Annotated in this window: 49 protein-coding genes and 1 pseudogene; 36 read left to right on the plus strand and 14 right to left on the minus strand. The window is 61.7% G+C overall.

Translation table 11 applies throughout. From position 1 onward, the window contains the following. A partial coding sequence (locus BC363_RS21325; RefSeq protein ID WP_065793327.1) for a peroxidase family protein occupies positions 1-8,835 on the minus strand: 8,835 nt, incomplete at its 3' end. 499 nt (positions 8,836-9,334) lie between these two features. On the opposite strand from BC363_RS21325, the gene BC363_RS35565 reads away from it, so the two are divergent. Beyond that, complete coding sequence (locus tag BC363_RS35565) at positions 9,335-9,592, plus strand: hypothetical protein (RefSeq protein WP_141690393.1); 258 nt, start codon at positions 9,335-9,337, stop codon at positions 9,590-9,592. A gap of 309 nt (positions 9,593-9,901) precedes the next feature. Here BC363_RS35565 and BC363_RS21335 read toward each other — a convergent pair whose 3' ends face one another. The 6 genes from BC363_RS21335 to BC363_RS21360 all read right to left on the minus strand — a co-directional run bounded on the left by BC363_RS21335 (position 9,902) and on the right by BC363_RS21360 (position 15,253). Then, complete coding sequence (locus BC363_RS21335; protein ID WP_065784628.1) at positions 9,902-10,282, minus strand: DUF930 domain-containing protein; 381 nt, start codon at positions 10,280-10,282, stop codon at positions 9,902-9,904. 122 nt (positions 10,283-10,404) lie between these two features. Then, positions 10,405-10,866: a YbaK/EbsC family protein gene (locus BC363_RS21340; RefSeq protein WP_065784629.1), complete on the minus strand. Its 462-nt coding sequence runs from the start codon at positions 10,864-10,866 to the stop codon at positions 10,405-10,407. A gap of 104 nt (positions 10,867-10,970) precedes the next feature. Further along, positions 10,971-11,159 carry a hypothetical protein gene (locus BC363_RS21345; RefSeq protein ID WP_065784630.1) on the minus strand — a complete coding sequence of 63 codons (189 nt, stop codon included), beginning with the start codon at positions 11,157-11,159 and terminating at the stop codon, positions 10,971-10,973. Positions 11,160-11,235: 76 nt separating this feature from the next. Further along, positions 11,236-11,490: a GlsB/YeaQ/YmgE family stress response membrane protein gene (locus BC363_RS21350; RefSeq protein WP_053250496.1), complete on the minus strand. Its 255-nt coding sequence runs from the start codon at positions 11,488-11,490 to the stop codon at positions 11,236-11,238. A gap of 357 nt (positions 11,491-11,847) precedes the next feature. Continuing rightward, entirely contained in the window at positions 11,848-13,140 is a 1,293-nt protein-coding gene (rhaI, locus tag BC363_RS21355; protein WP_065784631.1) for an L-rhamnose catabolism isomerase, read from the minus strand. A 13-nt stretch (positions 13,141-13,153) separates the two neighbouring features. Then, positions 13,154-15,253 (minus strand): bifunctional rhamnulose-1-phosphate aldolase/short-chain dehydrogenase, encoded by a 2,100-nt coding sequence (locus BC363_RS21360; RefSeq protein ID WP_065784632.1) that lies wholly within the window; start codon positions 15,251-15,253, stop codon positions 13,154-13,156. A 203-nt stretch (positions 15,254-15,456) separates the two neighbouring features. Between BC363_RS21360 and BC363_RS21365 the strand changes: the two genes are divergently transcribed. The 20 genes from BC363_RS21365 (at position 15,457) to BC363_RS21460 (ending at position 36,358) form a co-directional block, all read left to right on the plus strand. Beyond that, positions 15,457-16,269, plus strand: coding sequence for a DeoR/GlpR family DNA-binding transcription regulator (locus BC363_RS21365; protein WP_065784633.1), 813 nt, complete (start codon positions 15,457-15,459; stop codon positions 16,267-16,269). Positions 16,270-16,394: 125 nt separating this feature from the next. Continuing rightward, positions 16,395-17,384: a rhamnose ABC transporter substrate-binding protein gene (rhaS, locus tag BC363_RS21370; RefSeq protein ID WP_065784634.1), complete on the plus strand. Its 990-nt coding sequence runs from the start codon at positions 16,395-16,397 to the stop codon at positions 17,382-17,384. A gap of 253 nt (positions 17,385-17,637) precedes the next feature. Then, positions 17,638-19,134, plus strand: coding sequence for a sugar ABC transporter ATP-binding protein (locus tag BC363_RS21375; protein WP_065784667.1), 1,497 nt, complete (start codon positions 17,638-17,640; stop codon positions 19,132-19,134). Then, positions 19,131-20,111, plus strand: coding sequence for an ABC transporter permease (locus BC363_RS21380; protein WP_065784635.1), 981 nt, complete (start codon positions 19,131-19,133; stop codon positions 20,109-20,111). The genes BC363_RS21375 and BC363_RS21380 overlap by 4 nt, the downstream gene beginning before the upstream one ends. After that, complete coding sequence (locus BC363_RS21385) at positions 20,111-21,115, plus strand: ABC transporter permease (protein ID WP_065784636.1); 1,005 nt, start codon at positions 20,111-20,113, stop codon at positions 21,113-21,115. The genes BC363_RS21380 and BC363_RS21385 overlap by 1 nt, the downstream gene beginning before the upstream one ends. Positions 21,116-21,122: 7 nt before the next feature. After that, the gene (rhaM, locus tag BC363_RS21390; protein WP_065784637.1) at positions 21,123-21,437 is read left to right on the plus strand and encodes an L-rhamnose mutarotase; all 315 of its coding nucleotides are present in this window, start codon (positions 21,123-21,125) and stop codon (positions 21,435-21,437) included. A gap of 4 nt (positions 21,438-21,441) precedes the next feature. Continuing rightward, the gene (locus BC363_RS21395; RefSeq protein WP_065784638.1) at positions 21,442-22,839 is read left to right on the plus strand and encodes an FGGY-family carbohydrate kinase; all 1,398 of its coding nucleotides are present in this window, start codon (positions 21,442-21,444) and stop codon (positions 22,837-22,839) included. 694 nt (positions 22,840-23,533) lie between these two features. Then, a complete protein-coding gene (locus BC363_RS21400) occupies positions 23,534-25,156 on the plus strand; it encodes a globin-coupled sensor protein (protein ID WP_065784639.1) in 1,623 nt (540 codons plus the stop codon). Between the two features lie 39 nt (positions 25,157-25,195). After that, the gene (locus BC363_RS21405; RefSeq protein ID WP_065784640.1) at positions 25,196-25,489 is read left to right on the plus strand and encodes an STAS domain-containing protein; all 294 of its coding nucleotides are present in this window, start codon (positions 25,196-25,198) and stop codon (positions 25,487-25,489) included. Between the two features lie 3 nt (positions 25,490-25,492). Then, a complete protein-coding gene (locus BC363_RS21410; RefSeq protein ID WP_065784641.1) occupies positions 25,493-25,858 on the plus strand; it encodes a response regulator in 366 nt (121 codons plus the stop codon). A 19-nt stretch (positions 25,859-25,877) separates the two neighbouring features. After that, on the plus strand, positions 25,878-28,166 hold the full coding sequence (locus BC363_RS21415; protein ID WP_065784642.1) for a chemotaxis protein CheA: 2,289 nt from the start codon (positions 25,878-25,880) through the stop codon (positions 28,164-28,166). A 5-nt stretch (positions 28,167-28,171) separates the two neighbouring features. Then, positions 28,172-28,642 (plus strand): chemotaxis protein CheW, encoded by a 471-nt coding sequence (locus tag BC363_RS21420; protein WP_065784668.1) that lies wholly within the window; start codon positions 28,172-28,174, stop codon positions 28,640-28,642. Further along, positions 28,639-29,547 (plus strand): protein-glutamate O-methyltransferase CheR, encoded by a 909-nt coding sequence (cheR, locus tag BC363_RS21425; protein ID WP_065784643.1) that lies wholly within the window; start codon positions 28,639-28,641, stop codon positions 29,545-29,547. Before BC363_RS21420 ends, cheR begins: the two co-directional genes overlap by 4 nt. Then, positions 29,544-30,602, plus strand: coding sequence for a chemotaxis response regulator protein-glutamate methylesterase (locus BC363_RS21430; RefSeq protein WP_065784644.1), 1,059 nt, complete (start codon positions 29,544-29,546; stop codon positions 30,600-30,602). The genes cheR and BC363_RS21430 overlap by 4 nt, the downstream gene beginning before the upstream one ends. Then, entirely contained in the window at positions 30,602-30,991 is a 390-nt protein-coding gene (locus tag BC363_RS21435) for a response regulator (RefSeq protein ID WP_025425902.1), read from the plus strand. The genes BC363_RS21430 and BC363_RS21435 overlap by 1 nt, the downstream gene beginning before the upstream one ends. Further along, positions 30,988-31,542, plus strand: coding sequence for a chemoreceptor glutamine deamidase CheD (gene cheD / locus BC363_RS21440; protein ID WP_065784645.1), 555 nt, complete (start codon positions 30,988-30,990; stop codon positions 31,540-31,542). The genes BC363_RS21435 and cheD overlap by 4 nt, the downstream gene beginning before the upstream one ends. Before the next feature lie 72 nt (positions 31,543-31,614). Beyond that, positions 31,615-32,007, plus strand: a complete 393-nt coding sequence (locus BC363_RS21445) for a hypothetical protein (RefSeq protein ID WP_065784646.1) — start codon at positions 31,615-31,617, stop codon at positions 32,005-32,007. 339 nt (positions 32,008-32,346) lie between these two features. Next, on the plus strand, positions 32,347-34,023 hold the full coding sequence (gene fliF / locus BC363_RS21450; protein WP_065784647.1) for a flagellar basal-body MS-ring/collar protein FliF: 1,677 nt from the start codon (positions 32,347-32,349) through the stop codon (positions 34,021-34,023). Between the two features lie 838 nt (positions 34,024-34,861). Then, positions 34,862-35,602 carry a helix-turn-helix transcriptional regulator gene (locus BC363_RS21455; protein WP_065784648.1) on the plus strand — a complete coding sequence of 247 codons (741 nt, stop codon included), beginning with the start codon at positions 34,862-34,864 and terminating at the stop codon, positions 35,600-35,602. A gap of 12 nt (positions 35,603-35,614) precedes the next feature. Next, a complete protein-coding gene (locus BC363_RS21460) occupies positions 35,615-36,358 on the plus strand; it encodes a helix-turn-helix transcriptional regulator (protein ID WP_065784649.1) in 744 nt (247 codons plus the stop codon). 12 nt (positions 36,359-36,370) lie between these two features. Here the strand turns inward: BC363_RS21460 and BC363_RS21465 are convergent, their stop codons facing one another. The 6 genes from BC363_RS21465 to motA form a co-directional block, all read right to left on the minus strand. Beyond that, positions 36,371-36,811 carry a hypothetical protein gene (locus BC363_RS21465; protein ID WP_065784650.1) on the minus strand — a complete coding sequence of 147 codons (441 nt, stop codon included), beginning with the start codon at positions 36,809-36,811 and terminating at the stop codon, positions 36,371-36,373. Between the two features lie 5 nt (positions 36,812-36,816). Further along, positions 36,817-37,896: a flagellar biosynthesis protein FlhB gene (flhB, locus tag BC363_RS21470; protein WP_065784651.1), complete on the minus strand. Its 1,080-nt coding sequence runs from the start codon at positions 37,894-37,896 to the stop codon at positions 36,817-36,819. Between the two features lie 234 nt (positions 37,897-38,130). Beyond that, on the minus strand, positions 38,131-39,162 hold the full coding sequence (gene fliG, locus BC363_RS21475; protein WP_065784652.1) for a flagellar motor switch protein FliG: 1,032 nt from the start codon (positions 39,160-39,162) through the stop codon (positions 38,131-38,133). 29 nt (positions 39,163-39,191) lie between these two features. Beyond that, positions 39,192-39,818, minus strand: a complete 627-nt coding sequence (gene fliN / locus BC363_RS21480) for a flagellar motor switch protein FliN (RefSeq protein ID WP_065784653.1) — start codon at positions 39,816-39,818, stop codon at positions 39,192-39,194. A gap of 60 nt (positions 39,819-39,878) precedes the next feature. Continuing rightward, positions 39,879-40,826: a FliM/FliN family flagellar motor switch protein gene (locus tag BC363_RS21485; RefSeq protein WP_065784654.1), complete on the minus strand. Its 948-nt coding sequence runs from the start codon at positions 40,824-40,826 to the stop codon at positions 39,879-39,881. A gap of 4 nt (positions 40,827-40,830) precedes the next feature. Then, on the minus strand, positions 40,831-41,709 hold the full coding sequence (motA, locus tag BC363_RS21490; protein ID WP_053250472.1) for a flagellar motor stator protein MotA: 879 nt from the start codon (positions 41,707-41,709) through the stop codon (positions 40,831-40,833). A 183-nt stretch (positions 41,710-41,892) separates the two neighbouring features. Here motA and BC363_RS21495 point away from each other — a divergent pair, with 183 nt between their 5' ends. The 14 genes from BC363_RS21495 to fliP all read left to right on the plus strand — a co-directional run bounded on the left by BC363_RS21495 (position 41,893) and on the right by fliP (position 51,642). Further along, complete coding sequence (locus BC363_RS21495) at positions 41,893-42,672, plus strand: DUF1217 domain-containing protein (RefSeq protein WP_065784655.1); 780 nt, start codon at positions 41,893-41,895, stop codon at positions 42,670-42,672. A 2-nt stretch (positions 42,673-42,674) separates the two neighbouring features. After that, positions 42,675-43,400, plus strand: a complete 726-nt coding sequence (gene flgF / locus BC363_RS21500) for a flagellar basal-body rod protein FlgF (protein WP_065784656.1) — start codon at positions 42,675-42,677, stop codon at positions 43,398-43,400. A gap of 18 nt (positions 43,401-43,418) precedes the next feature. Then, positions 43,419-44,819, plus strand: coding sequence for a flagellar protein export ATPase FliI (gene fliI, locus BC363_RS21505; RefSeq protein WP_025425916.1), 1,401 nt, complete (start codon positions 43,419-43,421; stop codon positions 44,817-44,819). Next, positions 44,819-45,376, plus strand: coding sequence for a flagellar protein (locus BC363_RS21510; RefSeq protein ID WP_065784657.1), 558 nt, complete (start codon positions 44,819-44,821; stop codon positions 45,374-45,376). The genes fliI and BC363_RS21510 overlap by 1 nt, the downstream gene beginning before the upstream one ends. Before the next feature lie 175 nt (positions 45,377-45,551). After that, entirely contained in the window at positions 45,552-45,932 is a 381-nt protein-coding gene (gene flgB, locus BC363_RS21515; protein ID WP_053250510.1) for a flagellar basal body rod protein FlgB, read from the plus strand. A gap of 5 nt (positions 45,933-45,937) precedes the next feature. After that, entirely contained in the window at positions 45,938-46,357 is a 420-nt protein-coding gene (flgC, locus tag BC363_RS21520; protein WP_053250468.1) for a flagellar basal body rod protein FlgC, read from the plus strand. After that, positions 46,357-46,698: a flagellar hook-basal body complex protein FliE gene (locus tag BC363_RS21525; protein WP_065784658.1), complete on the plus strand. Its 342-nt coding sequence runs from the start codon at positions 46,357-46,359 to the stop codon at positions 46,696-46,698. Before flgC ends, BC363_RS21525 begins: the two co-directional genes overlap by 1 nt. A gap of 11 nt (positions 46,699-46,709) precedes the next feature. Then, on the plus strand, positions 46,710-47,498 hold the full coding sequence (flgG, locus tag BC363_RS21530) for a flagellar basal-body rod protein FlgG (protein ID WP_065784659.1): 789 nt from the start codon (positions 46,710-46,712) through the stop codon (positions 47,496-47,498). A gap of 41 nt (positions 47,499-47,539) precedes the next feature. Beyond that, positions 47,540-48,028: a flagellar basal body P-ring formation chaperone FlgA gene (flgA, locus tag BC363_RS21535; RefSeq protein ID WP_244512776.1), complete on the plus strand. Its 489-nt coding sequence runs from the start codon at positions 47,540-47,542 to the stop codon at positions 48,026-48,028. Beyond that, positions 48,025-49,140 carry a flagellar basal body P-ring protein FlgI gene (locus BC363_RS21540; protein ID WP_065784661.1) on the plus strand — a complete coding sequence of 372 codons (1,116 nt, stop codon included), beginning with the start codon at positions 48,025-48,027 and terminating at the stop codon, positions 49,138-49,140. Before flgA ends, BC363_RS21540 begins: the two co-directional genes overlap by 4 nt. Then, positions 49,137-49,673 carry a MotE family protein gene (locus BC363_RS21545; RefSeq protein ID WP_065784662.1) on the plus strand — a complete coding sequence of 179 codons (537 nt, stop codon included), beginning with the start codon at positions 49,137-49,139 and terminating at the stop codon, positions 49,671-49,673. The genes BC363_RS21540 and BC363_RS21545 overlap by 4 nt, the downstream gene beginning before the upstream one ends. Then, the gene (gene flgH / locus BC363_RS21550) at positions 49,670-50,380 is read left to right on the plus strand and encodes a flagellar basal body L-ring protein FlgH (protein ID WP_065784663.1); all 711 of its coding nucleotides are present in this window, start codon (positions 49,670-49,672) and stop codon (positions 50,378-50,380) included. Before BC363_RS21545 ends, flgH begins: the two co-directional genes overlap by 4 nt. Before the next feature lie 18 nt (positions 50,381-50,398). After that, positions 50,399-50,896, plus strand: a complete 498-nt coding sequence (locus tag BC363_RS21555; protein ID WP_065784664.1) for a flagellar basal body-associated FliL family protein — start codon at positions 50,399-50,401, stop codon at positions 50,894-50,896. 8 nt (positions 50,897-50,904) lie between these two features. Further along, a complete protein-coding gene (gene fliP / locus BC363_RS21560; protein WP_065784665.1) occupies positions 50,905-51,642 on the plus strand; it encodes a flagellar type III secretion system pore protein FliP in 738 nt (245 codons plus the stop codon). 228 nt (positions 51,643-51,870) lie between these two features. Here the strand turns inward: fliP and BC363_RS21565 are convergent, their stop codons facing one another. After that, positions 51,871-53,784: a glycosyl transferase gene (locus BC363_RS21565; protein WP_141690394.1), complete on the minus strand. Its 1,914-nt coding sequence runs from the start codon at positions 53,782-53,784 to the stop codon at positions 51,871-51,873. Between the two features lie 405 nt (positions 53,785-54,189). Between BC363_RS21565 and BC363_RS21570 the strand changes: the two are divergent. Further along, positions 54,190-54,401 (plus strand): annotated as a pseudogene (locus BC363_RS21570) (flagellin); the annotation flags it as partial.

Consider the following 54,401-nt stretch of genomic DNA (forward strand, 5'->3'; position numbering starts at 1 on the left):
GGTGCCGGATACCGCCAGTTCGAAGTCGGCATCCGGGTCGGCGTCGACACTGCCGCGGATCACCGTGACGTCGGCGCCGTCGCGGGTCTCATGCGTCACCACGATCTGGCCGGCGCCGGACAGCGTCGTGCCGGCCGACAGGGTGAAGTGCTGCACCCCCGCCTGTCCGGTTTTGGCGTCGATCGAGGAGAAGTCGATGCGGTCGCCCGGCGAAAAGCCGTAGATCGTGTCGCCGTCGGCCGCCGCAACCGAGGGGAAGCGGAAGACGTCCTCGCCCAGGCCGCCGTCGATGATGTTGACGGCATTGGAGGCGGTGATGTCGTCATGGCCCGCGCCACCGATGACGTTCTCGAAGCCGTAGACCGTGTCGGTTCCCACCTCGATGCCCGCGACCTGGCCGCGGCCCATGAAGCCGGTGCCGATGTCGACCGTCAGCTTGGCTGTCGCCACCGAATAGTCGAGCGTGTCGACGCCGTCGCCGCCCCAGTAGCTGTCGGCGCCGTCGCCCTTGGTGGCCAGCACGATGTCGTTACCGGCACCGCCCCAGGCCTTGTCCGAACCCGCCCCGCCTTCGATGACGTCGTTGCCGGCGTCGCCGTAGATCAGGTCGTCGCCGCCATTGCCGAACAGCATGTCGGCCCCAGTGCCGCCGTGGAGCTCGTCATCGCCCGCCCCGCCCGAGGCGACGTCGTCGCCGTCACCGCCGGTCAGCACATCCTCGCCGTCCTCGCCGCGCAGCACGTCGCTGCCGCCATCGCCCGACAGGATGTCGCCGGACGCCCCGCCCAGCAGCACGTCGGCAAGCACACCCCCCAGCAGCACATCCGCCGCAGATGTTCCGATCAGCGTGCGCGCCGCAACCGGCAACGGCGTCTCGCCACCGTCGCCATCACCGTCACCGTCGCCGGAGCCGCAGCTGTCGTCGTCGTTATCGTCATCGTCATCGTCATCGTCATCGTCATCATCGTCGTCGTCGTCATCGCCGCCGCCAACGGGATCGCCGTCATCATCATCGTCGTCATCATCGTCATCGTCATCGTCAGGCTCTTGCGTTTCGAAGATGTGTTCCGGCAGATCCGTCATGCCGGTGTTGCGCGCGACGATGTCGGCGAATTCCTCGCCGTCGACAATGTTTTCGTAGAAGTCGAAGTTGTCGAAGCGGCTGATGTAGTAGAAGCGGTCGGCTTCCTGCAGCCGGTCGAACTGTTCGTGCAGGACGACCCAGAAGGTCTGCCCGACCATGCCGCCGTTGACATGCTTTTCGGCAAGGCCGCCGACCCACAGGTCGACGCGGTCGATGCCCTTGACGATGCCGGTGCCATTGGCCTGCATCGCCACCTGGATACCCGGATTGATCGCCTGGAACGCGGCGATATCGCCGGGTTGCAGCACCAGATCCGGATAGGCCTGCCGGAACTGGTTGATCACCGCCTGGCTCAGCCCGTTGCGTGTCTGGAAATCCTCCCAGGAGGTATAAGGCGAGAGGTTGCCGGCAAAGCCGCGTGCTTCCGAGACATAAGGATCCTGGGAGGCCGCCAGATCCATGCGGACCTGGTTGAGCGTGCCGAGCCCGACATCCCATCCGCGCGCCACGTTGAAGGCGAACAGGTCGGCATTGATGCGAACGAGGTCGTTGCGGACCGCGTTGACAATGTTGAAGTCCACCTCTTCGGCCTGCTGGGTTATGATCCCGCCGAGAATGGAGTTGACGCCGAGCTGCTCGTAGCCGGGTTGCGGCACGTACCCGGGAGGCAAGGGACCGGTGAACACGCCGGCTTCATTGCTCGGGTTGAGGAAGGCATCGAACAGAGCCACCTGCTTCGGCTGTCCGTTGGCATCGAGAACGGTCATCGTCTGGCCGATCAGCGAATGTCCGACGCGGTAGACCGCGGCCGCGAACTCATGCGAGATGCCGGCCGTTGCATCCGGGTTGTATTCCTCGAAGCCGTGGGTGCCGTCACCACGCATGCCGCCGAGCAACATGTCGGCGAACTCGTTGAAGACGACCCGCTGGTATTCGGCCTCGTTGATCATCTTGGCCGCCTGGAACAGTTCTTCCGCCGTTCCCTCAAAGCCGGCATCCACCAGACCTTCCACATGGAAGTTATGGTTGCGGGCCCAGATGGTGTGCATCGAGGTCAGCGCGAAGTTCTCGTTGCCGCGCCCGTCACCGACCACATAGTGGTCGAGCAGCTTGATGAACGGGTTGGTATCGAGAAGCAGCGCATGGGTGCTGCCCATGAAGTTGGAGGTCATCGCCGGCAGCATCGCTTCGTTGATGACGCCGTTGTTGACCAGACCGGCAAAATAGGTCTGGAACGCCACCTGCCCGCCCGGCAGCGATGCCGAGTGGAAGACCGTGTTGTTCTCCCAGTGGTGCAGGATTAATTCGCGCAGCGTCGGCAGCAGTTTGAAGTTGCTGTTCGACGGATCCGCCGCGCCCTGAAGCAGATGCGAGCCGAGTCCGCCGGACCCGTTGCCTTCGCGCAGGAACTGACCGACGAGTTCGTTCGAGCCATAGGCCTGGTTCTGATCGACGAAGGGCGAGGTCTTGTTCAGGTGCTGCGGTACCCCGTCGACGATGCTGTCGACGGTGCCACGTGTCAGATCGGCCGGGTTGCCCGATCCCGGTGCGCCGTTGCCCGGTGCGCCGATCTGGATCGTGCCGTTGCCGCCCTTGCCGAGGAAATCCAGGCCGTGGTCGAAGTACTGGCCGAACGCCATGAAGAAGATGTTGGCGTCCTTCTCGTTCTTCGGCAGGTCGAGTTCCTGGCTGCCAAGGATGTTGCTGATGTTGCGCGGGTCGAGGCCGGCGAAGATCGGATTGACGTTGTGGTTGCCGGTCGCCGGGTTGTAGGCGCCGAAATGGGCATTGGTGATGCGGATGAACGGCGTGTCGGCCGCGCCCCATGTGGGGTTGTCGATGTTGTTGCCGAAGCCTGACAGCGTCCGCACGCCTTCGAAGCCTTCGGTATCGTCGTCATCCGGAAAAGCCGGCTGACCGTTGACGAGGTTCTTGAGACCGGCAAGGTCGCTCGCCGTGTAAACGAACGGACCGGCGGCCGGGTCGTCTTCCGACGGCAAGAACTGAGGCGGCACCGCACCGGTGAAGGTGATCGAGTGCGTCCCGTTCGAAAGCGTCTTGCTGCCGTTTCCACTGCCGCTCAGCGTGTAGCCCGAGAGCACCGTGCCGGAGGCCAGTTCCACCACGTCCTGCGGCCGCAGCGTGCCGATGATGGTGTCGTCTCCGCCGTTCGAGCGGAAAACGATACGGTGCTGCGAATCGAGCGCCGTGATGTCGATCGTGTCATCGCCAGCGGTACCATCGATGGTGATCGTACTTGGATCAAGGTCCGTCCCCGCAAAATTACCCGAGACGACGAAGGTGTCGTTGCCGCCGCCACCGTTGACGTCGATCTCATCGATACCGTTGAGTTCGGCAATCACGGTGGTCGGCCCTACGCCGACGCTGCGCGAAATCACGATGTCGGTAGTTGCCTGCAGGGCGTCAGCCGCGATGCCGGTGCGGCTCAGGTAGTCGGCCCTCGATTCGATGAAGAAAGTCTCGTCCTCTCCGGATCCACGGATCCGCAGGCGGTCTGTGCCGGCGCCGCCCTCAATGATGTCGCGTCCTTCGCCGGCCTCCCAAAGGATCACGTCGTCACCGGCACCGGCGTCGATGGTATCATTTCCGAGGCCACCGACGATGGTATCGTTTCCTCCGAGTGCATTGATCGTATCGTTGCCACCGAGCGCGTCGATATCGTCGTCGCCCGCCGTCCCCACGATGGTGTCGGCGCCCTCCGTCGGTTGTGTCGGCAAGCCGGCGAGCGCCTGCGCAAGGGTGACGGTGACGTCGTCGAACTGGAATGCTTCAATCCCGATGACGGCGTCCTCTTCAGCGACCACCGTGCTTACGACTTCGAGTTGACCTTCCGCGTTGAATTCGAAGGTGTAGTTTTGCCGCGCACCGCTAAAGACGGCAGTGTCCTGTCCGTCGCCACCGTCGAGGATGTCGTTGCCGACGCCGCCGGCCAGCGTGTCGTCACCCAGGCCACCGAAGATTTCGTCGTCCCCCGTGCCGCCGATCAGTTCGTCGGCACCGGCAAGGCCGAAAATCACGTCATTGCCCCCAAGGCCGTCGATCGTGTCGCTCAGCGGGGTCCCGACGAGGACGTCGTCGCCTTCGGTTGCTGCGAGATTGGTCGCGGGGACCAGCGGATCGGTTGGAACGGAGGGAACCGAACTCGGGATGCCGTCGCCATCGGTGTAGCGAACAATTGCGCGGACGCGAACATCCGCTCCCACCGCGAAATCGCCTTCCGTCGATGGTGTAAATGACACGCCGCGGAAACCGGTATCCACGAAGACGCCGGGATCGGTCTCGATCTGCCACTCAACAATGAAGGGCGAGAAGATCGCACCGGATGGGTTGGCACCACTGACGTTGTCGGCGTCGGTCACGCCGAACAGGGAACCGTCCGCGTTCAGCCGCACGGTGAGCACCTGGCCCACTTGCGCCAGGCCGTCGATGACCGGCTGCCCCACCGGCAGCGCGTTCAGCCCGGGAACGAGCTCGACAGTTTCGTCGGCGAACTGCAACCGCTCGATGTTGCTGACCCTGTCGACGCCGTCGCTGACCGCAGTCACGGGATCAACGAGATGGCGAACGATCGTCTGCCCGTCGTTGTCGTCGACGAAATCGATGCCTTCGATCTCGTATTGCGCTCTGTTGCCACGATATACGGCGGTATCGATGCTCTGGGGGGCACCCAGCTCGCCATCGAGGACTTCGCGTACGATATGCAGTTGGTCGGGCACGATTGTGCGCGATATCATCAGATCGAACAGCGACCTGCCGACCCAGGAGGCGGTCGCGGGGTTGCCGCCCACTTCGGCCTGGGTGAACACATGCTTGAGGCTGTCGACGGTTGCAAGCTGGTTACCAGCCGTGTTGGCCTGACCGGCTCCAGTGATGCGGATGCGGACGTTGAGCCAGCGATCGCCATCGATGATGTCGTCGCCGCCGTTGCCTTGTATCAGGTCGCTGCCGCCGCCGCCGAGCAGAATGTTGCCGCTCTCGAAGAAGCCTGTCGTCGGGTTCACGCGGACGATCGCCTCGAGACCGTTGATGCGGTCGAGGCCAGCCTGGTCGAGGCCGTCGTTGAAGAAAATGCCTTCGGTGGTCGCCACCGTGGCATCGGGTCCGACTTCGCCAAAGACGCGCTCATCGCCGATCAGAGTATCGTTGTGCACCCAACCGGACAGCGCCTCGACCTTGTCGAACCGGTTGCGCAGGACATCCTCGGCCTCCGTGGTGAAGATGGGAATGCGCATGTCGGCATAACCGTTGAGTGCCATGCCCTTGAAGATCGCCCAGTCGAAACCGAACATGCCTTCGTTGCGCATGACGCTTTCGCCCTGGACCATGATGTCGTCGCCGGATTCGGCGTCGAAATCCTGCTCTTCGTTGCCGGCGAACATGACGTCGTGGCCCTTGATCGCCGAATTGAAGAACAGTTCGGAGTTGTCGCCGGCGATCGTATCGAATCCGCCGGCACCTTCGAGCCAGTCATCGCCTTCATTGCCCATCAGCAGGTCGACACCCTCGCCGCCGGCGATGAAGTCGTCACCGGCACCGCCGAACACTTCGGTGTCGTCGACGCCGACGAAGACGACGTCCTTGCCATCGCCACCCATCAGGATGTCGATGCCGTTGGAGTTGGCGATGACGTCGTTGCCTTCCTCGCCCTTGATGAAGTCGCCGGTGTCGCCGCTGTCGGTCAGGATATCGTCGCCACCACCGCCATTGACGAGGTCGACGCCGGCGCCGGATTCGACGCGGTCATTGCCATCGTCGGCCCAGATCGCATCGTCGCCGAAGTCGGTGATGATCGTGTCGGCACCATTGGTGCCACCGACGACGATATGTTCGCCACCGGTGAAGCGCAGATAGTTGGCATCCGGACCCACCGTGCCGGGGTTATTGCGGATCACCTTGCCAAGGCCCATGGCCTCGAGCACCGGATCGTTGCCGGTCGGATCGGCATAAGCCTGGTTGGCCTCATTCACTTCGAGCACGAAGTCATACTTCGCAAAGGAATCGACGCCGATGTGGCGTGTAATGATGTCGTCGGCCGTGCCACGGATGCCGTCGGCGCCAGGCTGCGCCAGCTCCGTATTGGCCATCATCATCTTCGAGAAGGAGTTCTGCTCGAGCTGGTTGAGGAAGTTCTGCCCCTGGGTGCGGGTGAGATAGTAGAACCGGTCACCGTCCTGCAGGTTTTCAAGCTGGGCTTCGAAGATGGCGTTGAAGGTGGAGCCGAGCATGCCGCCGAACGGCATCTTCTTTTCGGCAAGACCGCCGATCCACAGGTCGATGAGGTTCAGGCCCGTTTCGACGCCAGCCCAACTGCCTGTTACCGCCGGATCGTCGGTCCCTGTCAGGAATTCGATGCGGTCGGCCGGCGGAACGAACGTCCGCTCCACCCCGTTGATGGTGACCGTCACGGTTTCGCCAAGCACGATGGCTTGAGCGGCCGCACGCTTGCCGGCGAGGGTCGTTTCCGCTTCGATCGAGTCATGCGTGCCATAGGCCGCAATGAAGTTGATTACCGAAGCCGGGTTCTTGAGGTTGCTGGCGAAGTCTACCCAGTGATCGTAGGGCTTCAGGAAAGTGGAGCCGGACGCCGCATAGAGCTGGGCTCTCGCATCGTTGAGCGACGGCATGCCGGTATCGCGGCCACGGGCGATATTGATGGTTGCCAGGTCGAGCGGCAGGCCGAGCAGGTTGTTGCGCAGCGAGCCGACGATGAACTCGTCGATTTCGTTGCCGTGTTCGATCGTCATGCCGCGAACGATGGCGGCTGCCGCCGCGTCGTGACTGATCGCGCCATCGAGATCGAACTCGACCGGATTGAGGAAAGCCTCGACAAGGCCGACATCCGGATTGATCGGATCACCGTTTTCATCGATACGCGGCATGGCATCGGTGAGCATCGAGTGGCCGAAGCGATAGACAGTGTTGGCGAATTCCGAGAAGATCGCCGGATTGATGTCGGTGACGCTGTTGAAGACGAAGACGTCGATCGCCGGCTGGATCTTGCGGGCGAATTCCTCGAAGACCAGATGCTGGTACTGCATCTCTGTGGCAAAACGGGCGGCCTGGAAGATGCGCTCGCCGTCCCAGGTGAAGGAGTTGAGAAGTGCTTCCCGGGCCACCGGATCGGCCGGGAATGTAGCCGGCAGTGCGTTCAGTTGTGCCTGGGTGATATCGACCGACAACCATTCGTTGATGAAGGCGAGATCGCCACTTTGCAGAATGGTCATCTTCTGCATGTCGGTCTGGCGATTGTGCTCGGAATGGAAGATGTGGTGCACGGTCGTCAGGCCGATGTTCTCGTTGCCGCGACCGTCGCCGGTGATGTAGTGGCGGTTCAGCAGCTCATCGTCATACTCGAGCTTGCGACCAGTGTTCGGATCGGTGTTAACATTGTTGCCGGTCGCAGTGTCGGCATCCGGGACGAGATTGCCGAGCGCATCGAACACCGGCACGGCATTGTGGGCGATATCGTCGAGGAACGCGTGGCCGATGCGGATCGCGCCGACTGCAAAGGTATTGACCGGGGCTGCTGGACTACCCTCGATGACGGCGTCGTCAGCAGTATTCGGAATGCCATCCGCGCCCAGCCCGGTGACAATCTGCGGGAAGCCGTTCGGACCGCGAATGAACTCGCCATAGGCGTCAGTCCGGATCAGCGGAATGTTGAAGATGTCGGCATCCGTCAGCTGGATCCCGAGCACGGTGCTTGCCTGCGCCTTGATGTCAGCCCATGTGGGCAGCCCGTCTGCCGAACCGTCAAGCAGACGGCCGGTTGCGTGGGGCGGCGCACCGGCGACACCACCGGCAGGCTCATACTCCCTTAGGAAGAATTGATGCGACGCGTGCGACGTATAGGTCTGGTTCTGGTCGACGAACGGTGTTGTTGTGTTGGTATGAGAATCGCCGTCCGGCGTCGCACGCGTCAGCACCATGAAGCGCAGTTGCGCCGGCAGGTCGTCGGGGGTATCAGCCAGACCGTCGGCCCCAAGCACCAGCGGGTCATCAGCCTGCAGCGGAACGTAGACGGTACCGTTGACGCCCTTGGTGATCAGATCGAGACCGTGGTCGAAGAACTGGCCGAAGAAGGTCATCCAGGCATTGAACGGTGCCGACAGACCTTCGTCCGGCGCGATATTGGGGATCGACGCGAGGTCGTCGTTGGTGATCTCCAGTTCGTTCGGACCCGGCGATGCACCTTCCGGCAGCGGGCGGATCGGCGTCATTCCGGGATTGGCTTCCTCCCAGGCAGCAACCGCCAGCTCGTTGTTGAACCAGGCTTCGACCGCAGCCGGGTTGTTGATGGACATGTCTACGATCAGATTGGAGATGATGCGCGGGTCGGCGTCGGCAACGTTGCCGCCCGTGCCATAATCGGTATTGTTCACCTCGCCACCGGGGCCGAGGTTCATCGTGTCGCCATCATTGTCGTTGCGATAATCGGCATCGAGCAGCCGCGGCATCGCCTGGTCGGCGGAACCCCAGGTCTCGCGGCCGGGCACGATGTTGTTGTAGGTGCCGTCGACTGTGCGCAGGCCGGCGGGAACATGTGGGTCGGGAATGGCAAGCGTCGCGCCCGGCGTGCCCGCCGGAACGACATTGCCGTTCACATCCACATAGATCGCGGTCAGTTCCAACGCAGCAGCGCCGGAATGGGCGGTCGAGTTTCCTTCCGCGATCTTGATCTGACGCAGAATGAACATCATGTCCTGAAGATTAAGCGTGAACGCGGCCATTTTCCCCTCCGTCGAGACACAGCGATCCCCCCGGAAGGACACATGTCTTTCCGCCCACAGAGGTCGTGCTACTGGTGCTGGCCGATATTAAGCCACCCGATCCGCCTTCGCCGTAGGGAACAAGGTCGCCTGTTTTTCGGGACCAAAGGACAGTTGGGCGAGGGATACTTTGGTCCCTATCGCTCTCAGACCTAAGTCCGAGAGCAGACACGCCAAAACCTGGATGGCCGAAAGTGCAGAGCGCCCCCGTTGGGTCGAAGGGTTCATTTCCGCTGACACGTGATCCAGCCGCTCGTTCGGGAGGTCGGTAAATTCGCTCACGCAACTCAACCGACGCCTCTGAAAGCGATCTCCGTCGGCGCCGGGATGTCCGCACTGGACCGTCAAAGGGCGCGAGATGATGAACGAAGACCGCCCGGCTTGCTGACTGCGACCATCATGCGCGGGCCCGGTGGAGGCGCCATGGCACATCAGGCATCCATCCCACGCTGCAGATGACGTGATTAATCAATTGTTAACCATGTCGGCGCAGCTTGGAACGCTGATAGAAGATTGTGCCCGATCCAGTGGGATCGTTTCAGTCGGGCGTTTCGAGCCTGGACCAGCCGGGCCTGCCGCGCCGCAAAAGCATTCGTTCATTCCTGAGGGAGTAGAGGCAAGGATGTACGAAATGGCAGATCACATGATGAAAATGCTGATGAGCATCATGGCCGCGCTGTCGCTGGGCTCGCTGCTGTTTCTGATCGCCGTCCTCTAAAGCGCGTCGCGATCTCTACTGCAGTTCCCTTAAATCGTATCCGATCTAGGTGCAAAAACATGCAGCAATTCAAAGTGCTACAGCGACCTTTGCGCGTCCAACAGGACGCGCGGCGCTATAGGATAAGCTTGTCGCACTTTAGAGCGTTTCCGGTCTAAACGGAATCGCAGAAACGCTATAACTCTTTGTTTTTACGCATTTCCTGACTGAAAACCGCTTCGCACTTTTCCTGGAAATGCTCTAGGCTCTTAGTTCTTTCGCATGGCGAAAGGATCGGGGCGTCGTCGTTTGCACCCCTCGTCTGGTCCGTCAGGGATAGAGGTAGAACTCGTCCCAGCTCTCGTGCGGCACAAGCTCGCCGATCTTGTATTCGAAGGACAGGATATCCAGGTGCTCCGCATCGGTGCGGCACTGGAACTTCAGCTTGTACCATTTCCCCTTGCTGCGGAACACCGCACCCGGTGCCTTCATCTTGTCTTCCTTGATGATTGGATCGGCGAAGGTGTAGGCGATCACCTTGTCCGGCCTGAAGCTGGACTTGTCGGCGTTGATGCGCTCCATCGCCTCGGTATCGCAGCGCTGTTCCAGGCGGGTCTGCGGGTCGAGCTTTTCGAACTGGCGCACCAGGGACTGATCCATCGCCGGGGACATCGTGGCGGCGAAGATGAGCGGGTACGCGACTGTCTTCATGCCCGACGGGCTCCTGCTTATGGAAACGGCCGGCCCCGGCAAATCACTGCGGGGACGCGATTGCGGTTTCAGTTAAGCTTTGTGGCCATTCCAAGGCACGGATCACGTTTCCGAAACGTTGATTACGTTTCTGAAACGTCGATCCATTCGGCGCCGGTCAATTCGACGATGCGCTCGGGATTGATGTGAACGGCTGCATTGGTCGCGCCGGCAGCGGGAACGACGATGTCGTAGGCTTTAAGCGATGTGTCGCAATAGATGTTGTGCGGCTTGGCAAGCCCGAACGGGCAGACTCCGCCGACTGGATGTCCGGTTTCCGCCTCGACCTCGTCGAAGCCGAGCATGCGAGCCTTGGTACCGAAGCGAGCCTTGTACTTCTTGTTGTCCAGCCGTGCATCGCCGCGGGTGACGATCAGGATCACGTCGCCGCCGACACGGAGCGCCAGGGTCTTGGCGATCTGGGCGGGCTCGACGCCGTGGCCTTCAGCGGCAAGCGCCACCGTTGCCGTGCTCTGTTCGAGTTCGATGACGTCGATATCAGGGGCGTGCTGCGAGAAGAATTGTTTGACTGAAGTGAGGCTCATGATGGGGCTTCAGGCTCTGGAAATGGTTTCGTGATGGACACTGGACTGACGAACGCGTCGGCGGGCGCGAGGCGCCGCGGTCGTTGACGATCGGTGCGACTGTCTCAGTCGTCGTTGGAGGCGTCAAGGTCCTCCGGGCGCATGCCTTCCTGCCCGGGCGGCAGGTAGCCGTGGGTGGTGAACCAGTTTTCGAGGATCGCCGCGATCGCCTGTTCGCGCGTGAGCTTGCCGGGATGGTCGGTCATGAACGCCTTCAATGCCGTTTCGATGTTGTCGGTGTGGAGTTCGCTCATGGTGTCTTCCTTCCGTTGGTCTGGCACGGCCCGCCGGGTGGGCGAGCCATGCGGCATGGGTCGTGGTAATGCGGCGTCACGCCTGTTTGACGATGCGGATCAGCACCAGGAGGATCACAGCGCCGATCGTCGCGTGCAGGATCGCCGAAAGCACGCCCGTTCCAAGGCTGATGCCGATGGCGGGAAAGAGGAAGCCGGCGATGAAGGCGCCGATGATGCCCACGACCATGTTGCCGATCAGGCCGAAGCCGAACCCCTTGACGATCAACCCGGCAAGCCAGCCGGCGATCGCACCGACAATCAGGAATACGAGAATGCTTTCGATGCCCATGAATGGTTCCCTTTCCGTTGGACCTCCCGCATGTCTCCTCAAATCCTAGTCGATTTGTGGATAAAACATGCAGCAATTCAAAGCGCTGCAGCGACCTTTGAGACGCGCGGCGCTATAGAAAGGAAAGATAGATCAGGAATTGAAATCAGATAGGGGGCAATTTCATCGCGCGGCGATTTTTTGGAGGAATCCGGAGCATTTGTGCCCGGCGATCCAGTGCCGCCGTCGAAGAGGGCGCGCAAAGTGCGCCATCACGCTCCCAGCTTGCTTCACCTGAGATCCGAGCCGATCCGCGAAATCATGCCGAGCAGCGGTTGCTGCCCGGCATGTTGCTCTTGGGATGCGATGGAGTGGACATCAGACGATGCCGCCGCCACCGCCGGCAACTGTCGGCCGTTCGCCGGCCACCTTGGCGCGGTAGCCGCTCGCCCGATAGGTCGCAACCGGCGCGATCGCCCCACCGCTCTCGAGACGAGCCATCGCCAGGATCGGCTCGACGTCGGTGCGAAACGCGGTTTTGAGCGTTTCCGTCGCCATCAGCGCGTCGTTGTCCTGCTGGAAGCCGTCGAGCGCCGCGCGGTCGACGATGAGCGCCTGCGCATAGGCGCGGCAGACTTCCATGGCGCTTGTCATCAGGCTTTCGATCGGATCGGTGACATTGTGGCTCTGGTCGAGCATATGGGCCGGATCGAAGCCCTCGGCACCCCGCGCCTCGGCATCGACGAGTTCGTTGAAGACGAGGAACAGGCGATAGGGGTCGATCGAGCCGGTGTCGAGGTCGTCGTCGCCATATTTCGAATCGTTGAAGTGAAAGCCGCCGAGTTTCTTGAACTGGATCAGCCGCGCGACGATCATCTCGATATTGACGTTCGGCGCGTGATGGCCGAGGTCGACCAGGCAGAAGGCTTTGGGGCCAAGCTCCTGGGCGATCAGGTAGTTGGTGCCCCAGTCCTGCACCACGGTCGAATAGAAGGCCGGTTCGAACATCTTGTGTTCGGTGAAGACGCGCCAGTCTTCGGGCAGCGCCGCATAGACCGATTTCATCGCATCGAGGTAGCGCTCGAACGATTTGGTGAAATTGCTCTGGCCGGGAAAGTTGGAGCCGTCGCCGACCCAGACCGTCAGGGCCTTCGAGCCGAGCTGCCGGCCGATATCGATGCATTCGAGATTATGCTCGATGGCCTGGCGCCGCGTCGCCGCGTCGCTGTGCGACAACGATCCGAACTTGTAGGAATGCGTCTGTCCGGGCGCATCCGAGAAGGTGTTGGAATTCATCGCGTCGAAACCGAGGCCGAGGGCTGCACCTTTCTGCTTCAGTTCCTGGAGATCGCTGACCTTGTCCCACGGAATGTGCAGCGAGACGTTGGGCGTTGCGCGCGTCAACTGCTGGATGACGGCGCAGTCCTCCAGCTTGTCGAAGATGTTGCGCGGCTCGCCCTTGCCGGGAAAGCGGGCAAAGCGCGTGCCGCCGGTGCCCACGCCCCAGGAGGGCACGGCGACGCCATAGGCCGCGACCTTGCGCTTGATGACGTCGATGTCGACGCCACGGCGCGCCAAGCTTTCGGCCAGGCTGGCATAGTCCTGGCGGAGTGCCGCCTCGCGACGTTCGTTTTCTGAGTCAACGATGGTTTTGCCGATCATGGTGCTCATCAAAACCTCCGGATCAGCGCGTAAACGACTGGGCATTGCCCGCGTCGACATTGACGATGTTGCCGGTCGATTTCGCCGACATGTCCGAGGCGAGGAAGTAGATTGCTTCGGCGATGTCTTCCGGGAACACGCTGAGCTTCAGCATCGAGCGTTCGCGGTAGTGTGCCTCGAGGTCGTCCACATCCATCTTGTAGGCGGCTGCGCGCTGCTCCTTCCACTCGCCGGTCCAGATCTTTGAGCCACGCAGCACGGCGTCCGGGTTGACGACGTTGACGCGGATCTGGGCTGCAGCCCCCTCAAGCGCCAGGCATCGGGCGAGGTGGATTTCGGCCGCCTTGGCGGTGCAATAGGCCGATGCGCCGGGCGAGGCGGCAAGGCCGTTCTTGGAGGCGACGAAGACGACGTTGCCGCCGGCCTTCTGGTTGCGGAAGATGCGGAAAGCCTCGCGCGAGACGAGGAAGTAGCCCGTCGCGAGGATGTCCATGTTCTTGTTCCAGAGCGCCAGCGTCGTATCCTCGACCGTGGCGGAGGAGGCAAGGCCGGCATTCGACACCAGGATATCGAGGCCGCCGAAGGCAAGCAGCGTATCGCCGAAGCCACCCTCGACGGCAGCCTCGCTGGTCACGTTCATGCTGACCGAGCGCACGAAATCCTTGCCGTGGCGGGCTGCAAGCTCGCTTTCGGCAGCGGCAAGCGCCGCCTCGTCGATATCGGCGATGACGACGCAGGCACCTTCCTGCATCAGCCGGTGGGCTGTTGCCTTGCCGATGCCGCCGGCGCCGCCGGTCACCAGGGCGATGCGTCCGGCAAGGCTCTTCGGTTTCGGCATGCGCTGAAGCTTGGCTTCCTCGAGCAGCCAGTACTCGATGTCGAAGGCTTCCTGTTCCGGCAGGCCGACATAGGTCGAAACCCCGGAGGCACCGCGCATGACATTGATGGCGTTGACATAGAACTCGCCGGAGATACGCGCCGTCGCCTTGTCCTTGGCAAAGGTGATCATGCCGACGCCGGGCACGAGGTAGACGACCGCGTTCGGATCGCGCATCTCAGGGCTGTCTGCGTGCTTGCAGCGCTCATAGTAGGCAGCATAGTCGGCGCGATAGGCGGCGATCGCGTCCGGAAGTCCGGTGAGCGTCTTTTCGATATCCGCGGCGGCAGGATCGAAATCGACGACGAGCGGGCAGATCTTGGTTCTCAAGAAATGATCCGGGCAGCTGGTGCCGAGCGCTGCCAGCGGCTTCAGATCCTTGGCCGTCACGAAGTCGAGCACCGCCTGGCTGTCGTCGAAATGCCCGACCTTGCGCTCGTCTGCGCCGATCAGGCCGCGAATGACCGGCATCAGCCGCTTGGCGATCGCCACCCGCTCGGCGGCATCGAGCGTCGGCTTGGCCACGCCGCCGAAGGCCGGTCCGGTGTTTTCCGTCTCGAACCAGGCAATCGCCTTGTTGATGATTTCGATGGTGGTTTCGTAAGCTTGCCTGGCCGTGTCGCCCCAGGTGAAGAGGCCATGGCTTTCGAGCACGACGCCGCGTGCATCAGGGTTTTCCAGGCAGAACTTTTCCAGCCACAGGCCGAGCTCGTAGCCCGGGCGCTTCCAGGGCAGCCAGCCGATGTCGCTGCCGAAGATCCTGGCGGTCAATTCCCTGCTGTTGCTGGAGGCGGCAATCGCGATGATCGCATCGGGATGCATGTGATCGACGTGTTTCCTCGGCACGTAAGCATGCAGCGGCGTGTCGATCGAGGCGGCGCGCGGGTTGAGGTTGAACGTGCAATGCGGGAGATAGCCGACCATCTCGTCTTCGAACGCGACACCGCGGTAGATGCCTTTCAGGGCATTCAGCTTGTCCATGTAAAGCGTGGCGAAGCCGTCCATCTTGATCGTGCCGACGTCGCCGCCGGAGCCCTTGACCCAGAGGACTTCGACCGTGCCGCCGCCAAGCGGATCCTTTTCCAGCACCTTGGCCGAGGTGTTGCCGCCGCCGTAGTTGGTGATGCGCTTGTCGGAGCCGAGCAGGTTCGAACGATAGAGAAGACGCTCGGGCTCGGTCATGCCGGCCGCCTTTGTCTCATCCCATAGATTGGCAAGTCGCGCGCCCTGTTGCTTGTCGAGCATCTCGAAAATCCTCCCGGTCCGTTGCCTCGCGGCTTGGCGGCCGCGTGGAGATGTGGTTGGCATCAGATCACATGGCCCGAGAGTCATTGTCAATCAAAAACGATCAAATTCGCGCATATCGCACTGCACAATGAAAAAATATGATTGATTGTGATTGACAATGTTTGGTCGTGATGGAAGCATGCAAATTATCGGAGGAGCGGATGCACGAGAAAGAAAGACATCGGATCATTCTGTCGGCGGTTCAGGAAAAGCCCGTCGTCACGGTGCCGGAACTGGTCGATCTGACCGACAGTTCCGAGGCGACGATCCGGCGCGACATCGCCGCGCTCCACGTGCAGAAGCGGCTGCGGCGCGTGCGCGGCGGCGCGGAGGCGATCAATCCGCCGCAATTCGTCGGGCTCGCCGGCCGGCCGTTCAAGGTCAATGAAGGGCTGCATGCCCGCGAGAAGCAGGCGATCGCCAAGGAAGCCGTGGCGCTCTGCGAAGACGGCGAGCCGATCATCATCAATGGCGGCACGACCACCTTCCAGATGGTGCACTTTCTCAGCAATCGCCGGATGCAGGTGTTCACCAACTCGTTTCCGATCGCCGAGCACCTGCTGAAGCATTCGAAGAATACGGTGATGCTGTCGGGCGGAACCATCTACCGCGAGCAAAACATCATTCTGAGCCCGTTCGACAACGACGTGACGCGCAATTTCTATGCGCGCCGCATGTTCATGGGCGCGCAGGGCCTTGGGCCGCTTGGCCTGATGGAAGCGGATCCGCTGTTGATCCAGGCCGAACAGAAACTGATCGATCAGGCCGACGAGCTTGTCGTGCTGGTCGACTCGTCGAAATTTCACAAGCGCTCCAGCCTCATCCTGTGTGGATTGAAGCGGATCGCCACGGTGATAACGGATTCAGGCATCGAGGACAGGCATGCCGCGATGCTCGAAAATGCCGGCGTGCGCTTGGTGGTCGCCAATGCCAGGTCCGGCACGGACGCGGAGGCTGCATCCTCGACCGCTTGAGACGGCCGAGGGGAGGGGAAGATCGGCATCAGTCGGAAAAGGCTGAGCCGGACTTGAATTGGAGAAGGTCAGTACCGGACGATGCGGTCATCCCGATCGCGTTCCGGTCCATGGGAGGAGTGGAAATGAAGATTCTGAAATCACTGATGGTCACGGCCGCCGTTTCGTTGGCGCTGATGGCCAATGCCGCGCATGCGGAAGACAAGAAGATCGCGCTGGTCGTCAAGGCGCTCGGTATCGGCTTCTTCGAGGCTGCCAACAAGGGCGCGCAGGAAGCCGCCAAGGAACTCGGCGATGTCGAGGTGATCTATACCGGCCCGACCTCGACAACCGCCGAAGGCCAGATCGAGGTGATCAATTCGCTGATCGCGCAGAAGGTCGACGCCATTGCGGTTTCCGCCAATGACACCGACGCCCTGGTTCCGGCGCTGAAGAAGGCGATGGATCGCGGCATCAAGGTCATCTCCTGGGATTCCGGCGTCGCCAAGGACGGTCGCCTGATGCACCTCAACCCGTCTTCGAGCCCGCTGATCGGCAACATGATCATCAAGCTCGCCGCCGACAACCTGCCGGACGGCGGCGATGTCGCCGTGCTTTCCGCTTCGGCGACAGCCACGAACCAGAACACCTGGATCGAGGAAATGAAGAAGGTTCAGAGCAACTACAAGGGCATCAATGTCGTCGCGACCGTTTACGGTGACGACCTGGCCGACAAGTCCTACCGCGAAACGCAGGGCCTCATTCAGTCCCATCCGAACCTGAAGGCGATCATCGCGCCGACGTCGGTCGGCATCGTCGCGGCGGCACAGGCAGTGACGGACGCCGGCAAGATCGGCCAGATCAATGTCACCGGCCTCGGCCTTCCATCGGAGATGGCCGGTCACGTGAAGTCGGGCGCATCCAAGTCCTTCGCGATCTGGAACCCGATCGATCTCGGCTACTCCGCGACGATGATCGCCTATGATCTCGTCAACGGTGCCGAAGCCAAGCCGGGCGCAGAGCTGAAGATGGGCCGCATGGGTGCCGTCAAGCTCGACGACAACAATGAAGGCGCCATGGCCGACCCGTTCGTCTACGACGCTTCGAATGTCGAAGAGTTCGCGAAGATCTTCTGATCGGCGAGGGACGACCTAACCGAATCCGCCCCTCATCCGGCTGCCGGCACCTTCTCCCCGCTCGCGGGGAGAAGGGACATGCGGCGCACTCGACCGTCCCCTCGCACCCAACGAATGGCGGGCTGCGAACGGGTCCCCTCTCCCCGCGAGCGGGGCGAGGGTTAGGGTGAGGGGCAATTTGCAGACGTGGAGCCTTGGCGAGCCCACAAACTCGGCGGAACTGAATTTGCTGCAGGATACGATCACATCGCGGATGAAACCCGCCATCGCGCTCGAAGGCATCTCCAAGTCCTTTCCCGGCGTCAAGGCATTGTCCGACGTTTCGCTGTCGCTCTATCCCGGTTCGGTGACTGCGCTGGTCGGTGAAAACGGTGCGGGCAAGTCGACCCTCGTCAAGATCTTGACCGGTATCTACCAGCCGGACGGCGGCAGCATCCGTGTCGCGGATACCGAAACGACTTTCCCGACCGCCCTTTCCGCCGCGCGCGCCGGCGTGACGGCCATTCACCAGGAGACCGTTCTCTTCGACGAACTGTCCGTCGCCGAGAACATCTTCCTCGGTCATGCCCCGTGCAATCGTTTCGGTCTGATCGACTGGGCGAAACTCAATGCCGATGCGCGCGCGCTTTTGCATCGTGCCGGTGCCGATTTCGATCCGACGATCCGGCTGCGCGATCTCGGCATTGCCAAGAAGCATCTGGTGGCGATCGCCCGGGCGCTGTCGGTCGATGCCCGCGTCGTCATCATGGACGAGCCGACGGCGGCGCTGTCGCACAAGGAAATTCACGAGCTCTATGCGCTCGTCGAACGGCTGAAGGCAGACGGCAAGGCGATCCTCTTCATCAGCCACAAATTCGATGAGATCTTCCGCATCGCCGATCGCTACACCGTGTTTCGCGACGGAACCATGGTGGGCGAGGGGCTGATCGCCGATGTCAGCCAGGACGATCTCGTGCGCATGATGGTCGGCCGCGCCGTCGGCTCCGTCTACCCGAAGAAAGACGTGGCCATCGGCGAGCCGGTGCTGACCGTCTCCGGCTACCGTCACCCGACCGAATTCGAGGACATCAACTTCGAACTGCGCCGCGGCGAGATCCTCGGCTTCTACGGGTTGGTCGGCGCCGGCCGCTCCGAATTCATGCAGTCGCTGATAGGCATCACTCGCCCGTCGGCAGGCGCCATCAGGCTCGACGGCGAGATCCTGGTGATCCGCAACCCGTCGGAGGCGATCAGGAGCGGTATCGTCTATGTGCCGGAGGAGCGCGGCCGTCAGGGCGCGATCATCGGCTTGCCGATCTTCCAGAATGTGACGCTGCCGTCGCTGTCGCGCACCTCGCGCTCCGGCTTCCTGAAACTTGCCAACGAGTTCGCGCTTGCGCGGGAATATACGTCGAGGCTCGATCTGCGGGCCGCTTCCCTCGACCAGGACGTTGGCACGCTTTCCGGCGGAAACCAGCAGAAGGTGGTCATCGCCAAGTGGCTGGCAACCAAGCCGAAGGTGATCATCCTCGACGAGCCGACCAAGGGCATCGACATCGGCTCCAAGGCCGCCGTTCACGCCTTCATGAGCGAGCTTGCCGCCCAGGGTCTCAGCGTCATCATGGTCTCATCGGAAATCCCCGAAATCATGGGCATGTCGGATCGTGTCATCGTCATGCGCGAGGGCCGCATCGCCGGCCGCTTCGAGCGGGCCGAACTGACGGCGGAAAAGCTGGTGCGTGCCGCAGCCGGCATTGTGGAGGCCGCATGATGGGCAAGCTGCTGAAAAACCGTGAACTGCTGCTCGTCGGCGCGATCCTGGTGCTGATCGCCCTGATCGCCTGGCGCTTCCCGCCCTTCATCGCGCCGACCAATCTGGCACGCGTCTACAACGACACCTCGATCCTGATCATCCTGGCGCTCGGCCAGATGGCCGTGATCCTGACCCGCTGCATCGATCTGTCCATGGCGGCGAACCTGGCGCTTTCCGGCATGGTCGCAGCCATGTTGAACGCCGCCTTTCCCGGCCTGCCGATCCCGGTCGTGATCCTGTCGGCGATGGCGCTCGGCGCTATCCTTGGCATGATCAACGGTGCGCTCGTCTGGAAGCTCGACATTCCGCCGATCGTCGTCACGCTCGGCACCCTGACCATCTATCGCGGCCTGATCTTCCTCTTGACCAACGGCAAGTGGATCAATGCCCACCAGATGAGCGATGCCTTCAAGAGCTTTCCGCGCACTGATCTTGCCGGCATTCCGGTGCTTTCCTGGCTCTCGCTCGTCATGGTCGTGGCGATTTTCCTGGTGATGAGCCGCACGTCGCTCGGGCGTGCCTTCTTCGCCGTCGGTGGCAATCCGCATGCGGCCGTCTATACCGGCATCGATGTCGGCCGAACCCGCTTCTTTGCCTATTGCCTCTCGGGCACGCTGGCCGGCCTTTCCGGTTATCTCTGGGTGTCGCGTTATGCCGTTGCCTATGTCGATATCGCCGCCGGCTTCGAACTCGACATCATCGCTGCCTGCGTCATCGGCGGCATCTCGATCGCCGGCGGCATCGGCTCGGTGCCGGGCGCGGTGCTCGGCGCGCTGTTCCTCGGCGTGATCAAGAACGCCCTGCCGGTCATCAACATATCGCCCTTCGCCCAGATGGCGATCTCCGGCATGGTCATCATCATCGCCGTTGCCGTCAATGCGCGTGCCGAACGGCGCAAGGGGCGTGTCATCCTCAAAAAGGCGGAGGCTGTCTGATGGCCGAAACGCATCTCTCCCCCCGCAACATTCCCGATCGCCTGGAAGGGCGCGGCGCGCGCCTGCTGAAGAGCTGGGAAAGCCTGCTGCTCGTCGTCGCCTGCGTCATCTTCCTCGGCAACTCGCTGGCTTCGCCCTACTTCCTCGACCCGTGGAACCTGTCCGACGCCACCTTCAACTTCACTGAAAAGGCGATGATCGCCTTCGCCATGGCGCTGGTGATCATTTCAGGCGAGATCGATCTCTCGGTCGCCTCGATCATCGCGCTTGCCTCGACAGCGATGGGGTACGCCGTCCAGCTCGGCTTCGATACGCCGGCTCTGGTGGTTGTCGGGCTTTCGGTCGGGCTATTGTGCGGTACCGTCAACGGCCTGCTGATCACCGGTCTCGGCCTGCCGTCGATCGTCGTCACCATCGGCACCATGAGCCTGTTTCGCGGCCTCTCGTTCATCATCCTCGGCGATCAGGCCTTCACTGGCTACCCCGACAGTTTTTCCTGGTTTGGGCAGGGCTATGTCTGGTGGGTGTTCTCGTTCGAGTTCACGCTGTTCGTCATCTTGGCGGTCGCCTACGGCGTGGTGCTGCACAAGACCAATTTCGGCCGCGCCGTCTACGCGATCGGCAACAACCAGACGGCGGCGCTGTTCTCAGGCATCCGCGTCGGCCGCGTGAAGTTCATGTTGTTCCTGCTCACCGGCCTGATGGCCGGGCTTGCCTCGATCTGCCTGACCTCGCGCCTTGGCTCCACCCGCCCGTCGATCGCGCTCGGCTGGGAACTGGAAGTCGTGACCATGGTGGTGCTTGGCGGCGTCAGCATTCTCGGTGGGTCCGGCACCATCCCGGGCGTGGTGCTGGCGGCCCTGATCATGGGCATGGTCACTTTCGGCTTCGGGCTTTTGAACGTGCCGGGCATCGTCATGTCGATCTTCATCGGCTTGCTGTTGATCTCGGTCATCGCCTTGCCCATCCTGTGGCGACGCGCCCGCCGCCGTCTTGCCCACTGAGGTTTCCATGGAAAAATACGCCTTCCGCATGCGGCTCAATCCGGGAATGGCCGCCGAATATACCGCGCGTCACGACGCCATCTGGCCGGAACTGGTGACCTTGCTGAAGGAGGCAGGCGTCTCGGACTATTCCATCCATCTCGACGAAGAGAACGATCTGCTTTTCGGCGTGCTCTGGCGAACGGATGATCATGGCATGGCCGATCTGCCCTCCCATCCCGTGATGCAGAAGTGGTGGGCGCATATGGCCGACATCATGGAGACCCATGGCGATAACGAACCTGTCGCCGTGCCGCTCAAAACCGTCTTTCACATGAGCTGACCTAATGCGGATCGTGGGCGTCATCGATATCGGCAAGACTAACGCCAAGGTCGCAGCGGTCGATCTCGATCGTTTTGAGGAGATCGCTGTGCGCAAGACTGCGAACGGCGTCGTCGAAGGCGATCCCTATCCACATTTCGATGTCGAGCGCCTCTGGGCCTTCATGCTCGATAGTCTGAAGGCGCTCCAGGCCGAGCATCCCCTGGAGGCAATCTCGATCACCACCCACGGAGCGACGGCGGTCGTTCTCGACGAAGCCGGCGGACTTGCCTTGCCGGTGCTCGACTACGAATTCGGCGGGCCGGGTACACTTTCGGAGGCCTATGAGCGCCTTCGGCCACCTTTTACCGAAACCGGCTCCGCGCGCCTGCCGATGGGCCTGAATGTCGGCGCCCAGCTCTTCTGGCAGCAGCAAACCTTTCCCGACGCCTTCGCCAAGGTCGCGACGATCCTGACCTATGCGCAATACTGGACCTTTCGATTGACCGGCATCCGGGTCAACGAGCTGACGTCGCTCGGCTGCCACACCGATCTCTGGAATCCGAACGCCGGCACCTTCTCATCACTGGTGGACAGCCAGGGCTGGCGGCACCTGTTTGCGCCGGTCCGCAAGGCTGACGAAATCGTCGGCGCGTTGTTGCCGGAACTTTGTGCGGCCACCGGCATTCCAAATGGCACACCTGTCTATTGCGGCATTCACGATTCCAATGCCTCTCTGCTGCCGCATTTGCTGACCCGGCAAGCGCCGTTTTCCGTCGTGTCGACCGGCACCTGGGTCGTGATGCTGGCGGTCGGTGCCGACGAGGTGACGCTCGATGAACATCGAGACACGCTGATCAACGTCAACGCGCTTGGCGATCCCGTTCCCTCGGCGCGCTTCATGGGCGGCCGCGCTTTCGCGCTGCTGCTCGGTGATAGTGCCGCATCCTCGTCGTTTGAGGACGAAAGCGCAGTTGTTGCAGCGGAGCACATGCTGTTGCCCTCTCTTCCCGAAGGCTCCGGGCCGTTTCCTTCGGCCAAGGCCTGCTGGACGATAGACGAAGGCACGTTGACGCTCTCGGAGAAGACCGCGGCCGTCTCCTTCTATCTGGCGCTGATGACGGCGACCTGCCTCGATCTCATCGGTGCGCGAGGGGATATCGTGGTCGAGGGGCCGTTTGCCGCAAATGCCGCCTATCTGCGCATGCTTCAGGCGGCAACCGGGCGCCCGGTTTTTGCCGACGGTCACAATGTGACCGGCACGAGCCTCGGGGCCGCGAGCCTTGTCGACGGGCGCCATGTGCGGACCGGGGTGCAGGCGTTTGCCGGTCCCGTTCCTGAAAGTTTTGCGCGTTATGCAGAGAACTGGCGGTCGCTAACGAGAAGCCACGTGCAAAATGGCGCGGGCGATCGGCAATCATAAAATATCTGAAAAGTAACGCCGCCGCATGCGAGGCGCATCGGCGTCAACGATGCTCGTTTTTCTTCTCAGAAAACCGAGCTGCGGTTCGTCGAACGGTTATGCTCGAGATTGAGCACGATCGATACGGCCATCATTGTCAGGATTGCTGTGAGAGCGGCGCCTATACCAAGAACAATCATTGTTCGTTTCCCGTCAGCGCATCGTCATGATGTCGCTTTGCTTGCTGCAAAGGTTTCTTTTGCGCGATCTGCGCCCACTTCACTTTCGCTTCGATACGCGAGCGCGAGTAGAAGTACAATTCTAAACTCTTGTGAGTGAAAACCTGTTGAAGTCCGCCGCTAATAGTGCGGCATTGCTGCGCTGCAAAAACAGTGGTTGAAAACGCCCGGCGAATTTTAGTGAATCCAGTTACAGGGCATCAACCGTTAACCTTCAAGCAAGGAATTAACCATAAACATTGTCCCACACGTCGGAATGGGAAAAGTCACAGTCTCCTCAAGGCATGATGCCGCCCCGCCGTACCGGTTCCGGTCCGGTATCGATTCGTCATCGAATTTACTTGCGGGATGGACGATAGCAGACGCCCGAGCGGCGGGGGCTGATCTCAATGATGTGGCGTGCACGTCCGGTGGACCGTGGACTGTCCTGATCCTCCCCAGGCAAATTCCGAGCATGCAAAGCCGGGGATTGAGCGTTGAGGCAGGAAACATCGTCAGAACAGGCAAGGAAGGGCCAGGCAGGCAGTCTGCTGGAGCGCTTGCGTTTTGCCGGGCTCGACGACGACAGCTGTTGCCGCGTCCGCGATATCAGGCAGAAACTTGTCCCCCGCATCAACATTGCGCTTCGCGATCTCTTCCAGCGCCTGCAGAGCTATCCTGACGCGGCCCGGCACTTCGATAGCGACCGGCAGCTCGAGCGCCTGCAGGACATCCAGTCCTCGCACTGGAATGTGCTGACGGATGCGCGCTTCGACGGCCTCTATGCCGAGCGCGTCAAGGTGCTCGCCGATACCGCAAACCGCATGGGCCTCGATCCGCGCTGGCAGATGGCGAGCCACGCCGTCGTGCTTGAGCACCTGCTGGTCGGCCTCATCGAAGAGGCTTGGCCGAAATCTTTCCTGCCGATGGGCAGGGGGCGTCGCAAGGAGCTCTGCGAACTGGTCGCGGCACTCGTCCGTACCGTTTTCGTCGATACCGAGATCGGCGTCTCGCTTCGCTTCAACGCCCTCCGTCAGCAGCATCAGCGCCAGCTCGCCGATCAGCACAGCGCCGACGAGCAGGCAGTAACGGCCCTCTTCGGCGACTTCGCAAAGAGCTTGAACGAGGGCGACCTCGGTGTGCGCCTGTCGCAGAACGCGCCGGATGCCTACCAGCCGATCGTTGCCAGCTTGAATGCAGCGCTCGACACGATCCAGCAAAGCCTGCAGTCCGCCGACCAACGCGGCCAGGCGGCGGAGACGTCCATCGGGCGTCTTCGCGATGGTGCGGCCGGCTTCGCCGAAAAGGCCGCGGCCGAAGCCGATGCCCTGTCGGGCCAGATTGCAGCACTTGCCGATATGACCGAACGCATGGCGACGGGCTCGAGCCGCATCAGCGCCACCGAGACAAAAGCCAACGAGACGCGGGTCGCCGTCGAGCGCAGCGGCGAGATTGCCGGCCAGGCAATTTCCGCCATGGCCGACATCGAGGCGTCGGCCGAGAAGATCGGCCAGATCATCGGCGTCATCGACGAGATCGCCTTCCAAACCAATCTCCTGGCGCTGAACGCCGGTATCGAGGCGGCAAGGGCTGGCGACAGCGGCCGCGGCTTTGCCGTCGTCGCCCAGGAAGTGCGCGCGCTTGCGCAGCGTTCCGGCGAAGCGGCGCGTGAAATCAAGCAGTTGGTGACGGGCACCAAGGCGCAGGTCGAGACCGGCGTCGAGATCGTCGGTCGCACGCAGGATGCGATCAGCAGCATCGTCCAGCAGGTCACGTCGATTAATGCCGCCGTCTCCGGCATCGCCCGCGAGGCGGAGCAGCAGGTCGGCGATCTCAGGGGCGTTGCATCCGACATCGGAACGATTTCGCAAGCCGTGCAGGCAAGCGCCGCGATGGCGGGCGAGACCGTCCGGTCTTCGGACGATCTGCACAATGTCATCGTCGAGCTTGGCGAGACGATCCGCAGGTTCCGCGTCGAACGTCGCCACGCGGCTTCGCCAACATCGACTGCCAGCCAGGGACGCAGCCTCCCGGTTCCTCCTGATGTGGCCGAGGATGAAATGGCGGCGGCATTGTTCGATGACGGTCCGCAACGTCAGTTCGCCGGTTGGCAGCGCTGATCCCGGACACTCAAGAGTTAGCAGTCGAGGAAAACAGGAATGGCCAGCAAGAAGACCGCTCACAAGACGCTCAGCCTCGCTCCGGTGTTGGACCTGAACGAAGCGACCGCGCTGCATGAGAAGCTTTTGGGCCTGAAGGGCAGCGACCTGGTGATCGATGCCTCGGCGGTCGAGCGGGTGGGAACGCTCTGCGTTCAGGTCCTGATGGCCGGCGCCAAGACTTGGGAAGAGGATCATTTGTCTTTCACCTTCAGCAAGGTGTCGGACGCTTTCGAGAAAACGACACAGCTCATCGGGGTCGATATCGACCACCTGATGGCAAAGGAGATTTGAGGAATGAAAAAGCGAGTTCTGACAGTCGACGACTCCCGGACGATCCGGAACATGCTTCTGGTCACGCTGAACAATGCCGGTTTTGAAACGATCCAGGCTGAGGACGGCGTCGAGGGCCTCGAGGTTCTCGAAGAAGCCAATCCGGATGTCATCGTCACCGACATCAACATGCCGCGTCTCGACGGCTTCGGCTTCATCGAAGGCGTGCGCAAGAACGACCGTTACCGCGCTGTGCCGATCCTGGTTCTGACCACGGAAAGCGATGCCGAAAAGAAGAACCGTGCCCGTCAGGCCGGCGCCACCGGCTGGATCGTCAAGCCGTTCGACCCGACCAAACTGATTGATGCAATCGAGCGCGTAACGGCCTGAAGTCCGAGGATAGCCTCCAATGGATATGAACGAAATCAAAGAGATCTTCTTCCAGGAATGCGAGGAGCAACTCGCCGAGCTGGAATCGGGTCTTCTGAAGCTCAATGACGGCGACCGCGATCCGGAAACGGTCAATGCCGTGTTTCGCGCGGTGCACTCGATCAAGGGTGGCGCCGGCGCCTTCGGGCTCGACGACCTCGTCTCCTTCGCCCATGTGTTTGAGACGACACTTGATTGCGTTCGTTCCAACCGGCTCGACCCCGGTCCTGAGGTTCTGAAGGTGATGTTGAAGTCGGCCGACGTTCTGGCCGACCTGACGAACGCCGCCCGTGATGGCGGTAGCGTCGACGAGGCGCGCAGCCGCCAGTTGATCAAGGAGCTCGAGGCGCTTGCCAATGGCGAAGTGCCGCAGGCATCGGCCGTTGCCGAACCGGTCGTCAAGGCCGCCCCTGCGGTCGCAGCCCCTGTTGTCAACGACGAAGGCTTCCAGCCCGTCGCGTTCTCCTTCGATGATTTCGAAGCGGACGAGCCGGCGCTGATGGAGATGCCGACCTACGAGATCGTCTTCAAGCCGAAATCCGATCTCTACGCCAAGGGCAATGACGCAACGCTGCTTCTGCGCGACCTTTCCCGCCTGGGTGACATGAGCATCCATTGCGACATGGACGCCCTTCCGACGCTCGACCGCCTGAGCCCGGAATCCGCCTACTTCTCCTGGAAGGTATCGCTGAAGACGGACAAGGGCGAGGACGCGATCCGCACCGTATTCGAATTCGCCGAGTGGGATTGCGACCTCGAGGTTTCGCTGGTCTCCGACGATGCTGCCGCTCCGAGCGAGGAGCTGCCGATGCAGCCGGTGCCGTTCGACCTCTCGATCCTCGACGACGAGCCGGCTGTTTCGGTCGGCGTGATCGAGGAAGAAGAACAGCTGGCAGCCCAGCAGGCGATCCGCGATGCGGCCGTCTCCGCTGCCGGCACCGCCAGCAACGTGCTGCAGATGGCGCAGTCCGCCACCCGCACGCCCGCTGAAAAATCGGCCGGTGCCGCCGCCAGCGCTGCGGCGCAATCTGCAGCCGCGCAACAGGCAGCAGCGTCCGCCGCGACGCCGACCATCCGAGTCGATCTCGATCGCGTCGACCGCCTGATCAACCTCGTCGGCGAGCTCGTGATCAACCAGGCAATGCTGTCGCAGAGCGTGATCGAAAACGACGCCAACGGCACCTCGTCGATCAACATGGGCCTCGAAGAGCTGCAGCAGCTCACCCGCGAGATCCAGGATTCGGTGATGGCGATCCGCGCCCAGCCGGTAAAGCCGGTGTTCCAGCGCATGTCGCGTATCGTGCGCGAAATCGCCGACATGACCGGAAAATCGGTCCGCCTCATCACCGAAGGCGAAAACACTGAAGTCGACAAGACGGTCATCGACAAGCTGGCCGAGCCGCTGACCCACATGATCCGCAACGCGGTCGATCATGGCCTCGAAACGCCCGAGAAGCGGCTGGCCGCCGGCAAGAGCGCCGAAGGCACCGTGCGCCTGACGGCAAAGCATCGGTCGGGCCGCATCGTCATCGAACTTGCCGATGACGGTGCCGGCATCAACCGCGAGAAGGTGCGCCAGAAGGCGATCGACAACGATCTGATTGCGACGGACGCCAATCTCTCGGACGAAGAGATCGACAACCTGATCTTCCACGCCGGCTTCTCAACCGCCGACAAGATCTCCGACATCTCCGGCCGCGGCGTCGGCATGGACGTCGTCAAGCGCTCGATCCAGGCGCTCGGCGGCCGCATCAACATCTCGTCGAAGCCCGGCCATGGCTCGATCTTCACCATGAGCCTGCCGCTGACGCTGGCCGTGCTTGACGGCATGGTGGTCACCGTCGCCAACCAGACGCTGGTGGTGCCGTTGACGGCGATTGTCGAAACCTTGCAGCCAGAAGCGGCCGCAATCCATTCGTTCGGCTCCAACCAGCGGCTGATTTCGATCCGCAACTCCTTCTGCCCGCTGGTCGATGTCGGTCGCATCCTCAACTTCCGCGCCAGCCAGGCAAACCCGGTCGAAGGCGTAGCGCTTCTGGTGGAATCCGAAGGTGGCGGCCAGCGTGCGCTGATGGTGGACGCCATCCAGGGCCAGCGCCAGGTCGTCATCAAGAGCCTCGAGGCCAACTATACCCACGTGCCGGGCATCGCGGCCGCGACGATCCTCGGCGACGGTCGGGTAGCGCTCATCCTCGACGTCGACACGATCGTGGCCGCCTCGCGTGGCCAGTCGCTGAAGCCTGAAATGTCTCTCGCTGCTGCCGGATGAATGTGATGACCTATGCCGCAAAAAATCTGACCACGGACGGACGGGAGCTGATCGCTTTCCGCGTCGGCGATCAGGAATTCTGCGTGAACGTGATGTCCGTGCGCGAAATCCGCGGATGGACGCCGGCGACATCGATGCCGCATGCGCCGTCCTACATGCTCGGCATCATCAATCTGCGTGGAGCGGTGCTGCCGATCGTCGATCTCTCGGCGCGCCTCGGCATGAAGCCTGCCGAACCGACGGTCCGCCATGTCATCATTGTCGCCCAGGTGAAGAACCAGGTGGTCGGCTTGCTCGTCGACGCCGTCTCCGACATTCTGACGATCACCGACGACAAGATCCAGCCGACGCCTGATGTCATCTCGTCCGAGTTCGAGAGGAGCTTCGCCCGTGGCGTGCTCGCGATCGAAGGTCGGCTGATCTGCCTGATCGAACTCGAATCTGTCTTCCCGCAGGAAGAAAGGGAAGCAGCATGAGAAACCAGGCCGTTCTAGAACAGAAGCAGTCACCCGACGAGTGTCTGGCAAGCGGCGAGTATCCGTTGACGCGCCGCGATCTCAGCGAGATCGCAGCGATGATCTACGCCGATGCCGGCATCTACCTCAACGAGACCAAGGCATCCCTGGTCTATTCCCGCCTGTCGAAGCATATCCGCAATCTCGGGCTGAAGGGGTTTCGCGAATACTGCCAGCTGGTCTCCTCGCCGGCAGGCGCTGCCGCCCGCCGCGACATGCTTTCGCATCTGACGACGAATTTCACCCGCTTCTTTCGCGAGAACCATCACTTCGAGCATCTGAAGACGGAGGTTCTGCCGGAACTGATCGCTCGCGCCAAGGCCGGCGGTCGCGTGCGCATCTGGTCTGCGGCCTGCTCGGACGGGCAGGAGCCCTATTCGATCGCGCTGACGGTGCTGTCGCTGCTGCCGAACGCGGCCGATTACGACTTCCGCATCCTCGCCACCGATATCGATCCGAAGATCCTGGCGCTGGCGCGGGCCGGCGCCTATGACGCCACCGCGCTCGAGACGGTCAATCCAGCCATGCGCAAGCAATGGTTCTACGAGGTCAATGCCGGCGGCCGCTTCAAGTGGCAGATCGATGATCGCGTCAAGCGGCTCATCACCTTCAACGAGCTGAACCTGATGGCGCAATGGCCGTTCAAGGGGCCGTTCGATGTCATCTTCTGCCGCAACGTCGTGATCTATTTCGACGAGCCGACACAGATGAAGATCTGGTCGCGCTTTGCCGGAATGCTCGGCACCAACGGACATCTTTACATCGGTCATTCCGAGCGCGTGTCGGGCGACGCCAAGTCGCAGTTCGACAACATCGGCATCACCACCTACCGCCACACCGGCAAGTTTCATGGAGGACGGGTATGACCGCACCCGCTCGCGTTCTCGTCGTCGACGACTCGGCCACCATGCGTGGCCTGATCACCGCAGTTCTCAATTCCGATCCGGGCGTGACCGTCGTCGGCCAGGCTGCCGATGCGATGGAAGCACGTCAGGCGATCAAGCAGCTCGATCCCGATGTGGTGACGCTCGACATCGAGATGCCGAACATGAACGGCCTCGAATTCCTCGACAAGATCATGCGCCTGCGGCCGATGCCCGTCATCATGGTCTCGACCCTGACCCACAAGGGTGCCGAGGCGACGATCGCAGCACTTGAGATCGGCGCGTTCGATTGTGTCGGAAAGCCCCTTCCGGGGGATCCGAATCCTTTTGCCGGTCTCGTCGACAAGGTGAAGGCGGCCGCGCGCTCGCAGCGCAAGTTCATCATCACCGGCAACAAGGCGGCAGCGCCGGCGGCGGCCAATGCCAATGGCGCCTCCGAATATCGGGCAGGGCGCAAGATCATCGCAATCGGCGCCTCCACCGGCGGCGTCGAGGCTCTGATCACGGTGTTGCAGAAGTTCCCGGCGAACTGCCCGCCGACGGTGATCACGCAGCACATGCCGCACACCTTCACCAAGAGTTTTGCCGAGCGGCTCAATCGCCTGTGCGCGCCCGCGGTGCAGGAAGCAACCGATGGCGCGCGCCTGGAAATCGGCAAGGTCTATCTGGCCCCGGGTGGCGAGCGCCACCTGCAGGTCGCCAATCCGACGGCGCCTTGCTGCCGTCTTGTCGATCGCGATCCGGTCAACGGGCACCGTCCTTCGGTTGACGTGCTGTTCGATTCGGTCGCCGAACTTGCCGGCCGCAATGCGATCGGCGTCATTCTGACTGGCATGGGCCGCGACGGCGCATCCGGTCTCCTGAAAATGCGGCATGCCGGGGCAAAGACCTTCGGACAAAACGAAAAGACATGCGTCGTCTACGGCATGCCGAGAGTTGCATATGAATTGGGTGCCGTCGAAACGCAGCTCCCCCTCGGTTCCATCGGGGAAGAGATACTGAAGACAGCGGCGCTCCGGAAGGAAGGAAGCGAATAATGTCCATCGCCGAAAAAATAAAAGTACTGATCGTTGACGATCAGGTCACGAGCCGCCTGCTTCTGGGCGATGCCTTGCAGCAGCTGGGCTTCAAGCAGATCACGGCCGCCGGTGATGGGGAGCAGGGCATGAAGATCATGGCCCAGAACCCGCATCACCTCGTCATCTCCGACTTCAACATGCCGAAGATGGACGGCCTTGGTCTGCTCCAGGCGGTGCGATCCAACCCGGCCACCAAGAAGGCGGCGTTCATCATCCTGACGGCGCAGGGCGACCGCGCGCTGGTCCAGAAGGCAGCGGCGCTCGGGGCCAACAACGTGCTCGCCAAGCCGTTCACCATCGAAAAGATGAAGGCCGCGATCGAAGCCGTATTTGGGGCATTGAAATGAACATGGAAGCCGTCGGCAAGCGGGTGCATGTCATCCAGGGCGAGTACAAGGTCTTCAACGATCCCAATGTGGTGTTGTCGACCATTCTCGGTTCCTGCGTGGCTGCCTGCATGCGCGATCCCGTGGTCGGAGTCGGCGGCATGAATCATTTCCTGCTGCCGGGGGCGGCGTCGTCGCCTGCTTCCGGCGGTGATGCGACCCGCTACGGGGTCCATCTCATGGAACTGCTGATCAACGGTCTGTTGAAGCAGGGCGCCCGCCGCGATCGGCTCGAGGCCAAGATCTTTGGCGGCGCCAAGACCATCGCACGGTTCTCGAATGTCGGCGAGCAGAATGCCGCCTTTGCCCGGCAGTTCCTGCTCGACGAAGGCATCCGCATCGTCGGCGAGAGCACGGGCGGCGAACACGGCCGGAAGCTCGAATACTGGCCGTCGTCGGGCCGCGCCCGTCAGTACGCACTGACAGGGGTGGAAACCCAGCGCACGGTCCAGCTGGAAGAGCGCCCGGTGGTGGCGCCGCGTCCGGTCGAAAGCTCCATCGAATTCTTCTGATCCTGCGGGGCTTGCTCCGCAGGCGAACCCTGCGCCTGCACCATCGCCACAGAAACCACGTGAGAACCGCCAATGCAGACTGACTACCAGGCCCACATGCCGCACGTGGAAGAATCGCTGCCCGAAGTGTTGATGCGCGTCGTCACGGAACTTCACGACGTCGCCTATCTCATCGAACGGATCGAGCCGCAGCTGCTCGGCGGTCGGGGCGCCTCGGCACTGGACACTCCCGACGAGATGATGGTGCTGCAGGGCATCGATCTGGCCGTGCAGAAGACCCGGGGCCTTGCCGAGTTCATCGATACGATCACGGCCGCGATCCCCGATACCTGCCTGGTCGACGTGACCACCGCCGTCAATCTGGTCAAGCTCGCCGACATGAAGAAGACGCTGGGCAACGGCATGCTGCGCCACGGCCATTCGCAACCGTTGACGAAGGCAGCGGGCGACTTCGAGGCGTTCTAGAGCACTTCCCAGGACGTCAGGGAATGCGTAAAAACCAAGAGATCGATCGTCTCCGCGACGCCGTTTAAGACGGAAGCCTTCCAGCCCTTGCGGCTGTACCGGCCGCCGGTACAGCCAGATTTCTCGACAGCCATATCCCCGGAATTCCCCGAGACTGCAGGCGAAAGCCAAGTTCGCGCAAGTTTCGTTTCCTACGGTCCCGATCGGGGCTGATGGATTCGCGTGTATTGGAAGTCGTTACGGGGCGCGCGAAACCCAGAAAACCAGATGTTGGAACTGCGCAGGGCGCTCGTCGGATGACCGGCTCGAATGTCCTGCGATACTGGGTGCGGAAACAGAATGAGTCTGTTGAATCAATTTTCGATGTTCACGAAGAACCTCGCCAGTCTGGGGCAAGGCAAGCTGATAGCGCTGGCCGCCGCCGGCCTTATCGCCGTCGGCCTGGTCCTGGGGGCTGGCATCTACGTCAACAGGCCATCGTTCGAGACGCTCTATGTCGGGCTCGAGCGAAGCGATGTCACCCAGATCAGCATTGCGCTTGCCGAAGCCAACATCGACTTCAATGTCGGGGCGGATGGCGGCAGCATCCAGGTTCCGGTCGGCATGACCGGCAAGTCCCGTCTGCTGCTCGCCGAGCGCGGCCTGCCGAGCAGCGCCAATGCCGGCTACGAACTCTTCGACAATGTCGGCTCGCTCGGTCTGACCTCCTTCATGCAGGAAGTCACCCGTGTTCGCGCGCTCGAGGGTGAAATCGGTCGCACCATCCAACAGATCTCCGGTATCGCCGCCGCCCGCGTCCACATCGTGATGCCCGAGCGCGGCAGCTTCCGCAAGGCAGACCAGAACCCGACCGCCTCGGTGATGATCCGCGCCAGCGCCACGGTCGGCCGCAATGCCGCCGCTTCCATCCGCCATCTCGTCGCCTCGTCCGTACCGGGGCTCGACGTCGATGACGTCACCATTCTCGATTCGACCGGTCAGCTTCTCGCTTCGGGCGACGATCCGGCCAACAGCGCCCTCAACCAGTCGCTGGGTGTCGTGCAGAACGTCCAGACAGAGCTTGAGAAGAAGATCGACAACGCGCTTGCTCCATTCCTCGGCATGGACAACTTCCGCACCAGCGTTACGGCTCGTCTGAACACCGACACGCAGCAGATCCAGGAGACGATGTTCGACCCGGAATCGCGTGTCGAGCGCTCCACCCGCGTGACCAAGGAAGAGCAGAAGTCCAGCCAGCAGCAGCCGGACAATGCCGCAACCGTACAGCAGAACATTCCTCAGGCCGCCCCGAGCGGCGGCGCCGGCCCGCAGTCGAACGATCAGGCCGAGAAGAAGGAAGAACAGACCAACTACGAGATCAACAGCAAGACGATCGCGACCGTGAAAAACAGCTACACGGTCGAGCGCCTGTCGATTGCCGTGGTCGTTAACCGTGGCCGCCTTGCTGCCATGGTCGGCGAGCCCGCCGATCAGGCGAAGATCGATGCTTATCTCCAGGAGATGCAGAAGATCGTGTCGTCAGCCGCCGGCATCGACGCGAACCGTGGCGACGTCGTGACGTTGAACGCGATGGACTTCGTCGAGACGCAATTGCTCGATCAAGCCGTTGCCGGCCCGGGCATCATGGAGACGCTGACGCGCAACCTTGGTGGCATCATCAATGCGCTTGCCTTCGTGGCCGTCGCTTTCCTGGTGGTCTGGATGGGCATGCGGCCACTCGCCCGGCAGCTCGGCCTCGGCGGAAACGCCGGCCAACTCGAAAGCGAAGCCGCTGGTCTCGAACTGCCCGACTTCTCTCCTGCGACTGCCGGGGCTGGTGGCGCCCTCATGGACGGCTTCGGTTCGGACTTCGGCTTCGACAGCGGCGACGATCTGCTCAGCATGGGCGAAGACGCCGGCAGCTTCAACCGCCGCGTCAAGGAGGGGCCGGAAAGGCGCCTCGCCCGCATGGTCGAGATCAGCGAAGAGCGTGCCGCAAAGATCCTGCGCAAATGGGCTCTCGAGAAAGCTGCCTGATCACACACAGAAATCGTCTGATAGAGCAAAATCCCGCCGTTCCGGCGGGATTTTTCGTTTCAATGGCGTTGCGGATGCGGGGGATTACCGCCATGTCCGGTGCAAATATTGTGCGAGTCTCTGCGGCTGCCGGTATCGGCCGCTGAATCCGTGACAAGAAGCGTTGCGTCGGCGCCAGAGTCATGGGTGCGATCCGCGATTGTAATACTTTAACGAGATCTTAATTTTTAGATTCCGCCGTCACCGCCCGGATGCAGCCGGTAGGCCGGTTTACTGTCGCCGCTCTGGTCAATACATAGTTTAATTGGAATATAAATTGGATTATTCGATAATAATCCGTAACGTATTCGAGTTTTATATATTGATAGACTGCGGTTGTTCGATCGAATAATTGATGCATTTCCGCAACAGGCATCACTCTAAAGTAAAATATGCCTCTATTCGAAGCTTTTCCTGAGTCTGCTGAATGGCGAGATTTGGGCTGGATTTGCGCTCAGCGAGGCACACGGCGCTGCGCAAAGTCGGTGCGGCAGCGGAGCAGGGGCAATTCGAGCAGTAAAACTCTTTTAAATATCAATGCTATGTCAAAAGATGCGCTGCGCGAGGCTCTGATCCGGTGATAACGAAGCGACATCTTGGCGAATCGTTTCATGAAAGGGGGGTGAAGTAAATAGCGAGAAGATGGCGGTGGTTTTTTTTGATGACGGATGTACATTTTTAACAATTGATTCGCGTCCTGAATTGCGACTGGTGGTGATATTCGGCTTGGGCCGGCTGTTGGCGGCGACAGTGCAAGCGCAGGTTCCAGGGCGGTGAATCCGGCACGGGGGCTGACATCATGGACATTTCGCAAGCAGACATAACTGTCTGGCCATTGCCGACAGCGTCGACACGCATACGCGGTGGCGGGCTCACGCGTGATCAGTTGTTCCGGCGGCTGCGCGAAATGGCGGGGCGCGCCAATCTGGCGAGCGGGCTTACGGCGCTGACCGAATATGTCGGAGCGAGCCATTATCTCCTGGCACGGTACGATCTCTCTCAGGACAACGGCCTCGACTTCGTCGTCTGCTCGGACTGGCCGTTCGACATCGTCAGGCGCCTTTCGGGCATCGTTACGGGGCTTCATGCCAAGACAACCGAGCTTGAAAAATGCCTCTCGGTGCTGCAGCCAATGTTCTATGCGCTGCCTGATGACATCGACCTGCCGCGCGGCATCAGCCGCGAATATTGCGCGGTCACCTTCAATGTCGGGCGGCTGCGCTTCTCGTTGATGCTGCTCGTTCCCGAGGATGTGATCCTCTCGCAGGAGAGCCTGCGCGATGTGACCCTGCTTGCCGGATACCTCGCAAGCTTCACCACCCGCGCCGAAGTGCGGCACGATCGCGACTTCGAACTCACCGACCGTGAACTGGAGTGCCTCTTCTGGATCGCCGAGGGCAAGACGAGCGAAGAGATCGCCGTCATTCTCGGGATCTCGCGCAACACGATCAACAACTACATCACCAGCGTCATGCGAAAGACGGCCACGCGAACCCGCTCGGAAGCGATTGCCTATGCCGTCCGCAACAACCTGGTCTGAGAGGCGAGGCCGATGACCCATTTTCTCGCCAATGGACGCAGTGACGACGACCAACGGCACAGCCGCAGCGGCAGGGCGGCGCGCGCGGCGACCCTGATCACGCGATTGCAGGCGATGCAGCGTCAGATCAACGCCAAGCACTTCGCCGTCCTGCGCCTCAACGGCAAGGGCATGGGCGCGGTGCGCAAGCTGGCCTGCGTGCTCGACAACTGGGGCATCTCCTCGGAAGCGAATGCGCACGATCTCATAACCGTCTACGGCGAGGAGTTGACGGCGCATCTCGATACGTCACTGCTGCCGGTGCTTTGGGACGGCTTGGGCGAACACCAGGCCGCGGAGATGTCTGAATTCGGACACTTCGCCCACCGTCTGAAAGGGCGCAAGCTGCCCTATTCCGGTATCGCTTTTCCCGTGCGGCTCGGTGCCCAGGGCAACGGATATGTCGTCTTCGCCGGCAGCTACGTCGATGCGACGACCGAACAGGTCGTCGATCTGCATGGCCGCAGCTGCACGATCATGACCGACCTTCTGGCGGCCGACGAGAAGCGCATGGTGCAGGCCGAGACGCTCAGCGACCGTGAGATCGCCTGCCTGCAAATGGCTGGTGACGGTCATATCAGCGAAGAGATCGCCGAACGGATGGGGCTCTCCGTCCACACGGTCAACGCCTATCTCGGCGCCGCGACGACCAAACTCGATTCGGTCAACCGTATCCAGGCGATCGCCAAGGCTATTCGCCTCGGCTACATCAGTTGACGGCGCAACGGTTCAGCTCGCCAGAGGCAGCTGGTACGACGTACTGAACTTCGCTTCCGCGAGGCTCTTTGCAAGAAAAGCCGTGTTCTCGTCCGGATCCGCCGACGGATTCTGGAAAGTGATGTGGCTGATCTCGATGCCGGCGGTGTCGTTGCCGAGCGAGAGGCGCACGTAAATGGTCACGCCGCGCGGTTTGAGCTCGAGATCGAGCACGATTTCCGGCTCGCTGTCCCAATCCAGGTTGTAGTTGCCGCCGAGACCGAAATTGACCGTTCCGGGCAGGAAATAGAGCTCGGCGGCCGATTCAACGAGGTCAGCGAGGCTGGCGTAGGATTCGAACCGCAGGAGAGCGATGAAGTCCGCAGCGTCGATGAGACGCAACTCGGTCGCCACTGGGCGGATCGCTTCGGCTACTATCTGTTCCCGACACTCGGAGAATTCGCACTTTTTCATCGGCGTTACGTCATCCGTTTTGGTTGCGATTGCGCATGCACCCTGTGAATGAGTTCGGCAACTGCCTTGTAAAACACGGGTGGAATCACACTATCGACCGAGACTTGTGCAAACATGGAGCGTGCAAGCGGCGGATCCTCGAAGACGGGGATGCCGTTTTTCTCCGCAATCTCGCGGATTTTCAGGGCAACGAGGTCCTGGCCGAGCGCAACGACCACCGGCGCGTCGCTTTCTTCACGGACGTAACGCAGTGCTACGGCATAGTGCGTCGGGTTGGCGATCACCAGCGTCGCCCGTGGCACGGATGAAATCATGCGTTTGCGCGCCCGGTCGCGCTGCATGGAACGCAGGCGCGACTTGACGATCGGGTCACCCTGGGCCTGCTTCATCTCCTCTTTTACTTCCTGCTTGGTCATCATCAGTTCGGTGTACCAATGATGACGCGACCAGAAGAGATCGGCGATCGCCAGCACGGCCGTCGCCAGCATGATGACGATCATCACCTGATTGAGATCGGACGTCATCGCCGAGAAGATCGTCACCGGATCGGAGAACATCAGGTCGAGCGTCGCGAAGTAGTCGTTCCAGAGAACGAGCACCACGAGGATCGACACGATGATGATCTTGAACAGCGACTTTCCGAACTCCACCAGGCCCTGGACGCCGAAGATGCGCTTCAGGCCGGCCATCGGCGAAATCCGGTTCATCTTCGGCTGGATGCGATCGAGCACCGGGCGCGGCAGGTTCTGAAAGATCGATGAGCCGACACCGAAGACGATGAGCAGCACGAAGATGGGAACGAGCAGCGCCGTCGACTTCCAGGCGAGGTGCGTCATCAATGCGACGACATCCGTGGCGTTGTTCAGCCGCCAGGCTTCCGGCTGCTCGAAGATGTCCTTGAGCGCCTCGGCGACCGTGCTGGCACCGTCGGTCAGGAAGAACACGAAGAAGATGTAGATCGCCACCGTCGAGGCAAAGGTGGTCGCCTCGCGAGAGAAGGGCACGTTGCCCTTGTCGGCGGCGTCGGAGATCTTTTTCTCCGACGGGGACTCTGTTTTGCTGTCCTTATCCTGATCGTCCGACATGCGACAGGAAGTCTCCCGACCGGTTTCCGCAAGCCAGCGCTGATCTTGCGCTGCCTGTAGTGAACCCGGAAACCAGGGCAGACAAGGGTCTCGTCGGGGCAATCATGCGGGGTCAACAGGAAATGCGCGCTGTTGATCCCGCCAACGCAGAAACGCGGGCTCTGGGCCCGCGTTATGGTTCTACGACTGGGCTTTGCGCCGGCCTTTAAGAGGTCTCCCGGCGGCCGGGAGGGATCAGGCGGCCTGCGCTTCCTTCTCCTTCAGCTCCAGCTGGCCGCTTGCGGCAAGGCGGATCGCCTCCTGGGTGATCGAGCGGCGGGCAATGGCGATATCGCGCGGGTTGATGCCGGCATCGCCCATGGCAAGATCGGATTCGATCATGCGGCGCTGGCGTGCGCCGATCGAGGCGAGCACCGATTCGCGCAGGTCCGAGGTCGAACCGCGCAGCGCCATGGTGATGATGTCGGTCGAGACATCGTTGAAGAGCTGAACGCGGCTGCGCTGCGGCATGTAGAGAACGTCGTCGAAGAGGAAGATCTTCGGGCGAACCTTCTTGGCCGACTCGGTGCTGAGAGATTCGAGCGAAGCGAGCAGCGTGTCGACCTGCGGCTTGTCGAGCTCGTTCATCACCTCGGCGATCTTGGTTGGGCCTGCGGAATTGCGCTCGGCTTCCATCTCGCCGATCATTTCCATGACGCGGTTCTCGATGATCGACGCAGCCTTGGGGCTGACGTCCTTCATGTTGACCGCACGTTTCAGGATATCCGGCCGCTGCGCTTCGGAGAGCTGCAGCAGCACCTTCGCGCCGAAGCTCGAAGGCATCATCGACAGGACATAGGCAATGGTCTGCGGATGTTCCCTGGCCAGCTGCAGCGCGACCGCAACCGGGTCGCATTCCTGCAGGCGGTCCCAGATATTGGCTTCGTAGGACTGGAAGGTGGCGCGGCGGCCGAGCAGGCCGTCGACTTCATCAGGGGTCAGGCCTTCCTCCAGAATGCTCTCGATGGCCTTGGCATTGTCCATGAGGCCGGCGCCCTCGGTGAAGAGGTCCTCGAACTCGTTGACCAGCGCTTCCAGTTCGTGAGGAGGGATGGCCCGTAGCGACTGCGCGGAGGCGATGATCGCCTGCAATTCGCTCTGGGTGAAGAACTTCAGCAGCTTTCCGGCGACGGACTTGCCCATCGCCAGGAGAACGGCCGCCGCCTTATCCGTCTGGTTGAGAGGCCTGGAAAGTGCCTGCGCCTCAAAACTCTCGAAATCCATCATGGATTCATCCCTCGCCCAATCATCGGGCTCTATGATTTCTTGCTGCCCTTGATCTCGATGAGCTTGACGCCGAACCGGGTGTCGTCGCCTTCGAGAACGGTAATTTCGCCGCGGCCGATGATGCGGCCGTTGACCATGATTTCGACCGGTTCGCCGATCCGCCGGTCCAGCGAAATCGTGGCGCCTTCGGTCAGGTTCATGAGACCCGAGACCTGCATGCGGCTGGTGCCGAGAACGATCTGGACATCGATCGGAATGTCCATGATCAGGTCGAGATTGGCGGTCATGCCGCTGCCGGGCGGCGTATCGATGGCGGGCTCACCGGCATCGAAGGCGGATGCGCCGAAATCGCCTGCGCCGAAGCTGCCGGCACCGAAATCCGTAGCGGCCGGGCTGGCCGACAGGTCGCTGCCGAAGCTGTCCGAACCGAAGTCGCCACCAAAGGCGCCAAGGCCACCGGCAGGAGCGGCGAAGTCGCCGCCGAATTCGGCGGTACCGCCGAGCGTGTCTTCGCTGCCGAACTCAGCGCCGAAGCCAGCCGGCGCGTCCGTGTCCTTCTTCAGAACACCGCGCAGATCGTCGATCGCCTGGTCGAGTTCCATGTCTCCGACAGCGACTGCGGCCTGTTCGTTGATTGGTGCTTTCTTGGGTGCCATGTGCGAACTATTCCAGTTGAAGCTTGCCTCAGGCCTACTGCCTGGCGACGGTGAGCCGAATTAACTCATGATGTGGCGAAGGATGTCCTGTTCGGAACCGTGGGTGTCCTTGACCCGCACGGTATATTTCGCACCCGATCGACCGAACTCGCAGACATAGAGATCGCGGCCGTTGGCATTCACGTCGACGCGAACGTCCTGGGCATCGTGGAAGGGAATGACGTCGCCGGCCTGGAGGCGACTGATCGTCTCGAGCGTCAGGCTTTCCAGCCGGATCCGCGCCTCGATGGTGACGGCGGAGCGGCGAACCTGCTCCTCCATCTGTTCGGTCCATTCGGACTTCTGCTTGCGGTTCTGTCCGGCGCCCTTTGGAAAGACGATCTGCGTCTTCAGGAGCACGCTTTGCGGCACGATGATCGAGAAGGTCGACAGCACAGGGCCGAAACCGATCGTCATGTCGATCGCTGCCGCATGAACGTCCTCGACCGCCGGGTCCGGTTTGCCGCGGGCCGCACTGTTGTGTGCGCGGGCAACGATCGGTTCAAAACCGCCCGATGCATTGACGGCCGTGCGCAGCACGTCGGCAATCTTTTCGAAGATCGGTTGGGCGACATCGATTTCGATGGGGGAAAGTACACGCGGCTGCGGCTCTTCGATATCGGTCGGCTCAGCGCCGAGCAGCGCCTCGACCATGGTGATAATGATCGGGCTGTCGCAGCTGATCTGAAAGTCCGGGGACCAGTTGCGCAAGGAGACGTCGCTGATCAGCACGCCGTGGCCGAGCTCGGTGATCAGATTGTTGCGAAGTCCGGTGCGGAAGCCGGCATAGCCGATGGCGATATCGAGGCCGGTTTCCGCTTTGCAGATGTCGGGGAGGAATTCGCCGAACACCTGGCCGAGATCGAGTGCCACTCGACCGATCGCGCGGTCGTCGCCGAGCGCGCCGGTCATGCGCGCCAGCAGTTTCCTGTCGAAGGGATGAACGTTTGTTGTTGTTCCTGACATCATCGGATCAAGCCGCCTTGCTTTCGCTGCCGCCGCCGGGGTTCATCATTTCCTGCTCGACGGCGTCGATCGAGGGACGCTCGTAGGCCGAGATCGTCTTGCGGCCGTATTCGAGCGCAACCTGCGGGACCGAGCCGTTCATGTAGGCAAGCAGCGTCTGCTTGACGATGATGTAGAGCCGGTTCTGCTTCTCGCGGACGGATTTGATGTTGGCGACCAGCGGAGCGACGATCGAGTAGGAAAGGAACACGCCGAGCAATGTGCCGACGAGTGCGGCGGCGATCTTGGCACCGAGAACCTCCGGCGCTTCGCTGATCGCGCCCATCGCCTTGATGACGCCGAGAACCGCCGCGACGATGCCGATCGCCGGGAAGGCGTCGCCCATGATCGTCAGGGCGTGGTAGGACTTCATCTTGTCGTGGGTGATGGTCTGGATTTCCTCATCCATCAGCGCCTCGATCTCGTGCGAGCGGGCGTTGCCGATGATGATCAGGCGGACGTAGTCGCAGATGAAGGCCGTCAGTTCCTTGTTCTTCAGGACGGTCGGCGCCGACTGGAAGATCGAGGATTCTTCGGGGTTGTCGATGTGGCTTTCGATCTCGTTGCGCGACTTCGTTCTGAGATCCCGCATCAGCGAGTAGAGAACGCCGAGCGTATCGAGATATTCCCGCTCCTTGGGAACCTTATGGCGAAACGCTTCGCCGAGAGCCTTGCCGGTATCCTTCACCACCTTCATGGAGTTGGCCATGATGAAGCCGCCGATACCGGCGCCGCCGATAATCAGCAGTTCGAAAGGCTGGTTGAGGACTTCCATGTGGCCGCCCATGGCCACGTAGCCGCCGAGAATACAGCCGAAAGTCACAAGAAGCCCGATGATGATGTTCATTTTCGATACCCGTCACGATCCCATTTTCGTCTAACGGGATAAGGTTTCTTCCTTGCGTGAGGCTGGCCGCCGAGGCCGCGGAAATCATTGCGTGGAACAGGTTCGCGCAAGCCAATCCGGTCAGGATTTGGTATGGCCGGCTCTCCAGTCGCGCCCGTCTCACTCCGCTAAGGGCGACCGATCGTGACCACGACCTATACGAGCTACAAGCTGATCACAGCCGACTTGGGCAAGTCGCTGGAGCGCGTCGCCAAAGAGCCGGACGTTGCCCGCGAGACTGAATATTACCTCTCGAAGATCGGCGACATCAAAACCATCGATCAGTTCTTTGCTGACACGCGCCTCTACGACTACGCCATCAAGGCGCACGGTCTGGAAGACATGGGCTACGCCAAGGCCTTCATGCGCAAGGTGCTGACCGAGGGGGTCGACAACGAGGATGCCTTCGCCAACAAGCTGACCGACAGTCGCTACAAGGAACTGGTTGAATCGCTGAATTTCGCCCGCCATGGCGAGGCTGCCACCTCCTTCGATCGCGCCCAGAAGGGCGTCGTCGACAAATACGCCCGCCAGACGCTGGAGCAGAGTGCCGGCGAGGAGAATGCCGGCGTGCGGCTCGCGCTCTATTTCGCCCGCATGGCGCCGTCGATCACCAGCGGTTACGCCATCATTGCCGACGAGGCGCTGGCGCAGGTGGTGCGCACCACGCTGCAGCTGCCCGACGAATTCGCCGGCACCGAGGTCGATCGTCAGGCGGCCACCTATGAGGCCGCAATCGACCTTAAGGATTTCCAGGACCCGGCCAAGCTGACGGATTTTCTCGACCGCTTTACCGCCCTCTGGGAAATCAACAATTCAACGGACGGTTATGACCCGCTTGCGGTTTTCGGCTCGTCGAGCGGCTACGGCATCTCTTCCGACCTGCTCCTGTCCATCAACAGTCTGAAACTCGGGGGACGCTGAACGTGCAGACCGGTCTTTACGTCGCGATTTCGTCGCAGATGGCGCTTGAAAAGCGTCTCAACACCCTTGCCGACAATATCGCAAACTCCGGCACCGTCGGTTTCCGCGGCACGGAAGTGAAGTTCAACCAGATGCTCGGCGATACCAAGCCGACCAAGGTGTCTTACGTCAGCAAGGGCGAAGAGTTCCTCAATACCAGCAACGGTTCGCTGACGCGCACCGGCGGCGCGCTCGATTTCGCCGTCAAGGGCGACGCCTGGTTCCAGATCGACACGCCCTCGGGTCCGGCCCTGACGCGTGACGGTCGCTTCACCCTGACCGAAACCGGCGACCTGGTCACCATTCGCGGCTATCCGGTTCTCGACACCGGCGGCGCGCCGATCCAGCTCAATGGCTCGGCCGGCGACGTGACCGTCGGCGCTGACGGTGCTCTGCACCAGAACGGTGTCGCCGTCGCCTCGCTCGGCCTCTACCAGGCGGACTTCAGCAAGGGCTTCATGCGCCTCGACAACAGCGCCGTGCTCCCGGCGGTACAGCCGGAACCGGTCGTCGATCGCTTCGACGTCGGCGTCATGCAAGGGTTCCTCGAGGAATCCAACGTCAACGCCATCGCGGAAATGTCGCAGCTGATCATGGTCACCCGTGCCTTCGACAACATCACCGCGCTGATGCGTGACAGCGAAGGGTCGCTCGATGAAGCGATCAAGACACTCGGTGGCAGCCGCTAAGGCGTGACGGGAAACGGAATGGAACGCGAAGGCCTGAAGACGAGCGCCGCATCGACATCGCTGGCTGCCCTTGCCGGCCTGGTCGAACGCTACGCCAAACCTGAACACTCGATTGCGCCGGGCGGCCACGTCCAGACAATTTCTCCGGGCCACTATACCGTGACCGGCCTGTCGCGACATGTTCGGCTTGGCGATTTCGTTGCACACAAGAGTTCGACCGGAACGCATCTCGGCGAAGTGGTCCGGGTCGAGCCCGAGCGTGTCGTCGTCTGCCCGATCGAGCCGGGCGACCCCATCGGCATCCACGACACTGTCATCCGCAAGGGCGCCTTCCGCATTGCGCCGACCGACCAATGGTGCGGCCGAGCCATCAACGCGCTTGCCGAACCGATCGACGGCCTCGGCCCGCTGCTGCAGGGCGATGTCCGCCGCTCGATCTCCAATACGGCGCCGCCGTCGATGACCCGCAAGCGCGTGGAACAGGGATTCCGCACCGGCGTCCGGGCGATCGACATCTTTTCGCCGCTCTGCCTCGGGCAGCGCCTCGGCATTTTTGCCGGTTCCGGCGTCGGTAAATCGACGCTGCTGTCGATGCTTGCGCGCGCCGATGCCTTCGACAAGGTCGTCATCGCGCTGGTCGGCGAACGCGGCCGCGAAGTGCGCGAATTCATCGAGGACACACTCGGCGACAATCTTTCCAAATCGGTGGCCGTTGTCGCGACCAGCGACGAAAGTCCGATGCTGCGCAAGATGGCGCCGCTGACCGCCGTCACCATCGCTGAGCACTATCGCGACAACGGCGACAACGTGCTGTTGATCGTCGACAGCGTCACGCGTTTTGCCCATGCTATCCGCGAAGTGGCGACCGCGTCCGGCGAACCGCCGATCGCCCGTGGCTATCCGGCTTCGGTCTTTACCGAATTGCCGCGCCTGCTCGAGCGCGCAGGTCCGGGCGCCGAGGGGGCCGGCACCATTACCGCGATCATCTCGATCCTGGTGGACGGCGACAACCACAACGATCCCATCGCCGACTCGACGCGCGGTATTCTCGACGGGCACATCGTGCTCGAGCGCAGCCTGGCGGAAGAGGGGCGCTATCCGCCGATCAATCCACTGGCGTCGATCTCCCGTCTGGCGCGCAAGGCCTGGACGCCGGACCAGGAAAAGCTGGTGTCGCGGCTGAAGGCGCTGATCCATCGCTTCGAGGAAACGCGCGACCTGCGCCTGATCGGCGGCTACCGTCCGGGCGGTGACCCCGATCTCGACATGGCGATCAAGCAGGTGCCGGTGATCTACGACGTCCTGACGCAGACGGCGAGCGAGCCGCCCACACAGGATGCATTTTCCGATCTTGCCGGCGCGCTGAAAGCCGCGGCTATGGGCAATCAGCCGGGTGCTGCAGGGATGAGGCCGAGGTGATGGGTGTGACCGACTACGACGCGGACGAAACGATCCGCCAGCGCAAGCGTGATTCCCGCATGCCGATGATCGACAAGGCGCTGGCCGCGACCGGCATCATGCTGGCGGCTCTCGCGACCTTTTTCCCCTGGTATGCCTTCTTGAACCAGGACAAGTTCACGATGCCGCCGCTCTGGCAGGGCTCGACACGCGACCTGCCGGAAAAGCCGGCGCGCAGCGTCCTGTCCGTCTCGCCGTTGGCAATGTCCGACATGGATGGCGAGACCGTCGCGGCGATCGACCAGCTGACGACGGCGACCATTCCAAGCCTTGGAGGCGGTCCGGCCGCCGATGGTGCGGCACCGAAGGAAGACCTTGAGCAGCCGTTCCCGGGCAAGTCCGGCTTCAAGCTGATGCATGTCGCCAACGGCCGCGCTCTGATCGAGGACACGACCGGCATGTACATCGTGCGCATCGGCTCGATCCTGCCGGACAACAGCCGACTGGCGACGCTTGAAGAGCGCGATGGGCGCTGGGTGATGATCACGTCGAGCGGCGACGTCTATCGCGCCGACTGACCCGCCACCCGCATGTCCTGAAAGTCTTTCTCCGCTGCGGGTCCATCGCAACCCGCAGCGGATGATGTCGTGCGCATCCGGACGTGTTCGGGCACCAGCGCCAAGCTTGTTTCCAACGACAAGTCCCACGCAAGATTACCGACCTAGGTTCGCATCACCAAGCATGGAGCTTTTGATGCAACCGATTCAGCTTTTCGAACTCGCGTCCCGGCAGGCCCAGTGGCTGACCGTCCGCCAGAACGTGGTGGCCGGCAACATCGCCAATGCGAATACGCCGCACTACAAGGCCAAGGACGTCAAGCCGTTCGAAAGCGTGTTGGAAAACACCGGCATCCAGATGGCCGCGACCCACAAGGCGCACTTCACCGAAAGCCTCGAAGCCTCGCAGGTGGCCGAGGTCGGCATGCTCGACGGTGTTCAGATCCAGCAATCCGGCAACAGCGTCGCGATCGAGCAGGAAATGATGAAGACCGGTGAGATCAAGCGCGACTACGAGCTCAGTGCCGGGCTCGTCAAAGCGTTTCACCGAATGATGCTCATGACGGTACGGAAGTAACAACCATGGATCCTTTGACTTCGGCCATGAAGGTCTCGGCCTCCGGTCTGCAGGCGGAATCGACCCGCCTGCGCATCGTTTCCGAAAACATTGCCAATGCCCGCTCCTCCGGCGACGTACCCGGCGCCGATCCGTACCGGCGCAAGACCATCAGTTTTGCAGCCGAGGTCGACAGGGCCAGCGGCGCGTCGCTTGTCGAGATCGAGCGGCTCGGCACGGATGATTCGAACTTCACCATCGAGTTCGACCCGGGCAACCCGGCCGCCGACGAGAAGGGCATGGTCAAGATGCCGAACGTCAACATCCTGGTTGAAATGGCCGATATGCGCGAAGCCAACCGCGCCTATGAAGCCAACCTGCAGACGATCAAGCAGTCGCGCGACCTGGTTTCCCAAACAATCGACCTGTTGAGAGCATCACAATAATGATCGACGCAATTAATTCTGTCGGCGCATTTTCGGTCATGAAAGAGGCCGAAGGTACTCGCCTTACGTCCTCTTCGTCGTCGATTTTCGGTGCGGCTGCCACTACCCCGGCGGCTCCGCAATCCCAGAGCTTTGCCTCGGTTCTCGGCGACATGGCGACCGACGCCATCGGCGCCATGAAGAAGGCCGAAGGTGCCTCGCTCGACGGCATCCGCGGCCAGGCGAACACCCGCGAAGTCGTCGATGCGGTGATGAATGCCGAGCAGTCGCTCCAGACCGCAATCGCGATCCGCGACAAGGTGGTGACCGCCTACCTCGAAATCGCGCGCATGCAGATCTGAAGGAACGAGACATGAAGGCCCTTTCCATTGCCGCAACCGGCATGAACGCCCAGCAGCTGAACCTTGAAGTGATCGCGAACAACATCGCGAACATCAACACGACCGGCTACAAGCGTGCCCGCGCAGAGTTTTCCGACCTGCTCTATCAAACCGAGCGCGCCCAGGGCGTGCCGAACCGTTCCAACCAGGCGATCGTTCCGGAAGGCGCGATCATCGGTCTCGGCGTCCAGACGGCCGCCGTGCGCAACCTGCATATCCAGGGCAGCCTCGTCAGCACCGGCAACGACTATGACCTCGCACTGGTCGGTCGCGGCTGGTTCCAGGTCGAAACGCCGGATGGAGAGACGGTCTATACCCGTGCGGGCGCCTTCAACAAGAATGCCCAGGGCCAGCTGGTCACCATCGACGGCTACACCGTCGTGCCGGGCATTACCGTTCCGCAGGACGCCACCGAAATCGCCTTCACCAGCTCCGGCCAGGTCATGGTGCGCATCGGCAACGATCCGGCGATGCAGGAGATCGGCCAGCTGACGATCGCCAACTTCATCAACGAAGCGGGCCTCGAGCCGCAGGGCGAAAACCTCTTCAAGCAGACGCCGGCCTCCGGCGAGCCGATCGTTGGCACGCCGGCAGACCCGGGCTTTGCTCTGATCAAGCAGAAGTATCTCGAAGCGTCGAATGTCGATCCGGTCAAGGAAATCACCGACCTGATCTCGGCCCAGCGCGCCTATGAGATGAACTCCAAGATCATCCAGGCCGCAGACGAAATGGCGGCTACGGTGAGCAAGAACCTCAGGTAACGGAAGAGGGGGCAAACATGACGTTTCGCCGGGCCGCTGAAATGACAGCTCAGAAGGACGGTTCCGCGCCAAGGGCGCGGCACGTGGTGGCGGGCATTTTGTTGGCCGCCGCTTTCCTGTCGCCTTCGGCAGGCCTTGCGGAACGGCTGACGGCGGTCATCCCCAAGCAGACGATCTACCCCGGCGAAGCGATCGACGCGAGCAGGCTCGAGGTCGTCGACGTGACCAACCCCGATCTGACGGACGGCTACGTCAGGACGTTGAGCGAGATCGACGGCAAGGTCAGCAAGCGCACGCTGCTTCCCGGCCGCGTCATCCTGGCCTCCGCGCTGCGCGAGCAATACGCGGTCGAGCGCGGCTCCACGGTCCGTCTGGTCTTCAGCAATGGTGGCCTCACCATCAGCGCTGCCGGTTCGCCCCTTCAGGACGCCGCGATCGGCGATCTGATCCGGGCCCGCAACATTGATACTGGCGTTATCGTTTCCGGAACGGTGATGGCCGACGGCACGATACATGTGGTGGCGAAATGAAAATGCTTGCCTGCAAATGGTTCCTGGCGCTGGCCGTCGCGCTGTCCACAGCGATGACGCCCGCCTTCGGCGCGTCACGAATCAAGGACGTCGCCTCGCTGCAGGCCGGCCGTGACAACCAGCTCATCGGCTACGGCCTCGTTGTCGGTCTTCAGGGAACGGGCGACAGCCTGCGCTCGTCGCCGTTTACCGATCAATCGATGCGCGCCATGCTGCAAAACCTCGGCATTTCGACCCAGGGCGGTGAATCGCGCACGCGCAACGTCGCGGCCGTTCTCGTCACGGCAAACCTGCCGCCCTTCGCCAGTCCCGGCAGCCGCGTCGACGTGACGGTCGGGTCGCTTGGCGATTCCACGTCGCTGCGCGGCGGCACCCTGGTGATGACCTCGCTCTCGGGCGCGGACGGCCAGATTTATGCCGTCGCCCAGGGCTCGGTCGTCGTCACCGGCTTCAATGCGCAAGGGGACGCGGCAACACTCAATCAGGGCGTCACGACTTCCGGTCGCGTGCCGAACGGCGCCATCATCGAGCGTGAACTGCCGTCGAGGTTCAAGGACGGCTTCAATCTTGTGCTGCAGCTGCGTAACCCCGACTTCTCCACCGCGGTCGGCATGGCGGCGGCGATCAACAAATATGCCGCCGGTCAATATGGCGGCCGCATCGCCGAAGCCCGGGACTCGCAGGCCGTTCTCGTCGAAAAGCCGAAGATGGCGGACCTCGCGCGGCTGATGGCGGACATCGAAAACATCGTCATCGAAACCGACGTCCCGGCGAGGGTCGTCATCAACGAGCGAACCGGCACGATCGTCATCGGTCAGGACGTGCGCGTCAACGAGGTGGCCGTCAGCTACGGCACCTTGACCGTGGAGGTCAGTGAAACGCCGACCGTTGTTCAGCCGCTGCCGTTCTCGCGTGGCCAGACGGCGCTGGAGCCGAACACCACCATCCAGGCACAGTCCGATGGTGGCACGGTCGCCATTCTCAACGGCTCGAGCCTCCGATCCCTGGTCGCCGGTCTCAACAATATCGGCGTCAAGCCCGACGGCATCATCGCCATCCTGCAAAGCATCAAAACGGCTGGGGCCCTTCAGGCGGAGCTTGTCCTGCAATGATGAACATCGATCGTCTTCTCGGAAGATCCAGCAATGTCCTGCTCGCCTTGGCTGCCGTCGCTTCGATGCTAGCAATGCCCGGCGCGTTTGCCCAGGACGTCACCGCGCCGCCTGCCAGCAACGCCACCGTCAACGAAATCCAGCAGTTCTGCACCAATATCGCCGATGCCGCCCGCGACCAGCGCTACGTTCTGCAGCGCAAGGAACTGGAAGCGCTTCAGGCGAATGTCGACGACCGGATCGCGACGCTCGAAAAGCGGCGCGAGGAATACGAAGACTGGCTGAAGCGCCGCAACGAGTTCCTCAAGCAGGCCGAGATCGGCCTTGTTGGGATCTACAAGACGATGAAGCCGGATGCTGCCGCGGGCAAGCTTGAAATGGTCAATCCGGAGATTGCGGCCGCGATCGTCATGCGCCTGCCGCCGCGCCAGTCGTCGTTGATCCTCAGCGAAATGAGCGACGAAAAGGCGGCCATCCTCACCAACATCATCTCGAGTGCCATCGATCCGAACACCTCGAAGGAACCATCATGAAAATGCGTCTAACGGCCGTATTGGCCGCAGGCCTCCTCGCGGGATGTCAGAACCAGGCCTTCAACGAGATCGGCCGCGCGCCGGCCATGAGCCCGATCGGCAGCGGTCTGCAATATACCCAGACGCCACAGCTTGCGATGTATCCGAAGGAGCCGCGCCACGTTGCCAACGGCTTCTCGCTCTGGAACGATCAACAGTCGGCGCTGTTCAAGGATGCCCGCGCGCTCAATGTCGGCGACATTCTGACCGTCGAGATCGCCATCAACGACAAGGCGTCGTTCGACAACAAGACCGACCGCAGCCGCAAGAACACCAGCGGTTTCAATATCGGCGCAAGCGGCCAGTCGGAAGCCAGCGACTTCGGTTGGTCGGGTGACCTGGAATACGGCTCGAACACCAAGACCGAGGGCGACGGCTCGACCGAGCGGTCTGAAAAGCTGCAGCTGCTTGTGGCGGCAGTCGTCACCGGCGTGCTCGAGAATGGCAACCTCCTGATCAGCGGTTCGCAGGAAGTGCGCGTCAACCACGAGCTTCGCATCCTCAATGTCGCCGGTATCGTGCGCACGCAGGACGTCGATGCCAACAACGTGATCTCCTACGACCGCATTGCCGAGGCGCGCATTTCCTATGGTGGCCGTGGCCGCCTGACCGAAGTGCAGCAGCCGCCTTACGGCCAGCAGATCATGGACCTGATTTCGCCGATCTGATCGGCAGGGAATGGCAAGATGGAAGAACTCGAAACCGCCGCGCCCGCGAAATCACCTTCGAAGGTGATGACGATCGCCATCGTCGCCGTCCTGACGCTCGTCGCCGGCGGCGGCGGCTGGCTCGTCGGCGGTGCGCTGGCGCCACCGCCGCCCAAGGAACAGGTGGAAGCGACCAAGGACATCGCTCCGAACGCGACAGGCGAGGAGGGCGTGCCGAAGATCGCCACCGAGGCCAACGGCGTCGTCCAGCTCGAGCCGATCACCACGAACCTTGCCTATCCCTCGGAAAACTGGATCCGGATCGAGGTGGCCTTGCAGTTCGACGGCGTTCCCGACCCGGCCATGGCCGAGCAGATCCACCAGGATATCGCCGCCTATCTGAAAACCGTGTCGCTGCAGCAGATTCAGGGCCCGCGCGGCTTCCAATATCTCCGGGATGACATCCAGGAACGGGTTGACCTGCGCTCAGATGGGCGCGTAACCAATGTCATGTTCAGAACCTTCGTCATTCAATGATTCGCTAAATGATCCGGCTCATCGCCTTCATAGTCGCCATGATGGCGATGTCCGGAATCGCCGGCGCCCAGAGTTTTCCCTCTGACATCTTGAACACGCCCATCGACGGCTCGGCCGCGTCCTGGATCATCCGCACGTTCGGCCTTTTGACCGTTCTTTCGGTCGCGCCCGGCATCCTCATCATGGTCACCAGCTTTCCGCGCTTCGTGATCGCCTTTGCCATCCTGCGCACCGGCATGGGCCTGGCAACGACACCGTCGAACATGATCATGGTTTCGCTGGCGCTGTTCATGACCTTCTACGTCATGGCGCCGACTTTTGATCGCGCCTGGCGCGATGGCATCGATCCGCTGATGAAGAACCAGATTACGGAAACAGAAGCGCTGCCGCGCATCTCCGAGCCGTTCCGTGAATTCATGCTTGCCAACACACGCGACAAGGACCTGCAGCTCTTCATCGACATCGCCAAGGAAAAGGGGCAGACCGTCGTCGTCGACGACAAGGTCGATCTGCGCGCCGTCGTTCCCGCCTTCATGATCTCCGAAATCCGCCGCGGCTTCGAGATCGGCTTCCTCATCATGCTGCCGTTCCTGGTGATCGACCTGATCGTCGCCACCATCACCATGGCGATGGGCATGATGATGCTGCCGCCAACGGCAATCTCTCTGCCCTTCAAGATCCTCTTCTTCGTGTTGATCGACGGCTGGAACCTGCTCGTCGGCAGCCTGGTGCGCTCTTTTAGCTGATCCGCCACCTCGCCGCTTCTCTTCGTTGTTAATCATTGGTTTGCTGCCCCGCGCCGACGTCTGCGTGGGGTTGCCGCCAGCGCAGACGTCCCCACGTCGACCTCACTTCAAGGAATTATGTGGCACGTTGGGGGCGCCAACCGCGCCGTGATGACGAACGAAAAAACCCCGCCGGGTTGGCGGGGTTTCAGGCGAAGCCTGGGTGCCGACGGTTGATTCCGCCTGCGTTTATTGTGCAAAGGGCGTCGTGCGTGCCGGCAGGGCCGGAACGTCGATGAGCGCGGGCTCCAGTCCGTTCTTGGCGCGGTCGGCCATCATCTCATAAGCCTGCTCGAGGTGGCGGCAGAAGCGCTCTGCGTCGAAGAGCGGCATCTGCAGCCGGTTGTCGTCGAGCCTCTGCTTGTATTCGGCGATCTTGTCGCGGTTTGCGTAGAGAGCGACCGCTTGCTCGATATAGTCGTTGATATCGGTGGTAACGAGTTCCGGCACGCCGATCGCGCGCAGCAGACTTTCGCTGACGCGCGAGGCAAAGTGGGTGCCCTTGGGTGTGAGTACCGGCAAACCCATCCACAACTGCTCGGACGTCGTGGTGTGTCCGTTACAGGGGAAAGTGTCGAGGCCGAGGTCGGCGGCTGGGATACGCGCCAGGTGTTGTTCGTACTCGATCTTCTCGCTGAAGATGATGCGTTTGGTGGCGATGCCGTAGCTCTGGAAACGGCGCAGGATATGCGCCTGGGCTTCCGGCTTGAGGCGCATCAGCCAGAGAACGCTGTCGGGCGTCCTGCGCAGGATCTCGGCCCAGGCCTTCATGGTTTCGACGGTGATCTTGCGGTTGGCATTGAATGACGCGTAGACGAAAGCGTCTTCCGGCAGACCCGCTTGCTCGCGTGACATCGTAGGAGGGCGTGGCCGGCCGGCCGGATCGTTCGGCTGGTAGGTCTCGGGCAACCGGCAGAACCGCTCGTAGTAGTACTCCTCGCTGCCATCTGGAAGAACGTAGCGGTCGCCGATGATGTAATCGAGATCGACGTTTACGGTGGTGCCGGGGAAGCCGAGCCACGCGACCTGCACAGGGGCGGTCTTGTGGTTGACGATGGTGACACGGCTGTTCATCGTGTGACCCTTGAGATCGACGAGAATGTCGATCTGTTCGTCGCGGATCGCTTGCGCTGCCTGCTCGTCGCAGAGGTGTTCGACACGTACGATCTTGCCCCAAGTCTGGCGTTCTTCGCCTGCCAGCGGCAGGTACTTCTCCGGCGTGTAGCAGAAGAGCGTGACGTCGAATTTTTCGCGGTCATGCGAGGTGAGGACGGCCTTCAACAGCTTCATTGTGGCGTGTGGCGCCCAGAAGTCGTTCGAAAGGTAGCCCACACGTATCTTCTTGCCCCAGGAGTGCGGCATGTTGCGGCGTTCCTGGGGCAAATCAGGTGCGAACGGCCGATCCAGCGCTCCTGCAAGTCGGTTAAGTTTTTCGTCGCGGCACCAGTGCAGGTTGTAGAACGGCGTTTCGGCGCGAAAGAACTTGCGGTTGACCGACTGTACGACGCGCTCCAGTGCCTGCGCATAATTGTCGATTTCGCCGAAGTTGTTTACTTCCTGCATGAAGACGAGATAGGCCGAAAGCAGCACCAGATTGGACGGGGTCCTCCGGAACAGGTTGGTGACGATTTCACGGTCTTCGCTGTTGCCGACGTCAGACGTCAGCAGCTTCGCGGCAAGCACCTGATGCTCATGCTGGGGGCTCATTGAGAGCGTCGATTTGAAGGGGCCGAGAATCTCCGGCTGGCTGCGCTTCAGGAACAACGTCACGATGATGTAAGCCAGCTCGGGATCGGACTTTGCCTGCTCAAGCAAGGGTCGGCCGAGACTGAGGGCCTGGTCGTCATTGCCGCAAGCGAAATGCAGCTTCATCGCCTCGGCCAGGAAATGCTCGGAACGCAATCCGCCTTCTTCGCCGGCCAGCTGATAGGCTTGCGCGGCATCGCTCCGAAAGCCGAGCTTCAAAAGCACCTTTGCCAAAAGCGCATAGGTCTTGGCATCGCGGGTGAGATCGAGCAGCTGATTGAGAGAGCTGAGCGCCTCGGTGTACTGGCCTTTTTGATACTGCCGCGAAGCGGAAGAGAAGATGGTGTGGGCGTTCAAGGGAAGCTCCATGGAATAAGCGCAACCGTTGTCACCGCGCGAGCCTGTGCAACGTCAATGTACCAAGATACCGTTTTGAAGCAGAAACCTTGCCCCAGGCGGGATTGTTGAGCGATTTGCGTATTGTTTCCCAAGAAATGCGGCGTGGCTAAAGTCATTCGCGCGAGACGGGGAGAAGTTAAAGTAACGTCCTGTTAACCATCGGATTTTGCTTGGGAAATATCTTGCTACCTTAATGAAATCGCAAGCATTGGGGGTGATATTCACCCTCACATGACGGGTTTGGTTTCCTTCACTTGAGTGAGCGGAGCCGAGTGGCATGAAGCCGGTCCGTCATTGCCGGTAGACGTATTCAGTCCGGTATGTCCCCAACCGTGTAACCTTGTAAATTTGAGGGACAGTCTCATGACTTCTATTATGACCAACAACTCGGCAATGGCCGCACTCTCCACGCTGCGCTCGATCAATTCCTCGATGGAAACGACGCAGGACCGTATTTCGTCCGGCTACCGCGTTGGTAACGCTTCCGACAACGCCGCCTACTGGTCGATCGCAACGACCATGCGTTCGGACAACAAGGCCCTCGGCACGGTTCAGGACGCACTCGGCCTCGGCGC

Origin of the sequence: Ensifer sp. LC384 (assembly GCF_001695865.1) — a bacterium.
In the GTDB taxonomy this organism is placed as follows: domain Bacteria; phylum Pseudomonadota; class Alphaproteobacteria; order Rhizobiales; family Rhizobiaceae; genus Ensifer.

Excerpts from the sequence above, each read along its gene's own strand:
- BC363_RS21335 (WP_065784628.1), bottom strand. The coding sequence starts at position 10,282 with ATGAAGACAGTCGCGTACCCGCTCATCTTCGCCGCCACGATGTCCCCG.
- BC363_RS21340 (WP_065784629.1), bottom strand. The coding sequence starts at position 10,866 with ATGAGCCTCACTTCAGTCAAACAATTCTTCTCGCAGCACGCCCCTGAT.
- BC363_RS21345 (WP_065784630.1), bottom strand. The coding sequence starts at position 11,159 with ATGAGCGAACTCCACACCGACAACATCGAAACGGCATTGAAGGCGTTC.
- BC363_RS21350 (WP_053250496.1), bottom strand. The coding sequence starts at position 11,490 with ATGGGCATCGAAAGCATTCTCGTATTCCTGATTGTCGGTGCGATCGCC.
- rhaI (WP_065784631.1), bottom strand. The coding sequence starts at position 13,140 with ATGAGCACCATGATCGGCAAAACCATCGTTGACTCAGAAAACGAACGT.
- BC363_RS21360 (WP_065784632.1), bottom strand. The coding sequence starts at position 15,253 with ATGCTCGACAAGCAACAGGGCGCGCGACTTGCCAATCTATGGGATGAG.
- BC363_RS21365 (WP_065784633.1), top strand. The coding sequence starts at position 15,457 with ATGCACGAGAAAGAAAGACATCGGATCATTCTGTCGGCGGTTCAGGAA.
- rhaS (WP_065784634.1), top strand. The coding sequence starts at position 16,395 with ATGAAGATTCTGAAATCACTGATGGTCACGGCCGCCGTTTCGTTGGCG.
- BC363_RS21375 (WP_065784667.1), top strand. The coding sequence starts at position 17,638 with ATGAAACCCGCCATCGCGCTCGAAGGCATCTCCAAGTCCTTTCCCGGC.
- BC363_RS21380 (WP_065784635.1), top strand. The coding sequence starts at position 19,131 with ATGATGGGCAAGCTGCTGAAAAACCGTGAACTGCTGCTCGTCGGCGCG.
- BC363_RS21385 (WP_065784636.1), top strand. The coding sequence starts at position 20,111 with ATGGCCGAAACGCATCTCTCCCCCCGCAACATTCCCGATCGCCTGGAA.
- rhaM (WP_065784637.1), top strand. The coding sequence starts at position 21,123 with ATGGAAAAATACGCCTTCCGCATGCGGCTCAATCCGGGAATGGCCGCC.
- BC363_RS21395 (WP_065784638.1), top strand. The coding sequence starts at position 21,442 with ATGCGGATCGTGGGCGTCATCGATATCGGCAAGACTAACGCCAAGGTC.
- BC363_RS21405 (WP_065784640.1), top strand. The coding sequence starts at position 25,196 with ATGGCCAGCAAGAAGACCGCTCACAAGACGCTCAGCCTCGCTCCGGTG.
- BC363_RS21410 (WP_065784641.1), top strand. The coding sequence starts at position 25,493 with ATGAAAAAGCGAGTTCTGACAGTCGACGACTCCCGGACGATCCGGAAC.
- BC363_RS21415 (WP_065784642.1), top strand. The coding sequence starts at position 25,878 with ATGGATATGAACGAAATCAAAGAGATCTTCTTCCAGGAATGCGAGGAG.
- BC363_RS21420 (WP_065784668.1), top strand. The coding sequence starts at position 28,172 with ATGACCTATGCCGCAAAAAATCTGACCACGGACGGACGGGAGCTGATC.
- cheR (WP_065784643.1), top strand. The coding sequence starts at position 28,639 with ATGAGAAACCAGGCCGTTCTAGAACAGAAGCAGTCACCCGACGAGTGT.
- BC363_RS21430 (WP_065784644.1), top strand. The coding sequence starts at position 29,544 with ATGACCGCACCCGCTCGCGTTCTCGTCGTCGACGACTCGGCCACCATG.
- BC363_RS21435 (WP_025425902.1), top strand. The coding sequence starts at position 30,602 with ATGTCCATCGCCGAAAAAATAAAAGTACTGATCGTTGACGATCAGGTC.
- cheD (WP_065784645.1), top strand. The coding sequence starts at position 30,988 with ATGAACATGGAAGCCGTCGGCAAGCGGGTGCATGTCATCCAGGGCGAG.
- BC363_RS21445 (WP_065784646.1), top strand. The coding sequence starts at position 31,615 with ATGCAGACTGACTACCAGGCCCACATGCCGCACGTGGAAGAATCGCTG.
- fliF (WP_065784647.1), top strand. The coding sequence starts at position 32,347 with ATGAGTCTGTTGAATCAATTTTCGATGTTCACGAAGAACCTCGCCAGT.
- BC363_RS21455 (WP_065784648.1), top strand. The coding sequence starts at position 34,862 with ATGGACATTTCGCAAGCAGACATAACTGTCTGGCCATTGCCGACAGCG.
- BC363_RS21460 (WP_065784649.1), top strand. The coding sequence starts at position 35,615 with ATGACCCATTTTCTCGCCAATGGACGCAGTGACGACGACCAACGGCAC.
- BC363_RS21465 (WP_065784650.1), bottom strand. The coding sequence starts at position 36,811 with ATGAAAAAGTGCGAATTCTCCGAGTGTCGGGAACAGATAGTAGCCGAA.
- flhB (WP_065784651.1), bottom strand. The coding sequence starts at position 37,896 with ATGTCGGACGATCAGGATAAGGACAGCAAAACAGAGTCCCCGTCGGAG.
- fliG (WP_065784652.1), bottom strand. The coding sequence starts at position 39,162 with ATGATGGATTTCGAGAGTTTTGAGGCGCAGGCACTTTCCAGGCCTCTC.
- fliN (WP_065784653.1), bottom strand. The coding sequence starts at position 39,818 with ATGGCACCCAAGAAAGCACCAATCAACGAACAGGCCGCAGTCGCTGTC.
- BC363_RS21485 (WP_065784654.1), bottom strand. The coding sequence starts at position 40,826 with ATGATGTCAGGAACAACAACAAACGTTCATCCCTTCGACAGGAAACTG.
- motA (WP_053250472.1), bottom strand. The coding sequence starts at position 41,709 with ATGAACATCATCATCGGGCTTCTTGTGACTTTCGGCTGTATTCTCGGC.
- fliI (WP_025425916.1), top strand. The coding sequence starts at position 43,419 with ATGGAACGCGAAGGCCTGAAGACGAGCGCCGCATCGACATCGCTGGCT.
- BC363_RS21510 (WP_065784657.1), top strand. The coding sequence starts at position 44,819 with ATGGGTGTGACCGACTACGACGCGGACGAAACGATCCGCCAGCGCAAG.
- flgB (WP_053250510.1), top strand. The coding sequence starts at position 45,552 with ATGCAACCGATTCAGCTTTTCGAACTCGCGTCCCGGCAGGCCCAGTGG.
- flgC (WP_053250468.1), top strand. The coding sequence starts at position 45,938 with ATGGATCCTTTGACTTCGGCCATGAAGGTCTCGGCCTCCGGTCTGCAG.
- BC363_RS21525 (WP_065784658.1), top strand. The coding sequence starts at position 46,357 with ATGATCGACGCAATTAATTCTGTCGGCGCATTTTCGGTCATGAAAGAG.
- flgG (WP_065784659.1), top strand. The coding sequence starts at position 46,710 with ATGAAGGCCCTTTCCATTGCCGCAACCGGCATGAACGCCCAGCAGCTG.
- flgA (WP_244512776.1), top strand. The coding sequence starts at position 47,540 with ATGACAGCTCAGAAGGACGGTTCCGCGCCAAGGGCGCGGCACGTGGTG.
- BC363_RS21540 (WP_065784661.1), top strand. The coding sequence starts at position 48,025 with ATGAAAATGCTTGCCTGCAAATGGTTCCTGGCGCTGGCCGTCGCGCTG.
- BC363_RS21545 (WP_065784662.1), top strand. The coding sequence starts at position 49,137 with ATGATGAACATCGATCGTCTTCTCGGAAGATCCAGCAATGTCCTGCTC.
- flgH (WP_065784663.1), top strand. The coding sequence starts at position 49,670 with ATGAAAATGCGTCTAACGGCCGTATTGGCCGCAGGCCTCCTCGCGGGA.
- BC363_RS21555 (WP_065784664.1), top strand. The coding sequence starts at position 50,399 with ATGGAAGAACTCGAAACCGCCGCGCCCGCGAAATCACCTTCGAAGGTG.
- fliP (WP_065784665.1), top strand. The coding sequence starts at position 50,905 with ATGATCCGGCTCATCGCCTTCATAGTCGCCATGATGGCGATGTCCGGA.